The sequence below is a fragment of the Cytobacillus spartinae genome (genome assembly GCF_042865285.1).
GTDB lineage: Bacteria > Bacillota > Bacilli > Bacillales > Cytobacillaceae > Robertmurraya_A > Robertmurraya_A spartinae.
Map to the genome: position 1 here is coordinate 1 of NZ_JBIACK010000018.1, position 57,671 is coordinate 57,671.

Sequence of the window (57,671 nt, forward strand, 5' to 3'; positions counted from 1 at the left end):
GAACGTATCCCAAATATGTATTGTATGAATACCATCTTAAACAAAACGACTGGATCAATACTTGGACGACCAAGCCCCGAATATAGGTTTTCAACCATGGGATAGATGAACGAGAAATCAATGGCTGACTCAAGCTTACGTGCTAAATGATCATCAGGAACTAATTGATCAATCGTGAGCATTTCTAATTGTTCGCGTTCATTGGATTGGTTTTTAGTCATCATCGTACGTCACCTCAAAAAATTATTACAGTTTAATTAGTTGATTGGAGCGAAGGGCGACGACTCCAGCGGGAAAAGCGGGAAAGTCGAGACCCTGGACTGAGCGTAGCGAGGGAAGCGGCTCGGCCCCGCCCGCGGAAAGCGTTCGCCCGTAGCGTAAATCAACGGTTACCAAGAGTATAACTTTATTTTAATAAAAAAAGGACTGTAGGCAACCTCGAAATTTTCGAGTTTGTCTACAGTCTGAAGCTGCCATAGTAGGCAGCTTTTAACTTTGTATATTTTTATTCATTTGTTTGATTGCAGCTTTTTCTAATCGAGATACTTGTGCTTGAGATATACCGATTTCCTCTGCGACTTCCATCTGAGTTTTTCCTTGGAAAAATCTTTTTCTCAAGATTAGCTTTTCTCTCTCATTTAATCTGCGCATGCCCTCTTTTAAGGCAATTTCCTCGATCCACTGAATATCCTTATTTCGTTCATCACTTAATTGATCCATTACATAGATCGGATCTCCCCCATCGTTATATATGGGTTCAAATAGGGAGACTGGGTCCTGAATAGCATCAAGGGCAAAGACGATTTCTTCATGGGGAACATCCAGGACTTTTGCTATTTCTTCAGCAGTAGGCTCTTTAGAAGTTTCACTCATTAATCTTTCTCTAACCTGTAATGCCTTATAAGCGATATCCCTTAAGGATCTAGATACTCGTATTGGGTTATTATCTCTTAAATAGCGGCGAATTTCCCCAATAATCATTGGAACTGCGTAAGTAGAAAATTTCACGTTTTGACCAAGATCGAAATTATCAATAGACTTCATGAGTCCAATACAGCCAACTTGGAATAGATCATCAACAAACTCGCCCCTGTTATTAAAACGTTGGATTACACTCAACACTAAACGCAGATTTCCATTGACGAGCTTTTCACGCGCGCTAATATCGCCGTTTTGCATTTCCTTAAAGAGTAATCTCATTTCTTCATTTTTCAGAACTGGAAGCTTTGATGTGTCAACACCACAAATTTCAACTTTATTTCGAGTCAATTCTTTTCCCTCCTCACAGGAGCTGCTGTACAAAAAACAGTATCTCCTTGAGAAGGAAAAATATGCACCTGTGAAATGGTACTTGGAAGGCATAAAATGTATCAACACACATTAGGACAAGGGTTTAAGCTGTTTTTAATTTACAAGAAAAAATTTTCTTAATTAGTGCATTTTTACATTCAAATTTTATTGTGATACACTCAATTATTTTACCTATAATAAGATTCAAAAATAAACGGACAACATGTGAGAGGTCTTCACTATGTCATCCGCTATAAGAGGAAATTAACTCTATACCATTTTATTAAATTCTTTCTTTAATCGTTTAATAATTCTTTTTTCTAGCCTTGATATATACGATTGAGAGATCCCTAACATATCCGCAACATCTTTTTGTGTTTTTTCCTCACCAGAACCTAGACCGAATCTAAGCTCCATGATCTGTTTTTCGCGGTCTGATAGTTGATGAAGAGCCTTAAGTAAAAGCTTCTTATCAACATTTGCTTCTAAATCCTTTGTAATAATATCTTCTTCTGTTCCAAGGACATCAGATAGCAGAAGTTCGTTTCCATCCCAATCAATATTTAGTGGTTCATCAAATGATACTTCTGAACGGATTTTATTATTTCTTCTTAAGTACATTAGAATTTCATTTTCGATACATCTTGATGCGTATGTAGCCAATTTAATTTTCTTTTCAGGATTAAATGTATTCACAGCTTTAATAAGCCCAATAGTCCCAATGCTAATTAAATCCTCTATATTAATCCCAGTGTTTTCAAATTTCCTTGCAATATAAACAACAAGTCTTAAATTTCTTTCAATCAATATAGATCTAGCTGCTTTATCACCTTTTGGAAGCTTCTCTAATAGCAGTTCCTCTTCTTCTTTTGTTAAAGGAGGCGGTAAGGCTTCGCTTCCACCAATATAGTATATTTCATCTGTTTTGATACCTAATTTAATTAATAGTTTATACCAGTAGTAGGATAAGCGAAGTTTCAAACTTTTCATGAGTTGTCCTCCTTCTAAATTATGTTTTTCTGAGTATAGTATTATTAACTGACTTTCACTGTTGCTTTAACTTTTTTTGTCCCTGTTAGCATTTTTGGATGTACAATACACTGAAAGGCATCATCAGATGATAATTGCTGCATGGTAAAAGAAACAAGACCTTTATCTACGAGTAAAACTTCTCCTTCTTTTTCAATTTCAATTTGATCTGGCTTTATGGCAATGACAAGCTGATGCTCTTGTCCTACAACCTTATAAGGAATGATACGCATTTTATTTTCCCATTCTAGGGGCACTGTATCATTACCAAGAATGATGGATTCCGGATCTTCTGCGAGTTTAATTAATGTTTCAGGGTAAATGTCCATCTGACTCTTTATGGACACAAACATAACAGGCAGTTTAGAAATTGGATCATATAGTTGATTTCCACTATCAATTAGCCCCTTGAATTTAAAAAGATTATTGTTAATTTTTATCTGTACATTTATGATTTGATCGTATTGAATTTTGGTCATTTCGATTTTCTCAATGTTTGTTTTTGAGAAGTGCCATGCTATAGGAAATCCTATTAAGACAAATAACCAGCTAATCGGATCACCAAAACCTTTGACACTTGAAATAAGCACTGAAGTCGAAAGATCATAATCAAATTGCACGAAATAATGTGCACCTATTAAAGCTCCACCAACTAGGAATGTGATTAAGTAAAAAGTCATTAAGCCACTAAAGAAATAACGAAACCTCTTATAACCGAATGTGGCTAGAATCATAAAAACAGAGAACAACAATTTTGTTAATGGGTGACCAGAATAGGCATTGAATGGAGTAAAGGGTAATAAAATAATTATTGAACCAATAACTCCTCCTAAGAAGATTCTAAAGTAACGATAATCTCTCTTTAAAACAATGGCTGTTAAATAAAGAAGGAGGCTATCAAACAGAAAATTGAGCGCCCATATAACATCTAAATATATGGCCAATTCAGATCCCCCTTTTATAAATAAGGCTCTTTCAGTAACGTAAACATAGATGATATCCAAGGTCATAGCAGCAGCTATCTTATTACCCCAATTTTGAAATTTTCTGCTTTCTATTAATCTGTTACGAAAAAGTATAGCGTACATCCCTCGAGGAAGTGTGTCACTTTCTGTAACCAGAACGGCAGAAATTTTCACCAATCTCTTCGTTTTTTGTCAATTTTTCTCTTTTCTTCACTAAAACTCTTTCCAACTGTAAATTTTGGTTTGTCAATACTTATTTGAGGATAAGTTTTAAATGTCTAACAGGAGATGTAAATCTATTAATATAGAACCATTTTTTGAAGGGTCAAACGTTGTTTTTAGTGGGAAATACAAAGAGTGAACAAGAATTTATTAAAACTAGTAAAGATCTTATTATCTCAGGATAATATGTTTCTATAGCATACGTGTTAGGCTTGCTTAGACACTTCCCATTCCTATTGGTTTCTTCCATGGAGGGGCATAGGGTTCGTCTTCTATTAGGGGCGTCTGAGGGCCTCTCTTGGTGCTCCTGCAATGTGGGTCCCTCTAAAAGAGAGCATCCCTTTTAGAAAAGTACAAAAAAAATGACGATACACCTCAACATTCACTTGAGTGCATCGTCACTTTTTATAAGATTATCTTCTGCGATTACGGTTACGTAAGAAAGCCGGAATATCTAATGCTTCTTCTCCTTGAGTAACAGGAGTAGTACGAACTTGCTCACTTGTTTCCTCTTCACGCTTTGGTTCTCTTCTACCTTTATCTAAGCTAGGCTTAGCTTGTCCAAGTGATGGACGAACTGGCTTTGGTTGAGAGGCTCCTTCGTTGAATCCCGTAGCAATTACTGTAACAACAATTTCGTCTTTTAAATTATCATTGATAACAGAACCGAAGATCATGTTAACATCTTGATCAGATGCAGATGCAACGATATCAGCAGCTTCTTGAACTTCATATAAGCTTAAGTTTGAACCACCCGTAATATTCATTAAAACACCTTGAGCACCATCAATAGAAGTTTCTAAAAGTGGAGAAGATATTGCTCTCTTAGCAGCTTCTGCTGCACGATTTTCACCAGCTGATACCCCAATCCCCATTAAAGCAGATCCTTTATTAGACATAATCGTTTTAACATCCGCAAAGTCTAAGTTAATTAATCCAGGTACAGCGATTAAATCAGAGATACCTTGTACACCTTGTCGTAGTACGTTGTCAGCTTCACGGAACGCTTCCAACATCGGGGTACTCTTGTCTACTATTTCTAGTAAGCGGTCATTTGGAATGACAATTAGTGTATCTACTGCCTCTTTCATAGAGCCGATTCCACCAGCTGCTTGTGTAGAGCGTTTTCGGCCTTCAAACGTGAAAGGTCTCGTAACTACCCCAACAGTTAGTGCGCCTAAATCACGTGCGATTTGAGCAATCACTGGCGCTGCTCCTGTACCAGTACCTCCACCCATTCCAGCAGTAACAAAGACCATGTCTGCACCGCTTAGGACTTCCTCAATCTGTTCTCTACTTTCTTCGGCTGCTTTTTTTCCAACTTCAGGATTAGCACCTGCACCTAAACCACGAGTTAATTTTCCACCGATTTGCATCTTTATTTCAGCTTTAGATAAATTTAACGCCTGTGCATCTGTGTTTACGGCAATAAATTCAACACCTTGAACTCCGTGTTCAATCATACGGTTTACCGCGTTATTACCGCCTCCACCAACGCCAATTACTTTTATAGTTGCTAATGAATCTAAATTAGTATCAAATTCCAACATGACAAATCCTCCTAATTCGTCGATATTCCTAACGTACCATTTCGTTCTATTTCATATAACCCATGGAGGATCATAAGAAATAACAGTTAGTTCAACCGATCTCTACTTTCATTAAAAGATTGAGTGGTTGTACTATTCAAAAAAGTAACCAAGGAACTTTTTTACTCTAGATGTAATTTTTTCTTCCGGTTGTTTCTCCGGTTTCGTTTTTGGCTGTGGTTGCTTTTGAACGCGTTTTTCCTTTACTTCACCAACAGCAGCACTAGTTGAAATCGATCTCCCCTGTACTTTAGCATTTTTATAGGCAAATTTGATTAGGCCTACAGCTGTAGTGAATTGCGGTTCGCGTACACCAATATAATCTGGACTAGCAATTCGAACTCGATTTTGGAATACAACCTGTGCTAATTCTAATATCCCCTGTGTATTCGCCACTCCTCCTGAAAGGACATATCCCCCAGGTAAATCATGAATTCCTAATCGCCTAATTTCTTCTTGAATTAACTCAAATATTTCTTCCATTCTAGCTTCAATAATATCAGAAATTTCAAGCTGATTAAATTGTTGATGCTGATCACTACCGATGATAGGTACACTAAAGACCTCTTCTTCGGAAGCGTAGTCATAAAAGGCATAACCGTGTTTCACTTTTATTTTTTCAGCATCTTCAGTTGATGTTCGAAGACCAATCGATAAATCTTTTGTAATATGGTCTCCACCAACAGGTAGAACACTTGTGGCTCTTAAGTACCCTTGTTCAAAAACTGCAATCGTTGTTGAACCGCCTCCGATATCAACAAGTGCAACTCCTAAGTTCTTTTCATCCTTAGAAAGTGCAAATGCCCCAGCTGCTAGTGGTTGAAGGGTTATATCAAGTATTCTTAATCCCGCTCGCTCCACGCATCTTAACGTATTATGTAAAATAGTTTTAGAGCCTGTAATTATCGTTCCCTCAATTTCAAGGCGAACACCTATCATACCCCTAGGGTCATTAATTTCGTCAAGCCCATCTACAATAAATTGTCTAGGAATGACGTCAATAATTTCGCGTTCTGGGGGGATGGAAATGACCTGTGCTGCCTCTATTACTCTAGCAACATCTTCATTGGTAATTTCTCTATTTTCACTAGATACTGCTACCACTCCGTGACATGGTTGAAGCATAACATGGTTTCCAGTTACACCTACGATTACTTCACTAATTTCCATCCCAATCATTCTTTCAGCCTGCTCTATTGCCCTTTTAATAGAATGAACGGTTTCATCTATATCAACAATGGAGCCTTTTCTTAACCCTTCTGACTTCACATTGCCTACACCAATTATATTCAAAGAGTCATTGACCATTTCACCAATGATTACTTTTACACTGGATGTACCGATGTCAAGACTTACATATATTTCATTGCTGTTCATTCTCTGGCACCTCCTTTAGCAATTCAAAAAAATTGAACAACAATCATTGCTAGTTAAACCCAGTCATATATTATGCTATGTATAGACTTTCCTCGTGTAATTAGAGTACTCGCAAAAATTGAAAAAGGCTAGTACAAAAATCTAGTAATTATAGAGAAGCTTTACGGAAAGAGTCTAAAAAGGAAACAAAACTTCTGAAATGAGCCTATCTATAAAATTATTCGGCAAAATTAATTATTTCCCTTTTTAAAAAATCAATTTTTTTCTAATTTTCTTGTTTTGTAGACCATTTTGTTAATAATATACGGCGAATAACAGCGATGTTTTGGAAAAGCCTTACACCGAAAGCAAAAACTGCTGCTAAATACAAGTCTACACCAAGATGAACCCCTAGAAAAGCTAAACTTGCAGCTAACAAAATATTAAAGAAGAAACCCGAAACAAATACCTTTTCATCGTATATATTTTGAAGATGTGCTCTGATACCTCCAAATAGTGTATCAAGAGCAGCCAGAACTGCAATGGATAAATAGTTGGAATACTCATCTGGGATTCGTATATCTGTTAAAAGGCCTAATACAACTCCTATGACCAGTCCTAATATTGGGAGCCACATACTAACTGCCTCCTTTATCTGATTTGACAGGCTCCATATACCTAATCCTAATAGGATCTTCATATTCTGGTACTGTAATATCAAGTCTCGGTTTTAATATACTGACCCGAAGGTTATCAATAAAAAAATCCTCTGCAGTACTTGAAACTTGCATTCGATTATATAGCTTTTCAGCTGTATTAAGATCTTCAGTAATCACATTAATTTCAATAGGCAGTCGATTTAAAGAACGCCCATTTATCTTGGTTTCCGTATTGATTTCTCTAATAACTGTCGTATTAATTACTCTATTTCCTGCAACAGAAATATGCTTAGCACTATAAAGATTCAGCTCATTTATCAGGCGCTTTAAGAGATCTGCTGACAAGGATGTGACGGTATCCCCAAAAAGTAACTCTTCGTTTAAAGGCTCAATATATAAAGTAATTCCAGGTCCAGTAATTTTAGTTAAACCTGCTTCTGTCTTTAATTCTTCTAATGTCTCACGGAGAGCTTTTTCCTTATTTTGTTTTCTTTCGGTTTCATAATTAGCCAACTTTTCCTCATTCGATCGGATTTCCTGTCTAAGCTTTAACTCTAATTCTTTTTCTTTGACTAAATCTTCACGCAGCTCCCAAGTGTCACGAGTATCTCTAACCACGGGTTGTTGAACCGTTTGAAACTGGATGGCTAACATAAAACCTACAATAATCGTTACAAATGTTAAGCTTAATGTTTTTTTTCTGTCCACTATTTTCACCTGACTTTCTAATTGTTGTGGACATACTAGTTTTTCTTTAGTAATCAAAGTGTAACTAAAATTCTAATTACGCTATATTTTTTTAAAAAGCTATCTATGGAGAACGCTCGACTTCTATCCAGTATTTGCACAACTAATCCATAACGCCATGAATGTAAAACTACCTCTAAGTTCCGAGGATTGGGTCAATAATAACCTCTTCTTTTTCAACTAAAGAGAATTCAATATTTTCACTAACAAGTATATCTTTCACGCCACCCGTAAGGTTTAGCGCTGAGGAAAGTACCTCGGGATCCCCTATAGCCGTTATGACAAAAGGCGCAGGATGCTGAAATCCATCTACTTCAATTACTGGCCCATTACACAAAATATAGGAATTGCTAGTTAATCTCTGGCCGTTAATAGCTACAGCAGTTGCTCCCGAAATATACAGCTCGTTTATTACTTTAAATACATGGTGCTCATGGACAATATAATTGTTGATATTGGCCTCATCAGGGTCATATTCCCCATCCTTCAGAGTCACTTCTACACCCTTCCCCTTAACCTTAACTTTTCCAAGATACATCCGGAATCTTTCAGTATCTTCTGCTAAATTAAAGAAAAGTTGTTCCTCTTGGGAAAGCTGTTCCTCAATATCTAACACTTTATTTTGCTTTTCGTGTAACTCCTTTTGAAGGTTACGATTCTTTTCTTCTTGGGCAATTAACTGATTTCTAAGTTCTAAGTCTCTTTCCCATTGATTATTCGTAATGGTAGTAGATGCCTTTTCCTTTTGTGTCAAATGATAGGAAAATGCCATCATATATCCTAACACTAGACAAACTAATGATAGAATAACATGTTTACCTTTCATCTTCATTTTCATCAACTTCTGCTCCTTCTGATTCATAAGCTCTAAAATAGGAGCCAACTTCGAGGTCAATAACTCCTTTTTGAGTAGGATCTAATTGACTTACAATCGAAGGGTAGTGAGACATTTTTTCTGTAAAGCTACGAATAGATGCACTAACCTCAAAACCATCATTCATAAATAAAGATATATGAAATTTATCAGTATCCTTAGGAGAATAATGAATTTCAGAAATGGAGTTTAACACCTCTTCCGGAAGTCCCTCAAGGCTTTGGACCATTTCGGATATTACTTCTCCCTCTGAAAACCCAACTAGTATTGGAGCATTTACAGGTATGGTGGACATCTTTTCATCTTCTAAAATGTCTCCACTCTCTAAAACAGGTAAAAATTCAGTCTCTTTCGTAATGTAAGCAATTCTCTTCCACTCTTCTACCGTAATCACAACTTGATTAGGTAGACGAACCTCTACTTTTGCGGTTTTAATTTCTGAAAGCTTTTCAAATTCTTCTTCAATTTGTACCTCATTTATCTTCCATATATTTGTCTTACTAGACAATCCACTTAGTTCAGTCAAGTATTCACTCGCATAGACACTGTTACCTATAATATTGACCTTTTTTACATGGCTTAATGGAGATTGGAAATAAACAACACAGACTGTCAATGAAAAAAACAATGACAAAAGAAGTATTAATCGTCTATTCGCTTTTTTCCGCCTTTGTTGTTTAATTTTAGGTATTCGATCTTCCAACGACACGATCTTTCCCTTTTGCATCCCTTTCCCCCCACCATTAAATTAATTTATCAATCTTTAGCACATATCCTTTATGTTCATAGGCTTGTCCTAAAAGGAAAATCACTCAAAAAAGAGATAAAAACAACGGCACGAAATTCATGCCGTTATTCTAAAAAGCATCACTAGAAAAATGTTATTTCTAATGTAATATTATATCACAATATTTGGGATTTAGAGGAGTAAAACTTGTTACTTTCGGCCGATTATTTCAACCTCAGTTTCCATTTTAACATTATACAATTCAAATATCGTGTCTTTTACATACTGAATGAGGGCTAAAACATCCTCAGCCTTGGCAGTTCCCGTATTTACAATAAAGTTTCCATGCATCTCAGAAATTTTCGCTCCCCCAATTGAATGCCCTTTTAACCCTGCGACTTCAATTAATTTACCAGCATAGTTAGGTAGCGGATTTCTGAAGATACTACCTGCACATGGGAAGTTCCACGGTTGAGTTTCTTTTCGATAATCCTTATTTTTCTGCATTTCTGCAAAAATTGATTCCTTTTCTCCTTCTTCCAATTGAAAGACGGCTTCAATAACGATCCCAGGACGATTTTTCTGCAATACGGACGTCCTGTATGAAAACTCCATTTCTTTATTCGTTAACCATTCCATTTTTCCATCATCAAAAAGGACATAAGCCTTCGTTAAAATTTTGGAAATATCTGACCCGTGTGCCCCAGCATTCATAAATACAGCACCACCTACAGACCCAGGGATGCCACTAGCAAACTCTAATCCAGAAAGACCACTTCTGCTTATAGAAGTAGCTAAGCTTACAAGGGAATATCCTCCCCCCACTCTTATTTCCGTTCCGTTCACTTCTAGTTCATTAATGCCCGCACCTAGTTTAATAACAGCCCCTTCTATCCCGCTGTCAGAGACTAGCAAATTTGATCCTCTTCCAATGACAGTCCACTTCAGGTTATTTTGGTTTATAACCTCCATTGTTTTCCTTAGGTTTTCAACTGATGAAGGTTCTATAAAGATATCAGCTGGCCCACCTATTTTTATAGTCGTATGATTGGCTAAAGGTTCCAGCTCTTTTACTTTGCCAACCTGCAGTTCATTTAGTTTTGCAACGATTTCTTTCATAACTACCTCCCTTTCCGTTCAGGGTTAATCTATAATATGCAAAAGGTCAAATCTAGGCTACTTTCTATTTTTCTTAATGACCTCTTGCATAAGCTCATACACTCTTTTAGCAGCATCCTGAATTCCCAGCTGTTTTGAACTTGCCTTCATATGAGCTAATTTTTCTTTATTCATTAGGATTGAGTCAATTTGTTCGACAAGTTTCTTACCGGTTAACTCTTTTTCTAGTAATAACAATGCTGCTCCATGGTCTGTCAATGCTCGTGCATTCTTTTCTTGGTGGTTGTTTGTCACATACGGACTCGGGATTAAAATGCTTGGAATACCGAGAGATGTTAATTCGGCTAAGGTAGTTGCACCCGCTCGAGCTACTGTTAGATCGGTTCCTGCTAGAACCTCAGGCATATTGTGTATAAATGGCTTTATAATGACGTTCTCAGGATTTCCAATCAGCTCTACTTCACGTTTAACTTCTTCATAATGAACATCCCCCGTTACATATAATACTTGGTAAGGTTTTTGCCCAAATTCGGATAGTGATTTTAGAACAGCTTCATTTATAGGTTTAGCTCCTCTACTTCCTCCCACCACTAGAACGGAAGGAATATTTAGTTTTAAGCCAACTGAAAGTTTCCCCCGAATTTGGTCCTGACCAAGCACTTCGGAAGCGCGCGGATTTCCGGTTAGGACTACTTTATTTTCTGGAAAAAACGCTTTCGCCTCTTCAAAACAAACGGCAATACGGTCAACGTATCGACTTAAGAATTTATTCGTTAGGCCAGGCACACTATTTTGTTCATGAATAATAGTCGGAATTCCAAGTTTTGCGGCAGCATAAACAACAGGACCACATACATATCCTCCCGTGCCAATTACCACATCAGCTTTAAATTCCTTTAATAATCTCTTACTATCCTTTACACCCTTTAAGAACCTTAAGACAGTTTTTACATTATCGAATGAAAGCTTTCTTTTAAATCCTGTAATATGTATGGCTTTGAAAGGAATGTCCTCTCTAGGTACTAGTTTACTTTCTAGTCCCTTTTCAGTTCCTATATATAAAAACTGTGCGGATTTATTAACCTTATTGATTTCCCTTATTAGAGCCAAGGCGGGATAGATATGTCCACCCGTTCCCCCTCCAGTAACTACGATACGCAATATTCTCCACCTCTTTAAGAGATTTACGGTTTATAGAGATGATTAACCGATTTTGAATAGTGATGGTTGCTTTAATCATTCTACTATATTTTCAATTTAATAAAAGAGCACAACTAAAGATTGTTATTTAAATGTAATATTATTTCATTTTGACTACAAGGCTGGATCTTAAACCCTTTTACTGTTCGGCGACTCTTCACATACGGTTTGCTAGAAATTTATTATTCAGGGAAAAATGTTAACAGTTCTCCCTTTATAAGCTTACTAAAAGACTAGCCTTGAAATCTAATATTTAGATTAAAACTCGAATTAGTAAACCTAAAAAAAGAAACTCTGATTAACAGAGTCACATTTTAAAAGTGGCTTTAAAATCGAAAATCATGAAGATCATAAAACGTTTAAGCCAATTATATTATATAGTTATTTTACGCTAATATCTAGAATGTCTACTGATATTTAGTAACACGCCAATAGCAATGAGCATTAGTGTTAGGGAAGACCCTCCATAACTTAGGAATGGCAATGTAATACCTGTTACAGGCATTAATCCCGTTACAACTCCAACATTAATCATAACCTGTATTGCAATCATTGCAACAATCCCTACAGCTAAAAAGCTTCCAAACAAATCAGGAGAACCTAGAGCAATCCTGATGCCTCTCCACAATAACAGCGCGAATAATAGAAGGACGAATGATCCTCCAATAAAGCCTAGTTCCTCAGCAAGGATAGCGAAGATAAAATCTGTCTGTGGCTCAGGTAAATAAAAGAACTTCTGCCTACTTTGTCCTAAACCGAGACCAAAGAGGCCACCTGGCCCAATGGCGTACAAGGATTGAATGATTTGGAAACCACTGTCCTGGGGATCTGACCAAGGGTCTAAAAACGAGGTAATCCTCTTGATCCTATAAGGAGCAGATATAACAAGTACAGCGAATCCAGCTAGTCCAAGAAGTCCTAATCCAACAAAGTGACTAATTCTTGCACCGGCAATAAAGATCATGACAACACATGTTCCGACCATAACCGTTCCCGTTCCAAGGTCAGGTTGTAACATGATCATTCCAAATGCTAAAAACACTAACCCTAAAGAAGGTACTAATCCCTTCTTAAAAGACGTAATCTTTTTTTGGTTTTCTGAAAGGAATTTTGCCAAGAACGCAATCATCGCTAATTTCATAAACTCGGAAGGCTGAATAGAAAAAGCTCCTACTCCAATCCAACTTCTAGATCCATTCCGAACATTCCCAATTCCGGGAATTAGAACGAGAACTAATAGTACAAAGCAAATGATGATGATTACTTTAGCTAGGTTCCGCCATGTCCAGTAATCCACATTCATAATAAAAAACATGGCGATTACTCCAACGACTGCGAATAGCATTTGCCTTTTTGCAAAGAAGAACGAATCACCGTCAAATTTATACTCTGCCCATACTGCACTTGCACTGTAAACCATAATAAGGCCTACAGCGAGCAGAGCAAATGTAACGATCATTAATATAAAGTCTGGAGTAGCTTTTTTTGTCGGCAACGCAACACACCTCGAATGTAAGTTTTAGGGCTTACACGAGAATAAGAAAAGCAACTAGCAGCCTTGGAAAACAGCAAATAATCCCTACCCAATCTAAAAGTAACTACATTCTTTTAGATAACAGTTGCCCTAAAACAAACAGGAAACTGTTCAGGAGACACTTTCAAAAGCGCCAGAGCTAAAATAACTTAATCCAATACTTTATATTTCTTACCTCTTTATATTCCGTGTCTCGAAACAGCTGACTTTTCATTCCGTACTGTTCACCTTTGTTTCGTATTGCAGACAAGCCCTTACTTAAGCTTATGCACCGCTTCAATAAAAATGTCTCCCCTTACCTCAAAAGTTTTATATTGATCCCAACTTGCACATGCTGGGGATAACAATATAACATCGCCCGGTTTAGAGTATTTAAATGCAGCGGGTACGGCTTTTTCCACATTATCGACACGCTCAATCATTTTTATTCCTGCTTCCTGGGCAACTCTCTCGATTTTCCCAGCAGTTTCACCAAACGTGAAAACCGCCTTAACATTTTTTAAAGATGGAATAAGTTCATCAAATTCGTTGCCACGGTCAAGTCCTCCAGCCAATAAAATAATTGGTTCATGGAAGGCAGCAAGTGCATTTTGAGTGGCTAATATATTCGTTGCTTTTGAGTCATTGTAAAATCTTCTTCCTTCAATTTCACCTATGTATTGCAAACGATGTTTCACACCAGCGAATGTATTCAGAACATTAAAAATGGATTGATTGTCAACACCCGAGAGTTTGGCTGCAGCGACTGCAGATAAGATATTTTCCAAGTTGTGAACACCCGGTAGAACGATATCTTTTGTATCCATAATTTTTTCACCATTAAAAATAACGGAACCATCTTGAACATAGGCACCATTTTCTAAAACTCTCCTAGTCGAAAAAGGCACAATCTGTGCTTTTGACTCTGCTGCAATTTTCATCGTCTCTTCTTGATCTGCATTAATAATAAAGTACTCATGTTCGGTTTGGTTATTGGTGATATTCGCTTTTGCAGAGTGATAGTTAGTCCGAGTTTCATGATAATCTAGATGCGCATCATATAAATTCGTGATGATGGCAATCTTTGGGTTAAACGTTCTGATCCCCATTAATTGAAACGAAGAAAGTTCAATAACAATTGTATTTTCTTCAGTTGCTTCTTGCGCTACATCTGAAGCCACTAGACCAATATTTCCTGCAATAAGTGGAGACTTAGCTCCTTCTTTAAGCATCTCATAAATAAGGGTCGTTGTTGTGGTTTTTCCATTTGTGCCAGTAATGGCAATAAAAGGTGCCTCAGATATCTCATAAGCTAATTCTACTTCTGTAATAATAGGAATCCCTTTTAATAGTGCCTTCTCAATCATCGGATTATGATAAGGAATTCCCGGATTTTTAACAATCAACTCAAACCCATCATCTAATAATTCGATCGGATGCTCTCCACAAATAACCGTGATTCCTTGCTCCAATAACCCTTGGGCTTCTGGGTTTTCAGATAGTGGCTTCTTATCATTCACGGTAACAAAAGCCCCTAATTTATGTAAAAGCGAGGCTGCACCGACCCCGCTTTTTGCTAATCCTAAAACCAATATTTTTTTATGTTCGTAAGTTCTGATTTGCTTCAATTACACCCACACCTCGATATAAATTCCTAGTATTGCAAATAATAATCCAACTGTCCAGAAGGTAACAACTACTCTCCACTCAGACCAACCTACAAGCTCATAGTGGTGATGGAGTGGACTCATTTTAAATATTCTTTTACCAGTCGACTTAAAAGAAATAACCTGTAAAATTACAGATAATGTTTCTATTACAAACACTCCACCGATAATAATTAAAATGATTTCGAGCTTTGTTAAGATCGCAACCGCTGCTATTGCTCCACCTAGAGCTAGAGAACCTGTATCACCCATAAAAACTTTAGCCGGGTGCGCGTTAAACACAAGGAATCCTAATACAGCCCCCACGACAGCTACAGAAAAGATTGAAATCTCAAACTGGGATTGATTCCAAGCTAACACAGCAAATGCTCCAAAAGCAATAGCTGCAGTACCAGAAACGAGACCATCAAGACCATCAGTTAAATTGACTGCATTTGAAAATCCTACTAACCAGAACGTGATAAATAATACATATCCCCATCCTAAATCAAAGTTTATGTCTGTTAAAGGAATAGATACTTCTGTAGAGAAATCATTTTGCTTTAAAACAAAATAGAAAATGACTGAAATAATAATTTGTCCTAGTAACTTCTGCTTTGATGTTAGACCTAGATTTCTCTTCATGACGACTTTGATAAAGTCATCTAAGAAGCCTAATAAACCAAATCCTAATGTAACGAGAAGTAATAAGAACGTCTTAATTGTAGGTTCTGAAAATTTCCCTGTCATCACTAGTGTGGTTATGATGATGGACAGAAGGATCATAACGCCCCCCATCGTTGGCGTACCAGACTTTTTCTGGTGTGATTTCGGTCCTTCTTCTCTAATGCTTTGTCCAAATTTTAACCTTCTAAGGAAGGGGATGAAAATTGGAGAAAGAAGTACGGTTATGAGAAATCCTAATAAAATCGTGAAAAAAAGCACTTGCTCCAACATGTTACCCCCTCCTTTCTTCAGACAACTGCTCGATATATAGACTTAAATTTTCTTCGACTACAGCAATATCATATGTTTTAAAATTTTCATTAAGAAGTTTTTCTTCTAAAAAAAGGAATTTGGTCATATCCATATTTTTAGTTTCAGATGTTTTTATTTTTTTCATATACTGTTTCGTCATTTCCTTAAAACCTTTCACTATATCATTTGTAATAAAAATAGGAAAGTGATTGGGAGTGTATTTGGGAATCTCTTTGCCTTCTTCCCATATCGCCCCAATAGCACCATTTTCAATTGCCTTACCAAGCTCTCCTGATTCCTCTGAGAGCGGAATAAATAGTCCCTTAGGTTGGTTCTGTTCCGCAAAGGAAGATATCGTATGAAATGGCAGGTTTATATCCCTTATTCCTCTTGAATTTGGAAACAACTCTGACAAATCTTTATACGTTAGAAACATACTATCTCCCCTTTATTGCCTCTTTTGCCACGATGCGATCGTCGAAATCTAGAGTTTCATTCCCTATCTGTTGATAGGTTTCATGTCCTTTCCCCGCAATGAGGATAACATCATCCTTCTTAGCTAGTTGAATCGCATGATGGATGGCTGATTTACGATCGACAATGACTTTGTACTCCTCACCTTTAACCCCTTCCTCCATATCACGAACGATTTGAGCAGGATCTTCACTTCTAGGGTTATCCGATGTAAAAACTGGATGATCACTGTATTCACAAGCAATTTTAGCCATTAATGGGCGTTTTGTTCGGTCACGGTCTCCCCCACAGCCTACCACTACATGAATACTTCCTTTTGCAAATTGTTTAATTGCTTTTAGTACATTTTCTAAACTGTCAGGAGTATGAGCATAATCGACAATGACTGTGAAGTCTTGACCTGCATGAACAAGCTCGAATCTCCCGGGTACTCCCTTAATACTTTCTATCGATGCAATTACTTGATTAATTGGAATCCCTGAAGCAATAGTAGCACCAATGGTAGCAAGCACGTTATACACACTAAATTTTCCTATTAGAGGCATTTGAATCTTATGGGTTCCATATGGACTTAACAGTTCAAACTCTGTTCCTTTTGCACCCATTTTAATATTTGTGGCTTGTAAGTCAGCCTGATGATCAATTCCATATGTGATTACATGCGCAGATGTAGATTTTTTATATTCAACACTTGCTCTGTCATCAGCATTTAACACAGCAAATTTAGGTTTCTTATAATTATATGTATTACCAAGTTGAGCAAACAGAAGTCCTTTTGCTCTTTGATACTCTTCCATCGTATGGTGAAAATCTAAATGATCCTGAGTAAGGTTTGTAAAAACGGCAACATTGTAGTCCGTTCCATGCACTCTACCTTCTACTAAGGCATGAGATGAAACTTCCATTACTGCTGTTTCAACAGCCTCTTCCTTCATCTGATGAAAGATTTTTTGCAAAGTTAAACTTTCAGGAGTTGTATTTTTCGTTTCTAACTCTTGATCACCAATTTTTGTGTACATTGTTCCAATTAATCCAGTTTTTTGTCCAGCATCTGAAAACACTTTCTCAATTAAGTGGCTAGTTGTTGTTTTACCATTTGTACCTGTAACTCCAATTACATGTAATTTTTGACTAGGTTGTCCGTAAAAAGCATCAGCAAGAACCGCCATCGCTCTTCTAGTATCAGGCACTACGATAACAGGCACATTTAAAGCTAATTTCTTTTCTGCTAATATCGCTACTGCACCTTGATCAACAGCAGACTGAGCAAAGTCATGACCGTCCACTGTAAAACCTTTTATGCAAATAAATAAACTACCCTTCTTTACTTTCCGATTGTCATTTTCAATAGATAAGATCTCTGGATTCTCCCCGTTAAAAGGTACCAATGGGTGTAGGTGATCTAGTAATGTATGTAAATTCATTCGAACCAATCCTCTCATTGTAAAGCTTTTCGCCTGAGCAATTTCGGAGATGTGAAATCATCGTGAAAGACTTTAATTTCAACATTTAAAAACTTGCGCCTTTTATTTTACATGATATCTTGACATTTAGCCATTTTATTTATGGAAAAGGGCTCCTGTCATAGAAGATCAAGTGTTATAGGTATAAGGGTGATAGATTTTTCTGAACTTCTACACCTTTCTATAGGCCCTAATATAAGGGTATAAAATTTCTTATGAATTTTAACAACACAAGATGGGCGGCGAAAATAACTTTTGCCGCCCAAAGTTGCTATTCTTTATTATCAAAATACAGTCTGATCGTCGACCCTTCTTTTAACTTAACACCTGCCTGTGGCGTTTGTTTCACCACAATTTCTCCTTCACCACTTGGATCTATTTTCAAATTCACAAACAGCTCACGAATCTCTTTTTTAGACATTCCTACAACATCAGGTACTTCAACCATCACTGGGTCTGTCCAATCCTTTTTAACTTTTTCAATTTGATCTTCCCTTTGTTCTACACCTAATGCCCTTAAGCTATCTCCCATTACTGCTCCTACAATCGGTGCTGCAACTACGCCCCCGAATTGAACGGTCCCTTTAGGGTTATCTACAGCAACATAAACCACCAGTTGTGGATCATCTGCCGGAGCAAAACCGATAAAAGAAACAATATGGTTATTTTCCATGTAACGTCCATCCTTAACCTTCTGGGCCGTACCAGTTTTTCCACCGACTCTGTATCCATCTACAAAAGCTTTTCCTCCGGTTCCTTGTGCTACAACACTTTCTAGAGCATACCTGATTTCTTTTGATGTCTCTTCCGAAATGACTTTTCTTTTTGCTTGAGGGGTATTTTTCATTACTGTTTCTCCTGTGGCAGGGTCAACTAATTCCTTCGCAATGTATGGAGTATAAAGAGTCCCTCCATTAATCGCTGCTGATAGAGCTGTAACTTGCTGAATTGGAGTTACAGATACCCCCTGTCCAAATGCAGTGGTTGCTAATTCAACCGGCCCTACACGATCAATATTAAATAAAATCCCCTTGCCTTCCCCTTGAAGGTCAATGCCTGTCTTTTGACCAAACCCGAAATCCTTAATATATTTGAACAGAGTTTCTTTCCCTAATCTTTGTCCTAATTCAACGAATCCTGGATTACATGAGTTCTGGACAACCTCTAAGAACGATTGGCTACCATGGCCTCCTCTTTTCCAACAATGCAAGGTTGCACCATCAACCTTCACAGATCCTGAGTCATGGAAATGTTCTTTCTCTAAATCTACTTTACCTTCTTCTAAAGCAGCTGCAAGTGTAATAATCTTAAATGTCGATCCTGGCTCATACGTACTCCACACCGGTAAATTTCGATTATAAACCTCTGGAGCAACTTCTTGAAAATTCGACGGGTCGAAGCCCGGTCGACTTGACATTCCTAGTATCTCACCAGTATTTGGGTCCATAGCTATCGCGATTAATCCATCAGGATTATATGTCGCTTCGGCTATATCTAGTTCTCTCTCAATAATGGTTTGAACCTTTGAATCAATCGTAAGCTTTAAATCTAGACCATCAATTGGAGGTTCATAATCATCTGCCATATCATTCATTCTCTGACCTTTAGCATTGGCATAGAATTTAACAGAACCCTTTTGTCCTTTTAATTCCTTATCATAATAAAGTTCCAATCCCATAAGCCCTTGATTATCCACCCCAGCAAATCCTAATACATGCGATAGGTAATTTCCATAAGGATAATATCGTTTCGAATCCTCCCCTATGTATACACCTTTTAGATCAAGAGCGCGTATTTCTGTTGCCTTCTCATGGGAAATCTTCCGCCCTTCATTAATACGAACATTCATGGCGTTCTTTGTTATTTCTTTGTAAGCCTTCTCTTTTGACATATTTAAGACAGCTGCCAGTTTTTCTGCAGTCATAGCAGGGTCTTCAATTTGCCTCGGGACAACATAGACGGTTGGAGCACTTATATTTGTAGCTAGCGCCACTCCGTTTCGGTCTATTATTTCCCCTCTTTGAGGTTCGAATGGAATATTTCTACTCCAAGAATCTTTTGCGCCGTCCGTTAGCCAATTTCCTAAAACAAATTGAACATACCCAAGTCTGACATCGATGATGAAGAAAATCAAAAAACCTACAAATAGAGCGATTGTTAATCTTTTTCTTACTGTCACATTTGATACTCGCATTTTTTTGCGAACCTCCCTACAATATGGCTCGTTCAAATATATGCTTGTACTAAATGAAATAGAACGTGCCATCTCCCGAGATAGCACGTTCTATTATTTCGTCTGTTTACGCTTTATCTGGTTTTTTACATTGAAGGGCAATAAAAACTCATTCCTAACCTAGGATCCTTATCCTCCAATGATCTCCTCATCTTCCGTTTCGACTTCTTTTTTAGACTCTTGTTCTTCTTTCTCTAGAGGTGTTTGCAGGTGTATCACCATATAGTCTCCCTCTTTTAATGGTGACCCCTCCTTCAAACTTTGTTTTACAACATATCCACTTCCGGTCGTATTTAACTCAAGCTCTGCCATACTCGCAACCTTCATTACATCTCTTAAGGACCAACCTATCATATTTGGGACAGTAAGTTCTCCATCCGTTTTGATGATCACTTTTTCTCCCTCTAGTACCGCTTCATTTTTGAGCGGAAGCTGCTCAATGATGGTACTCCCAGCTCCTATAACGACTGTATTTACACCTAAATTAGTTAGCTTCTCTTTGGCCTGTTCGACATTTAAACCTGTTACATCAGGCAGTTCAATCGTCTTAGCTTTTTCCTGTTTTGCAGGCTCAATGTTTAGGTATTGAAGGCTATTTTTCATAACTGGCTTAAAAATCATAGACACGGGTAACGATCCATATGAATAGTGTTCTACCTCTGGCTGCTGAACTGCCACATACATGATTAGTCTAGGATTATCCGTCGGCGCCATTCCTAGGAAGGAGAAAACATAGTCACTTTCCCCTGTTAAGTACATACCATTTTCAGTCATATTCGCAGTACCTGTTTTTCCCGCTACATCATACCCTTCAATGTTATAACGGTTGTAACCTGTACCCTTTGGTGAAGTAATGATGGTCTCCAATAACTCTCTAACTTCCTTTGCTGTTTCTGGAGAAATAGGACTTCCCACTGCCTCAGGTGTCGTTTCTTTAATGACTTTTCCAGTCTCTGAATCTACTATTTTATCGATTATGTGTGGTTTAAGCATTTTACCGTCATTAGCAATCGCGGTTGCTGCCTGTATTTGTTGTATTGGTGTGATGGCCGTTCCTTGTCCGTATCCTGTTGTAATTTTATCTAAAGGATATTGATAGACAATCTTACCGCCCGTCTCATTTGGTAACTCTATTCCTGTAGGTTTGTCAAAGCCAAATAAAGTTAGGTATTCCCTATACTTATCGTACCCTAGTTTTTCTTTTACAATTTTGGCAAAAGCTACGTTCGATGATCGTTGAACACCTTCAAGGTACGTTATGCTTCCCCAACCAACTCCATTATGGTCTCGGATTGCTCTAGATCCTTCTGATGCTTTGTAAGATCCTGATTTATACCAATCGTTAGCATTAAAAACGTTCTCTTGTACCGCAGCAGCTAACGTAAATATTTTCATGGTTGAACCTGGCTCAAAAGAGTTTTCAATGGCCTCATTATGCCAGCTCTCAGATATCCCCTCTCGTGTCTTCGGGTGAAAGGTTGGTCTTTGTCCCATTGCTAATATATCACCCGTTTTCGGGTCAGCGACGATCGCTACAATTTTCTTAGGCTTGTACTCTAGTACAACCTGATTTAGAGCATCCTCAAGAAACGTTTGTATTTTCTTGTCAATAGTCAGATATACATGATCCCCATCACTTGCTGGTGTAACTTTTTCATCACCATCAGGTAAAATATATCCCCATAAATCACTTGAATATTTAATGGAGCCATTCTTACCAATAAGAGTATCATTAAACGCCTTCTCAATTCCTAGTTGTCCACTAGGTGTCTCTTCCCCATCTTTTGTATCAACATATCCAACTAAATGAGAGGAGAATATCCCATTAGGATAAAATCTTTTGGAATCTCTAATAAACGTAATTCCTGGTAACTTTAATTCTTCAATTTCTTTTTTGGTTTGTAATGAAATATCTTTTCCTTTACTACCAAATTCGACTTGGAACAACCCTTCTTTTGATAACGTACTATAAATCTTAGATTCTTCTAAATCAATAAATTTTGAAAGCTCTCTAGCTGTCATCTCTTTATCCACAACATGCCTTGGCTTCTTTGGGTTTGTCGTCATACTTTCATCTAAAATGGCAACAAGCGTGAATGATGCAGTGTCTTCAGCAACAACTTCTCCATTGCGATCAAAAATAGTTCCTCTTTTAGCTTCAATGACACCTTGTTTTAAATATTTTTGCTGTGCTTTCGCAGCAAGTGACTGGCCAGCAGCCTCACCAGTAATTTGAACAGAAAGAAAGCGATAAATTAAGACAAAAAAGAGCAGGACAAATATTACAAATAATATCGCTGCTCCGAAATTCATATTTTTCTGCTTTTGCATCATTAGTCTTGCACAACCTTAACATTATTTTCATTTAGCTTTAAACCAAGTTCTTTTGCTTTTGCCCATATTCTTTCATATGTCTTTAATTCACTAACCTGCATTTCAAGGTCATTATTAGCCTTAGCTTGCTCATTAATTGACATTTTTGTCTCTTGAATATCCCTATTCACTTCATATATAGCAGCCTGGTTAGACACAATATTAACGGCTCCAAAGCACATGACAGCACAAAAAGTTAGTCCTAATATTTTCTCACCAGGAGATAGCCATGAATTTTTAACTTTTACTTTACTAGGCGATTGAACAACTTGTTGCTGGCGTTGTTCCTGTTGTAGTTTTCTTGCTAAATTACTCATTCTTTCTCCTCCTAGTCATTATATCTTTTCTGCCACTCTTAACTTAGCCGATCTCGCACGGTTGTTATGTTCTAACTCTTCTTCAGTCGGTACAATAGGCTTTCGAGTGATTAATTTTAAAATGGGTTGGTATTCATCTGGAATAATGGGTAATCCCGGTGGTAAGTCTGGTGTTTCGCTGGCCTTTTTAAATGTCACTTTACAAATTCGATCCTCTAAGGAGTGGAAGGTAATGACGCTTATTCTACCGCCTGGATTTAATAGATCAATGGCTTGTTGTAGAGACCTTTCAAAAACACCAAGTTCATCATTTACAGCGATTCGAATGGCCTGAAAAACTCTCTTCGCAGGATGTCCACCTTTTCTTCTGGCAGGTGCGGGAATTGCATCCTTAATTAGTTCAACTAATTCACCAGTAGTTTCTATTGGTTTTACTTCTCGTGCGGCTTCAATTTTCCTTACAATTTGTTTTGAGAATTTCTCTTCTCCATATCGAAAGAAAATCTTAACGAGTTCTTCATAACTCCAAGAATTAACTACATCAAATGCTGATAAATCAGAATCTTGATCCATTCGCATATCTAAAGGTGCGTCATTATGATAACTAAAACCACGTTCGGGTGTATCTAATTGTGGTGATGAAACTCCTAAATCATATAGAACCCCATCAACCTTATGTACTCCTAATTTCTCGAGCTCCTCACGTAGGTTCTCAAAATTACTTTTTATAATCGTAATTTTATCTCCATACTCAGCTAACTTTTCTCTTGCATTTGCAATCGCCACTTCATCTTGGTCAAATGCATATAATTTTCCGTTACCGGATAGTTTAGATAAAATGAGTGAGCTATGACCTGCTCCTCCCATTGTACAATCGACATATATTCCATCGGGTTTAATATTTAACCCCTCTACCGTTTCATGTAATAGCACAGTTGTATGTTCAAACATGTTTGTCCACCTTTCTAATCGTGCGTTGTACGGATATGATTTTACAATTTAGACGATATAAAAAAACAGTATCCATTATATATCAAAACCGATCATGTTTTCCGCAATTTCCGCAAAAGATTCTTCTGACTCATTAAAATAGTCTTCCCAAAGATCTTTACTCCATATCTCAATTCGATTAGAAACTCCTAAAACAACGCATTCTTTTTCAAGCTTTGCATACTGCATTAGTGGGGAAGCAATATTTATTCTGCCTTGCTTGTCCAATTCGCATTCTGTTGCACCAGAAAAGAAAAAGCGGGTAAACGCACGAGCATCTTTCTTCGTAAGGGGTAAAGCTTTAAGTTTTTCCTCAATTAGCTTCCATTCGCTAAGCGGGTAACCAAATAAACATTGATCTAAGCCACGTGTAAGCACAAATGTTTCACCAAGATGGTCTCGAAACTTTGCTGGCACGATCAAACGGCCTTTCGTATCAACATTATGATGGTATTCACCCATGAACATGCCCGCTACCCCCACTCTCTACCCTAAATGTACCACAATCCCCCACTTTCCACCACATGTTTTTAATAATTCTTCCAACTGTTAGAAATTCCTTCTTTTTTGTAAAAGATTTTAGCTTTTTCTAATAATTTTCTTACGACAACTTCTTTTGATAAATCGTTGTTTTATGTGGGATTTTGTATGTTTTATTCCCATTTTCGCGAATTAAAAAAGACTTTATCGCTAGGATAAAGTCTTTCATATTATAGTTTGACCACTTTGTGAGAGCCATTGAACTCCCAATTCAGTTTCAGAATTTCATTTAAGAAATCTAGTCCATACTTATTTAAATAGTAAAGGACATTCCACATTCGCTCTTGCGGGGCACCTGCAGGTTTTAATGATCTATCAATTCGATCAAATTTTTCAAGTACCACAGTGTGCTTAAGTTTTAGAGCCTCTTCGAATTTCCCTTCCATAAAACCTATTTGCTTTAGCAACAATGCTTCATTTTTCTTTAGTAAAGGTAGCAATCCACGATATTGATCAGTAGATTTCTCTTCAATTTCTCCGTAAATTGAAAGAAGCTGCTCTTTAGTTCTTGTAAATAGGATGTTAAGGTCTTGGTCTCTGACGCTGCCTAAAAATTCATTAATAGACTTCTTAGTGCCATTTACTAACACATCTTGAAGGTCTAATTCTAGATCTTGAAGGTCCGATTCGATATTTCTTTCCAACAATGTAATATTCATTCTTGGAACAATTGGTGGCATTTTCATCCCAAAAAGCTCAAAAGATTTTTTCAACTCTGCCCAATAAGAGATTTCCCCAGGTCCTGCAATAAACGCAAGTGTTGGGAAAAGCCATTCTTGCGATAATGGCCTCGTCACAACATTATTGCTAAGTTTCTCAGGTGTTTCAGATGCAATCTCAAGTAGCTCAGCCTTTGTGAAAGAAATGGAACCGTTCTTTCCGGAGAAGCTCTCAGTGTCTTGTGAGAACTCTAATAACACTCTCTCATGATTGACTTCATCATAATAAAATAGATTTGCCGCCTGATTTGTAATATCAATGGTCCTAGGGAAATCCTCTTTGTGAAGCGCTTCTTGTTGTGATTTAACTTCACTGGTTATTTGTGATGCATGATCTATCTGTCTTATAAAAATATCTTTTTCTAGCTTTCGTAATTGTTTATTTCCAGAATCAATAATCAAAAGTCCTTCATCTTTGAATAGCTCCATCACTACAAAAGCAAAGAAATCAACAAATGTATCAGAGCCTTTAATAGCTGTCTCTAACATATGTACAAGATTTTTCGTATGCTCTGTCTCACCAAGGGTTTCTATAATTTCCTTCACCCAAGATAAAGCGATTTCTTTATTTATTGAAATGTCGGATACCATTCTTTTATCAAATACTCTTTCTGGATAAGTCCACTTTTCTAATTTATTCCGTTTATCCATAAAGATATGGTTCACTTCATCGTAATCATGGTCTTCCCCGGCTATCCAAAAAACAGGAATTACAGGAACTTTAAGCTCTAACTCCTTTTGCTTTGCAAAATGAACGATGGATATAATCTTGTGAATCGTGTATAAGGGCCCTGTTAATATCCCTGCTTGCTGTCCACCGATTACAACCACACTGTTATCTTGCCTTAATTTGTCTAGGGATTTTATTACATGATCTGAACTAGGGTATCGGTTCATAAACTCTGCGATATGATCAACCAATTCATTTCTCATAAATGTACGATTATTTAGTTCGTTAAGACGTCTTTGATAGTCACCTAAGCTTTGATAGCTGTAATGGAAATGCTGCTGTATATTAAGGTTTTGGGCCGTATATTCTGTTGCGAAACGGTTTGTTGCCGGTAGAAAGAGATCTAAAATCTCCATTTTATGTACTTCCTTTCTAAATACAATATGCTGCCCTTTGAGTATAGCACTGTCTTTAAATAAATAAAAAAAACTTGCTTAACCAATATTTATATGTAATTTCTAGGTAGACAATTTTATGAAAGACTATTCGTAATACTTTGGTACAAACCTATAATGACTAAGACCAAATAGGCTGAGGAAAAAATCAAAAAATTAAAACGCCAGAATCCCCTAAAAACACTTGTAAAATGAAGCTCATCCTTTACCTTCCAATGAATGAACGCAAAGATAATCGCAATAGCAATCATTAAAAGCAGGATAAGCCACATAAAGGATTTACCCCAAATGGTAACGATTAAGTAATGGACAGAGAAAACGAATAATAATGTACTTACATCTAGTGCTATATGGACTGATTTTTTATGCTGTTTCGTGATTTGTTTACTTATTACAAATATGATTAGATAACCTAAAATTGGAACTGTAATGAGTGTAGCTAAGATCGATGAAAATATGCCTGCCAAGTTAATTCCCCTCTCTCCTTAACTCCTTTCCTTTTATGCAGTGATAATATGCTTCTGTGAGCGGAGCTTCTATTTTTTTGTGTTCAGCTTTTTCAAGCAAATACCCTAGAATAGCATCTATTTCTGTTGGACGATTAGCCTCAATGTCTTTTAGCATGGATGACCGATTGTGAGCTGTTTTTTTACAAATATGTATAAGGTTCTCATACGTTTTCTCTGCCTCTAATTCTAAGATACCTGTAATCTCTTTAAACAATGAATTTAACAAGTGAGCAAAATATGGGTTCTCCACAAGTTGTCCATTTTCTACATATAAGATAGCTGTTAACGGGTTAATTACAGCATTGACGACGAGCTTTCTTATTAACATCTCCTCATAGTTCTCTTCTAGTTTGAAAGGAAATTCAGTTCCTAAAGGCTCTATGAAATGTATTAACTTACTTTTATCACCTTTATAATTAGCAAGCCTTGTAATGCCTTCACCTGTATGATGTACGGTTACATCGTTTTCACGGTATGCCCCATGTTCAACAGATCCTACAAAAATGTGATTGGCGTTTAATGTTTCTAACCATTTTAGATGCCCCATTCCATTTTGCAAAAATAATATTGGAGCCGTTTCCGTAAGTGTAATAGTCTTTAATAAACTTTCTAATTGATACTGTTTTACAGTAATGATGGTAAGCTCTTCTTGATTTTGCCGAAAATCATGTATGTGCTTGCATACTATTTTAGTTCGATGGGAAACGTTATCTTTTTTCAAGGTTAGTCCTTCATCCTGTAGGTTCTCCATTTGGGTCCTTGTTCTTGTATATAAAACAACCTCATGAAAAGGATGAAGATAATAGGCAAAAAGTAACCCAACCGATCCTCCACCGATAATGCTAATTTTCATAGTATCTCCTCAAATCGTTTGTTAATAATATTTTAACAGAAGTCTTTAAAGGATTAAAATATACGTATTTGAAATATTGTTATTATTTTTTTAAGTAGGTATCGGGTACTATTCAACATCCATATTTTCTTTTTTAAAAAGGGAAAAGGACCCCTTAATGGAAAAGGAGTCCTTCTTTCTTCTTAAACTGGGTAAACCGGGTGCTTTCTTACACTGAAAATCATTTCTTTCGTTGCATATAACGAGAATCTTTGAATTAAAGTTTCTCTTAAACTCGCTGGAGATACTATGTCATCTACGATTAATTCAGAAGCAAGTTTATAAATATCAATATGCTCCTTATATTCCTGTTGTTTCGCTTGAACAAATGCAATCTTTTCCTTAGGGTCTTCAATTTCATTAATTTTATTTGAGTATACTGCATTAACAGCTGCTTCAGGTCCCATTACTGCAATTTGTGCAGTTGGAAGAGCCACACAGTAATCTGGTTCGAAAGCAGGGCCCGCCATCGCATAAAGCCCCGCACCATAAGCTTTTCTTACGATAACTGAAATCTTAGGAACAGTTGCTGAACTCATAGCAGCAATTAATTTTGCACCATGACGGATAATTCCAGCTCTTTCTACTTTTGTTCCAATCATGAAACCTGGTACGTCTGCAAGGAATAGTAAAGGAATATGGAATGCATCGCACAGTTGAATAAATTTCGCCGCTTTATCAGCAGAATCAACAAAAAGTACTCCACCTTTTACTTTTGGCTGGTTTGCTATAATACCAACTACTCTTCCATCCATTCTAGCAAGTCCCGTAATTAGTTCTGGAGCAAATAATTTCTTAATCTCAAAGAAGCTACCTTCGTCTATTAATGTATCAATCGCTTCATACATATCAAAAGGAGCATTTTGGTTAACCGGAATGATTTCTTCTAGCTGTCTACCCTTTTTAGGTTCAACGCCTTCTACAACTTTCGTTTTCTCTTGAAAACTTGCCGGGAAATACGTTAAATAGCTTCTCGCAGATGCAATAGCTTCTTCTTCACTATAAGCTAAGACATCACCACAGCCACTTACAGAACAGTGCATGCGTGCTCCGCCCATCTCCTCAAGCGTTACTTTTTCTCCAATTACCTTTTCAGCCATTCTAGGTGAACCTAAATACATAGAAGCATTTTTATCTACCATGATAACAATATCACAGAATGCAGGAATATAAGCTCCTCCAGCCGCCGATGGACCAAATAGCAAACAAATCTGTGGAACCATACCAGACATCTTAACTTGATTATAGAAAATTTTCCCTGCACCACGGCGATTTGGGAACATTTCTAATTGATCTGTAATTCTTGCTCCAGCAGAATCAACCAAATATAAAAGTGGGACTCTTAGTTTCTCAGCAGTTTCTTGAATACGGATAATCTTCTCAACTGTTCTCGCTCCCCAAGATCCAGCTTTTACAGTAGAATCGTTAGCCATAACACAAACTGTTTGGCCGTTCACTTTCCCGATAGCAGTAACAACTCCGTCAGCAGGCAAATCTGCTTCTTTACAATTCGCAAATTTTCCGTCTTCTTCATAACGGCCTTCGTCGAATAATAATTCTAAACGTTTACGAACAAAAAGCTTATTCTGCTGTTTGTTCTTTTCGTGGTACTTCGGATGTCCCCCTGCTTCTATTTCCCTTGTCTTTTCTAGTAAAGTGTCTGATAACGTCTTTGCTGTAGTCATTCTTCTCCTCCTCTTTGCCGCTAAGGTCTTTAATCTTATTCAATAACTAGTAATACATCGCCTTCGTTTACAAAGTCTCCAATATTCACTTTCAATTCAGCTACAGTACCTGAAAATGTACTTTCTACTGGGATCTCCATTTTCATTGATTCAAGCATTAATACTTCTTGACCTTCTGCAACTGAATCCCCTTGGCTCACTAAGATGTTTAATACAGTACCTGCCATTGATGATGTAATTTCTTTCATTCGTAATTCCTCCATTGATTTTTCTTATAAGATTTATTTATTGCCTTACTATTATTATGGCTTTTTTTGCATAAATCATCGCTATTCGTATATATGGACTCCAACACGGATTCTATGCTGTTTCGTGGCATCTTTTCTACCAAAATAAACAAAATAGCACCATATCCGTTCGTATCAAGTTTAAAGTATTCAATAGTAACAAAGTTTACGAAAAGAGCCTTTATTATTTTGCCATCAGTTTATGATTCGCTAAGTAAGCAGTGGTATACTCTCCATTCAAAAAGTCTTCTTCTGAAAGAATCTCTTTAAATAGAGGAGCATTTGTTTTAATTCCTGAAATGGTTAGGTTCTCAAAGTATTTTCTAGCTAACTCAATTGACACATCTCTAGACTCACCACTAATAATGATTTTAGCAATCATCGGATCATAGAATGGTGACACGGTTAAGTTAGGTCCATATCCATTATCAACCCTTATTCCATCACCTGGTGTCCATGAAAACTCCTCAATTTTTCCTGGTGAAGGTAAGAAACTCTTTGGATCCTCAGCATACAACCTAAATTCAATTGCGTGACCTTTTCTTTGAATCTCACTTTGTTGTAAAGGAAGCTTCTCCCCACTAGCAGTCAATATTTGCCACTTAACCAAATCTAAACCTGTTATTTGCTCCGTGATCGGATGCTCTACTTGAAGCCTTGTATTCATTTCTAAGAAATAAAAATTCTCTTTCTCATCAACAATGAATTCAATGGTTCCAGCATTCACGTAGTTAACTGATTGCGCAGCCTTAACGGCTGTTTCATACATTAATTCTCTAGTCTTATCTGATAAAAATGGTGATGGCGTCTCTTCCACTACCTTTTGGTGTCGTCTTTGGATAGAGCAATCTCTCTCGAATAAATGTACAATATTGCCATGTTTGTCACCAAAAATTTGCACTTCAACATGACGAGCGTTTTCGATGTACTTTTCTACGAAAACCTCCTCTGTACCGAAGTATGCCTTTGCCCTAGCTTTGGTTGAATCAAACGATCTAACGAGCGCTTGCTCATTTTCACAGCGAATCATTCCAATTCCACCACCGCCACCACTTGCCTTCAACATAACTGGGTATCCCATCTCTTCAGCAAGAAGTGTAGCTTCTTCAACAGAGAAAACTCCGCCTTCACTACCAGGTACAACCGGTACTCCAGCGTCTATCATTGCTTGACGGGCACCAATTTTATCTCCCATTAATTGAATGGTATCAACACTAGGACCTATAAATGTAATCCCTGCTTCTTGAGCAGCAACAGCAAATTGAGCATTCTCAGACAAGAATCCATAACCAGGATGAATGGCATCTACTTTTTCTTTTATAGCAACTTCTAAAATGGTTTCATATTGTAAGTAAGATTTATTAACAGGCGGCTCCCCTATTCGGTGTGCGACTGTTGCTTCTTTTACAAAAGGCATCTGTTCGTCTGCATCCGAATAGACTGCAACCGTCTCAATCCCCAAATCATTACACGTTTTTATGATCCTTGAAGCAATTTCTCCCCTGTTTGCAATAAGTATTTTTTTCACTCTGTATCCCCTTTCTAAGTAGAAATGCCCTCAATAATAAATATTTCTACAATAACCTTCATTTTTCCTGCTAACTTTGTAAACGCTTTCGTATTTATGTGCAGAATTTTTTGTTTTTTTGTTATATAATGAAAGTGGGTTTTACTACTCATACACACATTTTTCATATATATTTTATTAGAAAATGTATTTATACAAAATTAGTCAGTGTCTACAAAGTTTAAGTTTATTTCGCTCACATCTAAATGCTGAACTATATGTATGTTATTCACTAGAAAACTGACATATACAAAAAAGTATAAAGTTTACACTTTGTCTTAGGGGGATTTATATGAATTACAAAGTAGAAAAGCTTAAAGTTAATTATAAAACGTTAGAAGAGTTTAAGAAATTTAAGGAATATGGATTACAAGAGCTTTCCATGTTAGAAGATCTTGAAGCCAATATTATTGAAAATGATAGCGAGTCACCATTTTATGGAATTTATTTCGGTGATAAACTAGTGGCCCGAATGAGCTTATATCAAGTTGATGCAAAATTTAATCGCTATTTTGAGCCAGCCAAAGATTATTTAGAACTATGGAAACTTGAAGTAATCCCCGATTACCAACATAAAGGTTATGGTACTGCATTGGTTGAATTTGCTAAAAATAAGAACCTTCCAATAAAAACGAACCCAAGAGTAAAGTCAAAAGATTTTTGGGAGAAAATGGGCTTCAGTTCTGTGACATACAATGTGGAGAGGGACCTTGGGGAAAATCCACTTCTGTGGTTCCCAGAAGGCTTTTCAGAACACTCAAATTAAGAAGATATTTACTAAAAAAAGCGGACCATTCGTCCGCTTTTTTTACTTATTTCTCTACTCTTTCAAGATTACCATTTTTATCCATTTGGAACTTTACCTTTTGCTGTCTATCTTCTTCTTGCAAAACGACCATTTTTCTAGCTCTTTCCATGATTTCAATCAGTGCTTTATAATCCTGTTCAATGGTCTTAAGTTCCTTACTTAACTTTTCATTTTCAGTTGCTAAATAATAGATCTGCTTTTCTAAATCTTGAATTTTACCTTCATATTGATTCAATTCTTCTTTTTGTTGATTTGACGATTCAGCAGCGTTATAGAGTTCCTTCAGAAAACCAACTAATTGTTCAAACTCAATAATTAAATCACTTTTTTCAGCAACCGGCTCTGCCAATTGTACATGTTCTTGTTTTTCCTCGACAGGCTCTAAGGCTTCTACTTGTGTATTTTTCTTTAATTCCTTACGTTGTTTCTTTGCCAATTCGATACCTGATTTATATTGCTTTCTAACATATGAATTCCAACGGAAGCCACAAGCAGCAGCAGTTCTCGAGAGTTGCTTTCCAACTTCTTCAAAAGCTTGCAGCTGTGTGCCCCCTTCTCTAATTTGACGTAAAACTACTTCTGCAAGAAGTAAATCTTCATCTTGAGACCACGCATCTTGGCGATTGGTTGGCATAAGTCAAATCCCTCCTAGTGTTTTTTATTCATACATATGCATCTACTAGAAAAGATAGACTGATATCCTGTTAGAAACACAATAATAATTATTCATATTTACTTCCGGTTAATAAAAAGATCGACCTGCTTATGGTGTGCTTCACTTTCCCATAATATCGAACATTTCCTAACTTCTGTTTCAATTCTTTCCCGAATGTTGCTTTGATTCCATTTCCTTACAGCTATTTCTTTATAGGCTCTTAGGACACTACCTTCAATCATTTGTTTATTTTTAATGAAGGTTAACATAGCATATAAAGGATCACCTTCATATATGTAATGAATGAACCCTAGGTTCTGAAGTTCTTCTGCAGTATAAATCGATGACTCCATCAAGATTTCCAATGCAGTTGAACTTGGTAACTTTTCAAGGAGAATCGTGCCTCCACCCCATCCGGTCGTGATAGCCAGTTTCCCTTGAACAAATCCTACCTTTATGTCTTTCCTAGCAATCCGAAAATCACAGGCAGTTGCAAGCTCGCATCCCCCACCAAGTGCCATTCCATTCATGAGAGCTACAGTAGGCTTCGGAAGCATCAACAATTCATAGAGAATTTTAGACATCCTAGACAGCATGGTGTAGGCTTGTTCTTCCGTCTTCAGTTCATGAAATACAGATAGGTCCCCTCCCGAGCAGAAAGCTTTTTCTCCTTCACCAGTAATGATCAAAATTTTAACATGAGGCAGTTTAGCTAATTCTATCGCTTCTACTAGTCCGTCCATCACTTCATAGTTAATGGAATTTCTTTTGCTTTCTCTTGTTATAGTGAATATTAACAGTCCATTTTCATGTTCTTCAATTGTATACGGTTTCATTTATACCCCTCCTTAAAAGAAACAAAACTTTTGTTAACTAAATTCTTAATATGCATTATATATTAAATTACCTTTATGAAGTTTTAAGATGTTTTTTGAATAATTAAATTTACGATACTTTTCGGATAATGACGTTGGCTTACCCCTTAACAACGACAAAAGCACAGAACATAAAAGTTCTGTGCTTTATCTAACTATCAGAAAGAATCTTTTTGAAATTAGATATCTGTCTAGCAGTATGACTACCGCTTAGTTGTCATTAATTAGTCGTTCACAACTTCTTTTCCTTTGTATGTTCCACAAGCTTTACATACGCGGTGAGCTAATTTCATCTCACCACAGTTTGGGCATTCTACCATACCTGGAACCTGTAGTTTAAAATGAGTACGACGTTTTCTTTTTGCAGTTTTAGAAGTTCTTCTAAAAGGTACAGCCATTCTTCCCACCTCCTTAAAGAGTATTAAGAAAGTCATGAAGGCCAGCAAATACTGGTCTCTTCAAATGTTTCTTGTCTACTTCTACATTCTATTATGAATTAGAAGAAGGATCATCTTGATCAAGTAATTTTGCAAGGCCTGCTAGACGCGGATCAATTTTATCCTGCTTCTCTTGCTCATGAATAACTTCCCAATCTTTTCCTGATTGTGGAGCTCCTTCATCGCTAGAAACATCTTCACAGAATACTTGCATTGGGACCTCAAGTACTAGGATTTCCTTAATGACCGGCATTAGGTCAATAACATCACCTTTTACTTGATGGACTTCCTCTTCGGTTTCGTAATCTAAACCTTTTAAAAGGAAGGTTTCTGTTGTTTCAACATCAATTGGATAATTCACGTCAACTAAAGTACGAGAACAAGGTAAAACTAGGTGACCATTTATTTTTAAATGAAAAGTCACTTTTGTCGAATCAATATCAGCTCGACCAGTTATATGCATTGGTGAAACAGCTCGTACTGATTGTTCGACTTCTTTAACCTCATCTACGGTTACTATTTCATCAATAGGAAAATCCTTGCTTCGATGTTTTTGTAACTGACTTAATGTCCATTTCATAAGAATCACCCCAAGGCAACAAAGGTAATTATAGCTTTCATATAATTATTTGTCAATATTTTTTCTTTACACTATAATGTAGTCATTATAGGTACAATCTAGTCAGTAAATCTAATTTTATCTTATACGAAGTTATTTATCAATTTCATAAAAACAATCATGGTTAGTATTTACATAATATATAATTTTCACATTCTTTTTTTCAAACTTAGGGAGTTGAGGAAATGAAAGCAGTCGGAGTGGTGGTTGAATATAACCCTTTTCACAATGGACACGCATTTCATCTACAGGGAACAAAAGAATCAACAGACGCAGATGTAGTGATCGCTGTCATGAGTGGTCAGTTTCTCCAACGTGGTGAACCAGCTCTTTTGCCTAAATGGACAAGAGCCAAAATGGCTTTATTAGCCGGAGTTGATATTGTTTTTGAACTTCCATACCAGTTTGCTACTCAAAAAGCCGAGACATTTGCAAATGGTTCAATTTCTATTCTAGCTGCAGCTGGCTGTAAGGCTGTGTGTTTTGGAAGCGAGTCAGGGGATATTAGCAACTTCCATGCGACTATAGATTTTCTTGAACAGAACCATGATCGCTACCAACAAACTATACAAGAATATATGAAAAAAGGAATGAGCTACCCAAAAGCAACATCCGAAGCGTATAAAAGCTTATCTCCGTCAGAACAGTTAGTTGATTTGTCTAAACCAAACAATATTTTGGGTTATCAATACATACAAGCTGTCCGCAATAGGAACGTAGATATGAAAGTGGTAACTATTACAAGGAAGAATGCAGACTATCATGATGAACATTTTGCCTCTGAAACAATTGCTAGTGCAACTAGCATTCGAAAGAGTATTTTTTCAGACAGAGGGGATATCGATTTAGTCAATCAATATGTACCTATGACAACTTTTAAAGAACTTAGGAGATATTATGAAGAATACGGACAATTTCATCAATGGGAGAGTTATTGGCCATTGTTAAGGTACCGTTTACTTCAAAGTACCCCAAATGAACTCAGAGAGATTTACGAAGTTGAAGAGGGCATTGAAAACCGAATGATTCATATCGCACTAAAGGCAAATTCATTTATCGAGTTTATGACTGCTTTAAAAACCAAAAGGTATACATGGACTAGGTTACAAAGAATGTGTGTACATATCTTAACAAATACAAAAAAAGAAGAAATGAAAAATCGAGATGATAAACCATCCTATTTACGTTTACTCGGAATGACAGAGCAGGGTAGAAAATATCTTAATTACTTGAAAGACGATTGCGAGCTTCCTCTCATTTCTAAGCTTTCAGCCTACCAGAATTCTGATATAGAACTTGATATTAGAGCATCTAGAATTTATTCACTAGGAGCAAAGAGAAACCATCAACAAACCATAATGAATATGGAATATAACCAACCTCCAATATATATAAAAAGTGGGCTCACTACAAATTAGGGGCCCACTTTTTGTCATTTTAAGCTATTTTTCAGGAGTTAAGTTTTTTAAAAATTGAATGGCTTCTTCAAAAGTATCAACAGGAACAATTTTCATATTCGTTCCAATATCTTCTGCTGTTTTTACAGCAGCCTTATAGTTCGAATCTTCTGCTCCCTCTTCATTCGGAGCGAAAAAGATATCGGCTCCAACTTTATCAGCAGCAATAATTTTCTGCTCGATTCCTCCAATCCGACCAACTGTCCCATCAGGAGAAATTGTACCCGTTCCAGCAATTTCATATCCTCTAGTGATGTCCTCTTCTATAAGTTGATTATAGATTTCTAAAGAAAACATAAAGCCAGCTGAGGGTCCTCCAATATCACTAGTGTCTATATTCACTTCTGGTTCAACGACTACGTCTTTATCATCAACGAGGCTTATCCCAACGCCCACTTTATTAACATCATTACTAAAAGGTTTTACCTCGATAGATACTTCTTCTACTTTGTTCTTTCTCTCAAAGGTTAAACTGATCTTGTCCCCAGGTTGCTTAACACTAACATACTCGATAAATTCATTCGACGACTTAAACTCTATTCCATCTACTTTAAAAATCCGGTCACCAGGTAATAGCTTACCGTCTGCTGGCATCCCTTCCATGATACTCAACACGTATACACCCTTGTAATGATAGTTAACAGGTATACCCGCTTTCTTATAGGCCACTTCAATCGCATATGTCTTTGAACTAGACATTAAATGAAGCTGACGTACACTATACTCTTCTTCCGATTCTTCTTCTCTTCTAATGGCACTTTCAGGATAAATCTCTTGGTATTCAGACATTTTTGCCATTACATAAGTATAAATATTTGGTTTTCCCATTCTAATAGTAGTTAGCATAAAGCTTCCATCTTCTTCATAGCCGTTTTCAACTTCAATAATAGGGGCAAGTTCCTTTGCCATACCAGGTTTAGATACATAATATGGCAAAGTAATAAAAGAGCTAATGAAAAGAAGGATGGCGAAAATCAGAATGAGGGAACGAAAAATTAGTCTTTTGCTCATTCTATTGCTGCTCCTTCCATTGTTCCAACAATGCTTTGATTTTTTCTATATGTTTTTTTGTTTCTTCTTCACCAATTGAAATAATCTCATCTATTTTCGTAAATGCTCTTGAACTATACATCTCTACCCTTGGACGAATCATTACATCTGACGCAATTTGCCGATGCTCCACTAGCTCCATTTGCATAATATCAATACTTTGCATAATGACATCATAAATCGAAATAATTTCTGTGTTCGTTTTCACATGAGAAACATCTATAGCAATGACGATATCTGCACCCATTTCTTGAACAACAGAAACTGGAACTCGGTCAACCACACCACCATCGACATAAAGCTTTCCATTATACTTCTCAGGAACAAATATACCTGGTATGGAAATACTTGCTCGAACAGCTTCTGCAATCGGCCCTGTTTTAAAAACGGTTTTCTCTCCAGTCTTCAATTCAGTTGCAACAACACTAACTGGAATATCTAATTGTTCAAGGTTTTTACCATGTGTAAAGATCCTGATTAATTCCTTTACTCTGTTTCCTGCAATAAATCCCATTTTCGGTACAGTAAAATCCAAGTAATATTTTCTTTTAAACACCTTTGAAAGCTTGTATAACCGTTCAATATCTAGACCTGCTCCATAAAAACAGCCAACAAGAGCTCCCATGCTACTTCCTGCTATTAAATCAATAGGAATTCCCTCATCTTTCAATACCTTTATAACACCTAAATGAGCAAATCCTCTTGCTCCTCCAGAACCCAACGCTAAACCGATTTTAGGACGATGCAAAGGAAATCCTCCTTTTACTACATATTAGTTTATCCTGTTTCAATCTTATGGTCTAATTTAAAATTCTATGAGTATATTGGTTTATATGAGGACAAGTCATCAAAATGAAAGCTCATGTAACACCTTAGACGCCTTTAGACTGAAGAAATATATATATGATCAGTTTATTCGCTCTACAGAAAAAAATGGCTCTATGTCGATAGTTTAATTACTTCATACTGTATGTATATTTAAAAAACAGAATAAGAGAGAAAGAACTTATTCTAAATATCCTTTATTATTAACCAATACTGGTAAATTTAGATGAAGGTTCCATTTAACATTTTCATTCTATCACTGTTTTTTATAGTTGCACAGTAAGTTCACCTTCAGGGGGAGGATTAGGTGTGTTACGATCCAAGCTTAAGACCATAATACTAGCTTCTTCTGTCACTATTATGGCCATATCCTTAGTAAGTTTTCCGCAGGAATCAGTTGATGCATCTATAAGAGGATTAACGATGTGGTGGGAAATCGTTTTCCCATCATTATTGCCTTTTTTTATTGTGTCTGAGATGTTAATTGGGTTTGGCGTTGTAAAATTCATTGGTGTTTTATTAGAACCATTAATGCGTCCCTTGTTCAGAGTACCGGGAGTTGGCGGGTTTGTATGGGCCATGGGGATGGCTTCAGGACAGCCTGCTGGAGCAAAGCTAACTGCTAGATTAAGGCAAGAGGGGCAATTAACTAAAGTGGAAGCTGAAAGATTAGTTTCCTTTACAAACTCCTCTAATCCTTTGTTCATTTTCGGTGCAGTTTCTGTTGGTTTCTTTCATAATGCAAAGTTAGGAATACTTCTTGCTGTTGCCCATTATTTAGGTAACGTTACAGTAGGTTTACTAATGAGGTTCTACGGAAAAAACTTGAGCCGTACGAAAGAACCCACTAGAAAGTTTTCCATTCGTGCTGCTTTTAGTGAGCTCCACCGAACAAGGGTAAATGATAAGCGACCAATCGGAAAGCTTCTGGGAGATGCTGTTATGTCATCTATCCAAACACTGCTAATGATCGGTGGGTTTATTATTTTATTTTCTGTTATTAATAAACTTCTTTTCCATCTACATATCACAGGCTTTCTAGGGGAAGCTGTAAAATATGTTCTCAATACCTTTCATCTTTCAGAGGCACTTAGTATCCCATTTATTTCTGGTTTATTTGAAATTACATTAGGAAGTCAACTGATTAGCCAAGTAAAAGAAGCATCTCTGATGAACCAAGTTATTATTACAAGTTTCATCCTTGCATTTAGTGGATTTAGTATACAAGCCCAAGTGGCGAGTATCTTAGCTCAGACAGATATTAATTTTAAACCTTTCTTCTTTGGTCGTATCATTCAAGGGTTTTCTGCTAGTATATATGCTTTTCTTCTATGGGAGCCCTTATATGCACGAACCAATAACGGAGAACAACCTACCAATGCGATACCAGTCACGTTTTTTGGAGAAGGGGCATGGCTTTCAGACACTTTCTCACTTATGACAAAGTTAGGTCCACCAATTACGATTTTTGCACTTTGTTTATATATACTTTTATATTCGAGACGAATCTATCAAAGTAAATAAATATAAAAACGAGCACAAGTGGTGTGCTCGTTTCAGATTGTCGACAAAAGGCATCGAGACTGATGCCTTTTGTCTATTTTTATTTAAATTGTAGGGAAAATGGTTGATTCTATCTTACTTACTAAATGATTATCAGGAACTTATTGGTCAATCGTCGGCCATCTCTAATTGATTTCATTGGATTGGTTTTTAGTCATCATGCTACGTCACCTCAAAAAAATATTCAGCTTACTTAGTTGATTGGAGCGAAGGGCGACGACTCCTGCGGGAAAAGCGGGAAAGTCGAGACCCTGGACTGAGCGTAGCGAGGGAAGCGGCTCGGCCCCGCCCGCGGAAAGCGTTCGCCCGTAGCGTAAATCAACGGATACCTAGAGTATAAATTGGATTTAATTGAAAAAAGACTGTACGCAAGCTCGAAATTCTCGAGTTTGTCTACAGTCTGAAATGGGAACACAAGGGTGCTCGTTTTCTTTTACCAAGGTTATTTTATAAATTTTGCTTTTAATGCTTTTTCGACAGGTGGAGGCACTAACTCTGTAATTTTCCCATTGTATTTTGCAACCTCTTTAACGATGCTTGAGCTTAAGAATGAATACTGATTATTGGTCATGATAAAAAATGTTTCAATTTCATCATTTAAGACTCTGTTCATTGAAGTGATTTGCATTTCATACTCAAAGTCAGAGACAGCCCTTAAACCTCTTATAATGGCACTTGCTCCAACATTTTTAGCGTAGTCAATTAACAAACCTTGAAAGGAATCTACTTTCACATTTGGAATATTCTTAGTTACTTCCTTGATTAAGTTAATTCTTTCTTCTACAGTAAACAAAGGCTGTTTAGATGAATTATTCAATACCACTACTTTTACTTCATCAAACACTTTAGCCCCACGAGTAATGATATCTAAATGTCCATTTGTAATCGGATCAAAGCTACCTGGACACACAGCTATGCTGGCCATATATATCCCCCTTATACCTCTTCTAAATATGTATATACAGAAATTGTGATAATTCCATATGTTTCTTTCTTTATTTGTGAAAGCTCTCCAATTTGCTCTGGGATTTCGACGTCATGACTATGTTCACATACGATAACCCCATTGTTAGAAAGTAATCTTTGTTTATCGATCGTCTGCATTAAGCTTTCTAGCTGCTGTTTTTTATAAGGAGGATCTAGGAATATAAAATCAAATGTAATTCCTCTTTTGATTATAGCTTTAATCGCCCGTTCGGCATCATTCCGATAAACTTCACTTTTCTCTTCTGCTTGACATATTTTAAGATTTTCGTAAATCGTTTGTATGGCTTTTCCATCACGATCCACAAAAATAACTTTATCAAGTCCCCTACTTAATGCTTCAATCCCTAGACCACCACTACCAGCAAATAAATCCAAGCCAGTACCTCCGTCAAAATAAGGGCCAATAATGTTGAACATAGCTTCTTTTACTTTATCTGTAGTCGGTCTTGTTGTTTTACCAGGAACAGCCTTTAATGCCTTCCCTTTATAAGAACCAGAAACCACTCTCATGTTTTATCACCACAATCATCCAAATTACGCGTTCTTTCCTATCCTATCATAATTTTTTGGGTGTAGCCAATATCCTGAAAGCGAATACATATTAGCCTCTATATTCGTATCCTTCAAAAAATTATTCTAAAATATGTATAACAGCGTTGTATATGGAAATAATGTTACTAACAACATCTATTCGAAGGTGTTGTTGCCAACCGCGGAGAAGACTTACGTTTCCCCATAAGTTCTTCCTCCGGTTTCTCCTCTCCCTTTGCCTTCTATCCTGAAAAGGATATAGAAGGACCCTGCAGAAATGATCTGCAGGGTTTTCTTTTTTTGCCTTATTTTTCTACCATGAAAGTTCAATCTTATCTTGTTGCTCTGAAATAGAAATATGGAAAATAGATTTTAACCAATGATGATCCATATAGATCTTTCCGTTTAGACTATTTAGAGGATTTTCTAAAAGCCCGTAATCCTCTTCATTATAAATAAATATGTTTTGATTTAAGTAAAAGCGGTAACTATTATTCCCTTTACTCAGTAGTAAAGTTTCCTGATCAGATAATACCTTTACTTCAAATCCAAGTGCCGTTAATGTTTCTACAAACGGAAATAGCGTTTTACCATCCATGTAAACAATTTCAACATCTTCCTTGAGGTTACTCTCTACAAACACCTTCCGATTGTCAAAGTAATATAAAGGAATAAACTGAGTGGATTCATTTTTATTTATAGTAAAAAAGTATGTTCTTTTTCCTGACATTGTTCCAAGAAGCTCGTCCAATTTCTGAGTATTAATTGGTTGGTCTTCCTGAATAATGGCTTGCATATACCTCTTCAATTCTTCTTCTGATAGCTTTTCTTTTAATTCATTTATTAGTTGCATCCCTTTTTGAGCTTTACTTTCTTTATTAATAAAAAGGGAAGTAAAAACATCTAACAGCCACTGTTCCTCTAATGGCAACTTTTCAAATTTTCCACTCATATATGTATGGACAATTTTCCGCTCAAGAACATTCAACTCGACGTCTGGTTTAGTGATGATTAAGCCTTTTCCGTTGGTATCTGGATACTCATTTGTTAAAACAATTGATAACTGAGGAGGGTTTGTGAGTTCCTTCAATGCTTCAAATGAATAGTTCACTTCTCCATGACTTTCCCCAATGAAATAGGAAATCGTATTTTGTCTTTTTAGAGTTAGTGGGGTGGATTGCCAAAAAAGGGATGCCTCTGTCCTTTGTCCTTCAAATACATAATAATCAATATAATCAAGCTTATTGAAACCTTTTAAAGGAAGGCCCGTAACCCACGAGCCTTCTCGTTTCGCTGAGTCGACAATTTCAATCATTGTATTTGTAACACTGACTTCTGGTAAAACCACAAACCAGTCATGATACAAGAAAGAAGAATTATTCCCTTTTAATGGGATGGTCAAGACAAATCGTAATTTCCCGCTTTCAGCCAAGAACGAATTAGGATTCTCATCTTTTGAATCGCAATTGGATCCATCTTCTTTTAGACAGCTCCACTGAGTAGCTTCACCTGGTATTGTAAAGCGGTATTCTTTAGTCGAATTAAGACCCTCAATTGTCTGGGTAATTTCTAATTGATTTATTGATGATTGGACCGTAAGCAGTTGTTCCGCTTGTTCTATTTGTTCAATAGGGACTTCATCATTTTGCTCAGAGTATGCATGCCATTGCCAAAACAACATGCCCCCAAGGGTTGATAGTAGTAAAAGAAGAATAGTGAACGTTGTTTTCCACATCGGAATACCCCTTACTTATGATATCTAACTTTACAATATCAAAATAAGAGGCATCCGTCACACTATATTTATTGATAATTATTGAAAATTTGTGATTAGACTAAATCCCACACGCCTTCCTCATGTATCGTTAGATTAAGGGTATCATTTCCTAATTGTGCACAAAGACTGCACCATTCCTCTTCATCAATGATTTGTTTTTTTATTAGTAGTTCCTCAACCTCACCTAAGGACTTGTTGGGTAGATCTTTTTCATCTTCAAGCATGAGTAAAAGACCCTTTGCACTTAGTGCTGCTAATATCGCAGTAACAACATACCCATCCATATTTTTAATTTCTACTTTTTCGGGTTCCATACCTTTTGGCTTATAATAATAAAGCACCCATAAACTTATTGTTATGAGTAAAAAAATGAACAACATGCCTTCCTCCCCTTTCACTTGTTGTTTAACATAAGAAGATCTTCTAAAAATGAAAAGAGCAGATAAAGATTATATTCCTAGACTGCAATAATGGATTGTTTTGCTCTCAAAAAAATCGTTGTCTTCTATTTTTATGCTGGAAATGGTAAAGTATTGATGATTAATCACAATAATACAAGGAGGAAAAAGAATTGATTCAACGTTTTATTGAGCTCGGTGAAGGGTACTCAGATTTATATGAGCTTATTGAAGTCGCTAAATCTAACCAACATCGACTTTTACATATGATGGCATTGCATTCCGTTATAAACGGTAAAGATGTAACGTCGTTAATCGTTATATGCACCCCAACCGATCCAGGTAAGTTTCAGCCTTTATATATTTGCAGAGAGGGCATACCTAATCCTAAGGTAACACCCAATAAGAGGTTCGACCTTTTTAATGAGACAGCGAGGACTCTCGATAAACAAGTGATACAGTTATCAGTTAAACCATCTACTGAATTTGCTGAACTTGACTTGTTCTATCAATATTTAATTGGGATATTAAGATTAAATCACTATATCCCACCTTTGCAATAATTGAAAACAAAAAAGGTGGAGCTCTAAGCAGCACCACCTCTTTCAAATATTAAATTCCCATTCTGTAATCATACTCTTTTGCCTTATCAGGACGTGAATTTTCAAATTCCAACTTTAAAAACGGCTTGAAGGACGGTTCAACCTTTTTAACAAAAGAGTAAGTCTGAATTTTTTCCATAATTCCTTCAGCCTCTTCAAGGTCACAGTACAGAACAACATATTTTAATTTTTTTGAGACATAATGTACATTTCCGAATTTTCGCAACATTTTTGCTTGTTTTAGAGAATATAGCCAAACAATTATGCCTTGACGTTGACCTAGCATATAAATTTTCCCCTCTTAATCCACAATCTTTTTTTCTAGTCTAGCAAAAATACCATCATTTATCAATCTTCCTCCAGGAGAGTTGTATTAAAGAACTACCTTTCATATGATATATGAAGATTATTTAAAAATAAGATGGTGAAAATAATGGATTTACTACTATTATGGGAGGAGTTTATTAATCTTCTCAACTCAGAGAAGTATATTGTGAAAGCTTATTATAAAAAGATTACAGGAATTCCGTTTCTCTACATAAAGGTTGAGGACTCCTTTGACCAAAAAAAGCTTGAGCATGCTATACGAATAAGAGCAGCTCAAGTAATGAAAGGAAAGCAACTTCATTCAGAAACCACTTTTGTAAGGGCGGATCACTCTTTTTATGTATACAGACACCGTTTCTTCGTTCCACAAGAAAAAATGTTCTGTTGCGGAAATCTTTGTGTGGATTGTATAAGACTAAAAAAAGGGTAATCTCTCAAAGGAATTTGGGCAACAAATAAAAGCATGGAGGTCCATGCTTTTATTATGAACAACCACAGCTACCACCTGATCCGCATCCTCCACCACAACTAGAAGATTCGAAAAATGGGTTCCCTGTTGGCACTTTGATGTGTTCCGATACAGAGTGACCTATAAGGACACTTACCTCATCCAATAAAGATTGTAGGTCATTTTCAGCTTTTTTGAATTCCGCTATGTTAGGGTCCATGTCCACAGCTCGTTTAAGTTGTCTTATTTCATTCATAACTCTTTTATAATCAGGATGATATCTCCCAAACCTCTGAACCTCTTCATAGAGTTCTTTCTCTTTTATAAAAGCCCTAATTTTTGCCTGTGTATCTTTATCGGATTTAACATTATTTAAACAGACTCGGTAGTATTCAACAATATCTGATTGTAAAATCATATCAGCTAAATACTCAGCGTCATCTAATATTTGTACTCTTTCTGATGTAGCAAGCAAGCTGCTCACCTCCGATTCATATTTTAACATGAAACGGAGGTGAATGTGAAACGATTATTCGTAAGGAATCTCTACTTGGAACTCTTTAGTTAACTTATATGGGGAGTTATCTAATTTGACTACGTCTATTCTTATGTGGTGCGTACCGTTAGATAGTCCTTTGACAATGAAGGCTGCCGTCGAAATTTCTCTTACTTTCTTATCATCAACGTATAAAATAATCTTTCCTATATTTTCTTGACTGTTTTCTCTCAAGCTAATACCAGGAATGATGCATTCTATGTAAACATTACTCCCCTTTACATGATGCTCAACTAGAAAATCCTTTTGTTCGCTTCCCATTACTGGAAGTTCATTTTTTGTATTTATACTATTCATTGGGGTCACAGCAACCTTCTTTTCAACTGCTTTCACCTCTGGCTCTGGTATATCTTTTTGACAGCTTGTTAGAAAAACTAGTGCAGCTAACAAACAAAAGAACTTTTTCTTCAACATGTATATTGCCCCCTTTTTTTAGTAATAGGGTTGGTTAATTCCTTATAGTGCTATTGTTTGCAACAATTCTATTTTTACTCTCCCACTAACTCCTGCCTATATGAAGGGATAAAAGTGTATAAATAAAAATAAGACAACGTTTTTGGGTAATTCGAAATTAGAACAAAAAAGCCTCTCTCCGAATAGAGAAGCTTTTTATGTTTGGTTGCTATTCATGGCTTGAAACATACTCATCATCATGGAAGCCATTTGGACTCCATTCGAAAATTTTTCAACTTGATGTGGAATGGTCTTTTTGTAATAATGCATCGATGTTATTTCAAATGTTTGAATTTCATTCGGACTTCTTGATAGCCTCCGATACCATATCGGCTGTTCTCTTATATACTGCTTAAGCTGTGGACGTTGTTCAATATACTCTAGAACATCTTTCCTCATGGTCATACCCCCAGTTAGTCTTTTCTGAATTGAAATGGATGAGAGGGCTGCTGTTGTTGTGAGGGCTGCTGATTACTTTGGGATTGTGAGGAGCTACCACCTTGGAATTGTGTTATGACCCCTTGAATTGCTCCTAGTGCTTGACTTAAGCTTGAAATATGTGTTTGAACCTGGTTAGGATCCATGTTCTTAACCATTCCCATAATGTTTGAGACCCAGTTACTGTTATCGGTACTAGTCGTAGTTTTCTTTTTTTCTAACCCCTCTCTAAAATCGTCCCATCTCGAATCTTCCTCTCCTAGGAGATACCAATCCTCATAAAGTTCCTGCCAGCTAGCCTGACCTTTTCTAACCTCTTGTATAATTTTGGGGTTTTGTTTCACAAACTCTTTAAATTCTTCCACAGAAGGATGAAGCTTCTTTTTTGTCATTGCATTTCACCTCAACTGATACAATCGCCTATGATACCATATGAAAAACATTGGAAAATGTGAATTACTCCCCTATTCAAAATTCAAAAATGAAAGCATTAATGATAATATAGGGAAGTAGATGGAAATGAAAGGTGACTACAAATGGAAGAGCAACTACATGAGCTTTATAAACAATATACAGAGGATGCCACCCAAGAGGAAAAGAATATTTTACTAACGATTCTACAAGGATTAAATAAAAGAAAATCTAATAAACAAGGCTCCTATATTGGTGGGCTCCTAAATATGGAAAAAACTTTAAACAAGGAGATTTGTGAGATTACCATTCCAATTAGTCCTATGTTAAATAACTCTTTGGATATCGTTCATGGTGGAATAACGGCTACCTTGATTGATTCAGCTATGGGTACATTAGCAAATCATGTATTACCCGAAGAATATGGAGCTGTTACTACTCAGCTTAACATTCACTATCTTTCCGTTGGTAAAGGTGATTACTTGACTTGCAAAGCTAGGATCGATCATAAGGGAACGAAGACCATGGTTATGTCAGCTGATGTATACAGATGTGACGGAAAGAAAGTTGCCCAAGCTTCTGGGAGCTTTTTCATTATTGGTAAAAAGGTATAAAAAGATTTTTTGAGGTGTTTTGGTATGGTAACAGCCATTGTAATTCCTATTATATGTATTTACTTTTATTGGGTAACGAGAAGAGAGATTCGGGAGCAAAATAAAAAGTGGAATGACCTTAGTTATTGTGCTGAAGAGGCAATTGTTACCGGCACAATAACGAAAGTGTATAAAGAGAAACAAAGGTTTTATTATAATCGTTACATACAAGTCATTGAGCTAACCATTAAAACGGACTTAAAAATAATAAAAGTAAAAAAGGTTTTACCCCTAAAAAAACAAGTAGATACCGATCAATTTTGTATTGGTGACCATGTACGATTATATGGAAACTGGCATTCGGGATATTTTAGATTTAATCGTTCAGAGAAGATCAAAACGGTAAATTAGTAGGTTTTCATTACTTTAATGCTCAAGTAACACCCCTTCCAACAGGTCCATATTATACCCCTGAAATTTAACAAGAGCTTTCTATCATAGAAAGCTCTTGTTTGTCCAAATCTAACTATTGTTCTTCCCATTTCTGAATAAAATTTTGCGTATAGTGCTTTTTATATACACCTATACCAATATGCGTGAAGTTTTCATTTAATAGACTTTCACGGTGACCTCTACTATTCAGCCAGCCTTCCATAACAGCGGGTGCATCCGTATAGTTCGCTGCAATGTTTTCTCCAGCTAATTGATAGAATACTTCTCCGGCGTCTAAACGATTAGATAGTTCTCCAAATTTCTTGGAAGTGTGAGAGAAGTCATTACTTTCATACATATCCATACTATGCGCTAATGCTACTTGAGATGTTTTTTCATCTAACTCTAACGGATTTAGTTGATGACGGAGTCGCATAATATTCGTAATATCAAATATTTGCTTTTCTAGCCCCTCATCGATCATTTCCTCTTCCCCTACTTCACCAGGGCTTACTTCCAATAGCTCACCAACGTAAACAAGTTCGTATGGATGAATTTTAATCAAGGTTTCTGCGTCTAAGAACCTTACACTTGAAAGAGTTGCATCAAACTTATCAATATATAATTGGGCAAAAATTTCTCCCATTTGAATAAGTGGTCGAGTGTTAATTTCATTTTCATTAAGCTCAAAGCGATAAGAGCTTCCATCATAATCAAGATTAATATTAGTTTCTATAAATGCGGTTGTGTAAATTTCTTCGACTGGTTGTCCAATTTTAAAAGGAGCAATATTGACATTTTCCCCAATGGCATAAATGGTAACAACCTTTTGATCTTTTACCCCTACTTGAACATACTGAGATAAATCAGTATTATAAATCCACCAATCATACCCATAAGCTGAAGGATCAATCCTTAGTGGCTCTCCCAAGATACTTTTCACATCAGACGCTTCTTTTCCAATTAAAGTGGAAAGCCCTTCTGTTGGCTTATCCATACTAGATTCTGATGAATTACCCTTTTCTTTAATAATAGATTGATCTTCCTCTGGAGACGAAATATTCTCTTCTATTAGGATGTCTTCTCCTTGATCAACTGAAAAGTTCAAATAAAAACCAATTGCTAAAAATGCTGCTATAAATAATAAAATACGAATAAGCGTACGCAGAGGTTTTTTCCTCCTCTCTATCATCTTTTCTATCATTGTATGCGGTATATATATATTTATTATATCATCTGCCATTTTCTTTTTAATAGAAAGAAAAAAATCTTATCAAAATTTACGTAATTGTTATCCTTTTAAAACAGAAAAGCCTTTAGACACCCTAATGGTGCCTAAAGGCTTTGACATAAAATTCAAGTCATTAATGCTGTTGATAATCATTAACTCCAGGCTCTGAAATTTCTGACAGTGCATCTCCTGCTTCATCATCCGTTCTTCTTCCCACTGCTAGATCTCCTAATGCTACTATCCCAACAAGTCTATTGCCTTCTACGACTGGTAGACGTCTAATTTGGTGCTCAGCCATAAGTTTAGCCGCTTCTTTTACACTCGTATCAGGCTTACAAGTAATTAATCGGTTGCTCATAATATCCTCAACCTTTGTTGACCCTGGATGTCTTTCTGCCACACCTCGAATGACGATGTCTCGATCAGTAATCATTCCAACCAGTTTCTCTTCATCTAAGATTGGGATGGCTCCAACATTTAATTCTTTCATTTTTACTGCGACCTCATATACATTGTCTAATAGAGTACAACATTCAACATCTCTTGTCATGATATCGCTTATTCTCATGTTTATTCCTCCTATTTTTTAATGATAAGAATGGTCCAGTAATGGCCATGGAAACCACCATTTGTATAACCAATTCCGATATGTGTTGCGTTTTTATCTAATAAATTTTCTCGGTGAATATAAGAATTCATCCAGGCTTGAAACACATCTTCAGTTGATTGTTGACCTGCCCCAAGATTCTCTTTTACAAATTGAAATGGGATATTTAAATCCTTTAACATTACGGTAGGATTCCCATATGTAGGAGAAGTATGCGCCACATATTCATTCTGTTTCATATCTAGTGCTTTCTTTTCAGCAGCTTTACATAAGCTTTCGTCTAAGGTTAATGGTGTAAGTCCAGAATTCTTTCTCTTTTCATTCGTTAGCCGTAAAAGTTCATTTGTAATTTGATTGCTTTCCTTCGGAGATTCTGTATATTCCATTATCGGAACATTAATTTTTTCGCCCGGATAGATCCAATCTGGATCTTTTAATTGTGGATTAAGTTGAATAAGTTCATGGAAATTTAAGTTTAACTTAAATGAGATTTTCCAAAGTGTATCCCCTCTTTTTACTTCATAAATAGAAGAAGCTGATGTTTCTAAAGCTAAACAAAGAAATGTTAGGAGGGAAAGAACCAATGTTTTGCGGTAAATCATGTTGCAGTACTCCTTCCAAAACCTTTTTCTAACATAGTTTTCCCCAATTTTAAAATTTAACAAATAAATTTAAAATAAATGCAAAAATCCTAAATTGTGAAGGAACTGTGATTTCTATTATGTTGTGATTGCAACTTCGATGCTTTTCAACTATTATTAGATTTGAGATAACCTGCTTTTAGATGCCATAATATAGTTCATAAGGCTCGTAGCAATTGTTTTAGGAGGGAATAGTATGAAATTTGAAAATACTGGTTTAGAGAATGTAAAAGCTGACCTAACTCGCTTAGATGAAGTGATGCTTGATCATGGTTTAGTTCGTGAAGGACAATGGGACTATGAAAGAGTTACATATGATCGTAAGTTCGAATTAAAAGAAGGAGTTTTCTACTTACGAGTATTCGGTTACGCTGCCGAAGGTGATGTTGGTGCACACAAAGCTTTAATCCAAATAATGACTCCATTACTTGGTAAACATTATTACCCACATGGAGTTGAATATGGAGAAGGGGAAAGCTTCCCAAAATCATTGGTGAGCCAATGTGAAAAAATATTAACTGATATAAAAGCTGAAGTTGAAAAGTTCAGCAATTAATAAGTATATAAAAACGCATTCAAATCTTTGAATGCGTTTTTTATCACTTTGTTCAACGAACAATTTCATAATTCTTAAAGTATCAGTCTGTCTATAAAGACATTAAATGTATTTATATGGAATCCTGTCAATAATTTAACATCTTCAATGATTTGCTTTTGTAAGTTCTCTATCTCTCGTCGAATATTTACTTTTTTATTTAATGTAATTATTAAGTTAACATCTACAACCTCGTTATCAAAAAATTCTATTTCAATTCCTCTTGCTTTAATAGTTCTATTTTTAATCATTAACCCTAAGAAATCTTTCGTTTTTAAATGAAGTACAAGCCCGTCCTTTTCACCAATTTTTGATTCAATAATTGCAGATATAATATTATTTAAAGCACGTTTAGACTCAGAACTTACACTATTGGTAGGCAATTGCTCCACCCCTTTCACAAATGACTTTATGAACCTTAAAATCACTGTTTAAGTAAAAGTTCGAATCAGCTTTTGATCCTGAATTTTTCACAATTTACGATATTCACCATTTTTGGATAAAGATTGTACACTTTTCCGATTATTTTAAATTTGTTAGTGGATTTTTATTGTTTATTATATTAAATGCATACTATAATTTAATTGTTAATACTTTTTTGTATATTGATAAAAGAACCTATTGATGCTATTTGCTTATTGTGTTAGAAAGGAGTTCAACTTTGTCAGCATTTTTCTCAAAACGTATACTTTTAATTATTTTGGGTATTGCAGTGATTGCTGCACTCATTTATTTCATCTTACCGGTTTCATTACCGATTTTATTAGCCCTAATTACGGCATTATTTTTACAGCCGTTAGTAAAACTCCTTCAAAATAAGGCAAAAATAAATAGAAGATTTTCTGTCTTAATTGTTTTTCTAATATTTGTTTTCTTTATAGGTATTAGCGGATACTTTATTACAACAAAGGTTATTACTGAAGTAATAAAAATTGTTGATCATGCACCTCAATATATCAATGAGATTACAAGAGCATGGCTAAATACAGAAAAGAATATACGAAATGCTGCAAAAGATCTGCCTCGGGAAGTTGTAGATGAATTAAGTAGCCAAGTTCAGTCTTTCTTGAATAAAACAAAAAATGAATTATTAGCTCATGTAAATATTGATAATTTGAAGGCACTCCTAACCAATATTCCAAATTATTTAGTTAGCCTCCTTGTTTATCTTATTGCATTGTTCCTATTCCTGATTGATTTGCCTAGATTACGTGAAGGGCTCTATCATTTCTTAACTGAAAGAACAGCCGATAAAGTTAACTTTATGACTTCTAGACTTTCTTATGTTATTTTTGGTTTCTTCAAGGCTCAATTTTTAGTAAGTGTAATTATTTTTATCGTGTCCTTTATTGGTTTGCTATTTATATCTCCTGAAACGGCACTTTTAATGTCCATTATTATTTGGATTATTGATTTTATCCCAATCATCGGGTCTATTGTTATATTGGGTCCATGGGCACTATTCCACTTGCTAACAGGCGATATTGCGCTCGGCACTCAATTAGCCGTACTTGCCGCAATACTCTTAATTATACGACGTACTGTGGAACCAAAAGTTATGGGGAGTCATATTGGTTTATCGCCATTATCCACTCTAATTGCCATGTATTTAGGTTTAAAGCTTCTTGGGATATTAGGTTTTATTATTGGACCACTTCTTCTCATTGCTTTCAATTCTGCCAAAGAAGCTGGCATTATTAAATTAAACTTTAAAATTTGATATTAAAAAGCGGACATCCTCAAATGTCCGCTTTTGCTATTATTTAGAAGAAATCATAGAAGAATGGCTTTAAAGGTGGAACCTTTTTTTCAAGTGCCATTACGTCCTCTAACCTACCTTTGATTTTTTCCATCTCGTAGAGCTCAATTGGTCTCTTATATCCGAAAGTTATAGCAGTTAAATCGTTTACGCTCATTTGAATGCCTACCTTTGGAGGATGAGTACAACTGCTACCCTCCTTCTCTCTAAACGCTTTAACCTCCCCATCCTTAATCAAAAATGTGCAAGAATTCCACGAAGCATATGGATCAGTTACATGCAAGAAGACTTGCTCATTAGTGGACAAGAAATTATATGCTCTTAAGAACTTCTCAACATCAACAATTCTGGACATAAAATACGGAATAACTTCCATCGATACCTTAGGTTGATGTAAATAGTAAGGAAACGAGTCGTGCATTGAAGTCATTACCTTTACTTTGTCTACCATTGAATCATGCTGACAAATAAAGTTCCATAGCCCTCTAGCTGCCTCGTGATCTAATGTTACCATTTCCTGAACATCCATTAGTTTATCTTTTACCTTGAACAGGATATAGCCTTTTTCCTCTCCATTGCGATTGAAGTAAACAGCTATTTGATAATCTGAATAAACATTGTTAATCCACCAGTCCGTACTTCTCACTAAAGCTCCAGCGTATTTTGAAGCTACTTTACTATATAAATTCTCTATTAGAGAACAATGAAGATCTTTCGTATATCTTTTAATTGTTCCTTCAGTGACTGGAAGTATTTTCAAGTCTTTACTTTCAATAATCGTTTTTTTATTATCAGCAAACACTTCCCAGCCGTATTTACGATAGAATCCAATATCAAAAGGGTGTAAAAGAGAAAGTATTTGACCCTTATCTTTCATCTCCTTCAATGCCTCTGTAATTAACTCTTTCACATAACCTAATCGGCGGTACTCTGGGTATGTTGCAACTCCCGCTACACCACCCATTTGCTGCACCTTCCCATTTATATAAATAGACAAGGGTATAATATGAAGTTTTGCAGCAAGTTTCTCTTCATCCCATATAGAAAGGATATTATGCTGCTTAGCCTTCATAATTCTATTTGGGATATCTTCTTCTTTAACTTCATATTGAAAAGCGTACATAGAAAGCTTTAAAGACTCTAGTAATTCCTCTTCTTGTATTTTTCTAACTCTCATTTTATTGAATTCTCCTTTAAAAAGATATGTAGTATATTTTCGATATCAGTAACCTCTATCCCTTTTTCTTGGATATGTAGAAATAGAAAAGCCGTTAATCCAAAGATTAACGACTTTTTATTAAAATCCTAATATTGCCTTAATAACTGAAGTTGTCTCTCCGCCATGATAGAACACATACAGTAATAGATACACCGCTACTCCCGTGATGGCTGTACAAAACCAAACGATACTTGTAATTGGTCCAAGCTTTCTATGTCTAGCTAAGTTATTCTTATAACCAGTAATAAGAGATGTAATCCCTAGTACGGCTCCGACGGTAGCTAGAGTAATGTGGAAAATTAGAAATATAGTATAGTATATTTTAATATCATCAGGTCCACCGAATGCTGTATTCCCAATAAAAATGGTTCTTGAAGCATAGATGATAAAAAAGATTATCGCAAATATCGCTGCTAAGGACATTGTTTTTTTATGTCCTTCTAAATTCCGTTTACTAATTTGTACCCATCCGATTGCCACCGTAATGGCACTCAATACAATAAAAGTTGTGCTAATAGTAGGTAGTATTGGTAGTGAATATTCCATAATGTCTTCCTCTCTCTGCATTATTCATTGAACGAACATACTGGATCTTTGCACTAGGTCCCTTAGCACAATATCTCCATTTTAGCTAACAAAGTTAATTTTAGTAGAGAAATGTCTTTTTTTCAATAAACAATATAGACGTTTTATCAAAGTTACTTATTTAGACAATATTTAGCCTATAATTGTGAAATTAATCATAGTAATTATTGAAATCAAGAGATTATTGAGTATAGATCTCTTCGAAAGCGTTGTTTCTAAGGCAAATATAATATGCATTAAACGAATTCTAGTAGCGTTATCTTATATTTCTAGAAAAGATCCAGAGGCCACGTACAATCCGCGTAAGAAACACTATACATAAAAATCCCTGCAGAAACAGGTTCATGTATGTAAAAAAATAAACACCGTCAAAAAACGGTGCTTACTATGACTATTCAGCAAGTTGAGGATTTAAATCTTTATCTCTAATCGTTTCCTCTTCTTTTTGTTCTTTTCGGTACCAAGTAAAGAATATTTGAGCTAATACATAGCCATAAACGATTTCTTGAATTACTTTCATTAATACTCCACCAAGCTGTTGGTCATGTAGAAGCGACATAGAATTAAACATTTCAGGTCCACTTAAGCTAAGACTCGATAAAATAGTAGGTGAAACACAGAGCTCCATAGCCTCCATCCAAGCACGAGGATCTGAGTATGTTGCATACATTGGTACATCTGCAAATATAATTAAGGCACAAGCTGGGGTTAATAAGATACCGTCCGCAAAGATGTAACCAACCTTTTTAACACCACTTAGTGTTTCATACTCATCTAATTGGTTTACTAGCGGCCACCACATGAATATAGCTAACCCAAAAAGAATCGTTGTGTAGATTGCATGTAACCACATATCCGTTTTTATAACATCAAACACATCTGGTATATGATAGATAGAGAAGACACCATTAAATAAGATTAATGCAATAAGTGGATGCGTAAAGAATTTAAAAGCAGACTTTATTGCTTTATATGAAAGTATCTTTCGCCAGATCCACTGTGGAATTCCTACTACAATCATAGGAGGAATAACTAGATAGAGTATAGCCATTTGAGTCATATGAGCATAAAACATAATATGGCCCATTAAATCTAGAGGCGAGCCCTTAACTACATACAGTAGAATAATTGCTAAGGTAAAGATAATTCCCTGTTTCCTAGTTATAGGTTCACTACCCTTAAATTTATCTCTAATTTTGACTGTAACCAAAAAATAACCTAAGACTAATAGTGACAGAATAAAAAAGAACATAGGGCTCCATAGTGCATTAAAACCAAATATATCAAGTGATAACATATTAAAATCACCTCTTTAGAAGTAAAAAAAGCACACTCTATTATTATACCCTTATCCGAACGTATTCACAACGGAAGTACACTTTCCTTTATTTCACAAAATTAATAGCTTATATAGAAAAAGAAAATCGGCTTCTAAAAGCCGATTTTCGCAAATTTTATATCCAAACAATTGTTACAAACGCCAAGACTGTAATTAATCCAATTAATAATCCAGAGTATAAGAACAACGCTGGTGCTTCATGACCCTTATGGCTCATATGCATAAAATAATATAATTGGAAAATTACTTGGACACAAGCTAGAAGAAGAATGAATGGAGCGATAAACCATCCAGAAAATCCATCATATCCAACTGCTACGAAAGCAACTAATGTAAGAAAAATCATTAAAGAGAAGGATATGATTTGAAATCTCATTTCTTCTGCGCTTTTTTTACGACGATATTCAATGTCTACTCTTGGGTTACCTGAATTCGTTTGTTGACTCGCCATCAGTTTATCCCACCATTCCCATTAAATATACTACTGTGAAGATAAATACCCAAACAACGTCGATAAAGTGCCAGTATAAGCTTGCTACATAGAACTTAGGTGCGTTGTAAAGATTTAATCCTCGTTTTGCATTTCTAACCATTAGTGTAACAATCCAAAGAAGACCAAACGCAACGTGAGCTCCGTGGAAGCCAACTAATGTATAAAACGCAGACCCAAATGCACTACTTGTAAAAGTATGACCATAATGGTGTACATAATGATAGAACTCATAGATTTCAAGCATTAAGAACGCAAATCCAAGAAGGACTGTTAGGCCCAACCATAATTGCATTTTCTTAAAATTAAAGTTCTTCATATGGTACATTGCATATACACTTGTTAAAGAACTAGTCAGAAGTAGCATTGTCGCTACGAAAACTATCGGTAACTCAAACAAATCTTTAGCTAATGCATGGTCTGCACTTGGAACTTTATCTTTTAAGGCCAGGTATGTTGCAAAGAGAGAAGCGAAAAGGACTGTCTCTCCTCCTAAGAATAACCAGAAGCCTAAAAATTTATTTTTCCCTTCGAGGGTTTGTTGTTCAGGCGACGCAGGCCAAGTTTCTAAAGTATATTTTTCTTCAGCTGCCATTATGCCTTACCCCCCTTATCATCATCATCAAGAAGATCTTCTTTATGGATATGGAACCCATGATCATCCTTAATAGAGCGAACAAACATAGAAGCAAGTGTAACTAACATACCAATGACTAATACTGGAAGGCCCCAAGCATAGTCAGCACGATACATTGCACCAAATGCTGCAATAAATAGACCTACTGAAATCATAAATGGAATGAATGAAGGATTTGGCATATGGATATCACCAATTGGTTCTGCAGGTGTCATGCCCTTCTTACCTTCCATTTTTTCTAACCAATAAGCGTCTAAACCACGAACAAGTGGAAGTTGCTTAAAGTTATAGAACGGTGTTGGAGATGGTAGTGACCATTCAAGTGTACGACCGTCACCCCATGGATCAGTCCCAACCTTAACATTTTTCACGCTAGTGATAATTACGTTATAAAGAAGAATAAGTGTTGCAATCGCCATAAAGAATGCACCAACGGTACTAATCAAATTACCAGTCTCTAACCCTTGACCAGGTAGGAAGGTAAAGATACGACGTTGCATACCCATTAATCCTAAGAAATGCTGGATAAAGAACGTTAAGTGGAATCCAATTAAGAATAACCAGAACGTAATTTTACCTAACGTTTCATTTAACATTGTTCCAAACATAATTGGCCAATAGAAGTGAGTTGCAGCTAAAAGACCAAATACTACCCCACCAACGATAACATAGTGGAAATGCGCTACAACGAAGTAAGTGTCATGGAACTGATAGTCAGCCGAAGCTGCTGCATTCATAATACCTGTTACTCCACCCGCAACGAATGATGGAATGAAAGCAACTGCATAAAGCATTGGGGTAGTGAATTGAATGCTTCCGCCCCACATAGTGAATAACCAGTTGAAGATCTTGATACCTGTTGGTACCGCAATTGCCATTGTCGCTACAGCAAAGATAGCATTTGCGATTGGACCTAAACCAGTTGTAAACATATGGTGAGCCCAAACCATGAATCCTAAGAAACCGATTAATACAGTTGCAAATACCATTGAAGAGTAACCGAATAAACGTTTTCTTGAGAATGTTGCAAAAACTTCTGAGAATACACCGAAAGCCGGTAATACTAAGATATATACCTCTGGGTGTCCGAAGATCCAGAATAAATGCTCCCAAATAATTGTGTTACCACCGTTTGCTACATCAAAGAAGTTTGAACCGAATAAACGGTCAAAAATCATTAAGAATAGACCAACAGTAAGTGGAGGGAATGCAAATAGTATTAGTGCAGAAGCAACGAA

The 57,671-nt window shown here is 36.2% G+C and carries 62 protein-coding genes (1 of these 62 running past the window's edge); 9 read left to right on the forward strand and 53 right to left on the reverse strand.

Annotated features, from left to right (window positions below):
• From ACFYKX_RS23905 to ACFYKX_RS24040, 28 genes are all read right to left on the reverse strand, one after another.
• Window positions 1-224 (reverse strand): transposase (locus ACFYKX_RS23905; RefSeq protein ID WP_389364301.1); only part of this gene is annotated, 224 nt, incomplete at its 3' end.
• A 265-nt stretch (window positions 225-489) separates the two neighbouring features.
• Window positions 490-1,269 (reverse strand): RNA polymerase sporulation sigma factor SigG, encoded by a 780-nt coding sequence (gene sigG, locus ACFYKX_RS23910; protein WP_389364303.1) that lies wholly within the window; start codon window positions 1,267-1,269, stop codon window positions 490-492.
• Window positions 1,270-1,560: 291 nt separating this feature from the next.
• A complete protein-coding gene (gene sigE / locus ACFYKX_RS23915) occupies window positions 1,561-2,280 on the reverse strand; it encodes an RNA polymerase sporulation sigma factor SigE (RefSeq protein WP_389364305.1) in 720 nt (239 codons plus the stop codon).
• Between the two features lie 44 nt (window positions 2,281-2,324).
• Window positions 2,325-3,263 (reverse strand): sigma-E processing peptidase SpoIIGA, encoded by a 939-nt coding sequence (gene spoIIGA / locus ACFYKX_RS23920; RefSeq protein WP_389364307.1) that lies wholly within the window; start codon window positions 3,261-3,263, stop codon window positions 2,325-2,327.
• Between the two features lie 656 nt (window positions 3,264-3,919).
• Entirely contained in the window at window positions 3,920-5,056 is a 1,137-nt protein-coding gene (ftsZ, locus tag ACFYKX_RS23925; RefSeq protein WP_389364309.1) for a cell division protein FtsZ, read from the reverse strand.
• Between the two features lie 132 nt (window positions 5,057-5,188).
• Entirely contained in the window at window positions 5,189-6,472 is a 1,284-nt protein-coding gene (gene ftsA, locus ACFYKX_RS23930; RefSeq protein WP_389364311.1) for a cell division protein FtsA, read from the reverse strand.
• A 265-nt stretch (window positions 6,473-6,737) separates the two neighbouring features.
• On the reverse strand, window positions 6,738-7,088 hold the full coding sequence (locus tag ACFYKX_RS23935; RefSeq protein ID WP_389364313.1) for a small basic family protein: 351 nt from the start codon (window positions 7,086-7,088) through the stop codon (window positions 6,738-6,740).
• 1 nt (window position 7,089) lies between these two features.
• Window positions 7,090-7,818, reverse strand: coding sequence for a DUF881 domain-containing protein (locus ACFYKX_RS23940; protein WP_389364315.1), 729 nt, complete (start codon window positions 7,816-7,818; stop codon window positions 7,090-7,092).
• A gap of 175 nt (window positions 7,819-7,993) precedes the next feature.
• The gene (locus ACFYKX_RS23945) at window positions 7,994-8,695 is read right to left on the reverse strand and encodes a DUF881 domain-containing protein (protein WP_389364317.1); all 702 of its coding nucleotides are present in this window, start codon (window positions 8,693-8,695) and stop codon (window positions 7,994-7,996) included.
• On the reverse strand, window positions 8,673-9,458 hold the full coding sequence (locus ACFYKX_RS23950) for a cell division protein FtsQ/DivIB (RefSeq protein WP_389364319.1): 786 nt from the start codon (window positions 9,456-9,458) through the stop codon (window positions 8,673-8,675). The genes ACFYKX_RS23945 and ACFYKX_RS23950 overlap by 23 nt, the downstream gene beginning before the upstream one ends.
• A gap of 210 nt (window positions 9,459-9,668) precedes the next feature.
• Window positions 9,669-10,577, reverse strand: coding sequence for a UDP-N-acetylmuramate dehydrogenase (gene murB / locus ACFYKX_RS23955; RefSeq protein WP_389364320.1), 909 nt, complete (start codon window positions 10,575-10,577; stop codon window positions 9,669-9,671).
• Between the two features lie 57 nt (window positions 10,578-10,634).
• Window positions 10,635-11,738 carry an undecaprenyldiphospho-muramoylpentapeptide beta-N-acetylglucosaminyltransferase gene (gene murG / locus ACFYKX_RS23960; RefSeq protein ID WP_389364322.1) on the reverse strand — a complete coding sequence of 368 codons (1,104 nt, stop codon included), beginning with the start codon at window positions 11,736-11,738 and terminating at the stop codon, window positions 10,635-10,637.
• A gap of 430 nt (window positions 11,739-12,168) precedes the next feature.
• Window positions 12,169-13,272 carry a stage V sporulation protein E gene (gene spoVE / locus ACFYKX_RS23965; RefSeq protein ID WP_389364324.1) on the reverse strand — a complete coding sequence of 368 codons (1,104 nt, stop codon included), beginning with the start codon at window positions 13,270-13,272 and terminating at the stop codon, window positions 12,169-12,171.
• Window positions 13,273-13,565: 293 nt separating this feature from the next.
• Window positions 13,566-14,918 carry a UDP-N-acetylmuramoyl-L-alanine--D-glutamate ligase gene (murD, locus tag ACFYKX_RS23970; RefSeq protein ID WP_389364326.1) on the reverse strand — a complete coding sequence of 451 codons (1,353 nt, stop codon included), beginning with the start codon at window positions 14,916-14,918 and terminating at the stop codon, window positions 13,566-13,568.
• The gene (gene mraY, locus ACFYKX_RS23975) at window positions 14,919-15,893 is read right to left on the reverse strand and encodes a phospho-N-acetylmuramoyl-pentapeptide-transferase (RefSeq protein ID WP_389364328.1); all 975 of its coding nucleotides are present in this window, start codon (window positions 15,891-15,893) and stop codon (window positions 14,919-14,921) included.
• Between the two features lies 1 nt (window position 15,894).
• Window positions 15,895-16,350 carry a hypothetical protein gene (locus ACFYKX_RS23980; RefSeq protein WP_389364330.1) on the reverse strand — a complete coding sequence of 152 codons (456 nt, stop codon included), beginning with the start codon at window positions 16,348-16,350 and terminating at the stop codon, window positions 15,895-15,897.
• Window position 16,351: 1 nt separating this feature from the next.
• Window positions 16,352-17,812, reverse strand: coding sequence for a UDP-N-acetylmuramoyl-L-alanyl-D-glutamate--2,6-diaminopimelate ligase (locus ACFYKX_RS23985; RefSeq protein ID WP_389364332.1), 1,461 nt, complete (start codon window positions 17,810-17,812; stop codon window positions 16,352-16,354).
• A 310-nt stretch (window positions 17,813-18,122) separates the two neighbouring features.
• Window positions 18,123-20,045, reverse strand: coding sequence for a stage V sporulation protein D (locus ACFYKX_RS23990; protein ID WP_389364334.1), 1,923 nt, complete (start codon window positions 20,043-20,045; stop codon window positions 18,123-18,125).
• 168 nt (window positions 20,046-20,213) lie between these two features.
• Window positions 20,214-22,418: a penicillin-binding protein gene (locus tag ACFYKX_RS23995; protein ID WP_389364336.1), complete on the reverse strand. Its 2,205-nt coding sequence runs from the start codon at window positions 22,416-22,418 to the stop codon at window positions 20,214-20,216.
• Window positions 22,418-22,774, reverse strand: a complete 357-nt coding sequence (gene ftsL / locus ACFYKX_RS24000) for a cell division protein FtsL (protein WP_389364338.1) — start codon at window positions 22,772-22,774, stop codon at window positions 22,418-22,420. The genes ACFYKX_RS23995 and ftsL overlap by 1 nt, the downstream gene beginning before the upstream one ends.
• 18 nt (window positions 22,775-22,792) lie before the next feature.
• On the reverse strand, window positions 22,793-23,725 hold the full coding sequence (gene rsmH, locus ACFYKX_RS24005; protein ID WP_389364340.1) for a 16S rRNA (cytosine(1402)-N(4))-methyltransferase RsmH: 933 nt from the start codon (window positions 23,723-23,725) through the stop codon (window positions 22,793-22,795).
• Window positions 23,726-23,800: 75 nt separating this feature from the next.
• Complete coding sequence (gene mraZ, locus ACFYKX_RS24010) at window positions 23,801-24,232, reverse strand: division/cell wall cluster transcriptional repressor MraZ (RefSeq protein ID WP_389364341.1); 432 nt, start codon at window positions 24,230-24,232, stop codon at window positions 23,801-23,803.
• Window positions 24,233-24,474: 242 nt separating this feature from the next.
• Entirely contained in the window at window positions 24,475-26,109 is a 1,635-nt protein-coding gene (bshC, locus tag ACFYKX_RS24015) for a bacillithiol biosynthesis cysteine-adding enzyme BshC (protein ID WP_389364343.1), read from the reverse strand.
• 116 nt (window positions 26,110-26,225) lie between these two features.
• Window positions 26,226-26,615 carry a DUF3397 domain-containing protein gene (locus ACFYKX_RS24020; protein WP_389364345.1) on the reverse strand — a complete coding sequence of 130 codons (390 nt, stop codon included), beginning with the start codon at window positions 26,613-26,615 and terminating at the stop codon, window positions 26,226-26,228.
• Between the two features lies 1 nt (window position 26,616).
• Entirely contained in the window at window positions 26,617-27,510 is an 894-nt protein-coding gene (locus ACFYKX_RS24025; protein ID WP_389364347.1) for a 2-dehydropantoate 2-reductase, read from the reverse strand.
• Window positions 27,511-27,692: 182 nt separating this feature from the next.
• Window positions 27,693-29,234 (reverse strand): acyl-CoA carboxylase subunit beta, encoded by a 1,542-nt coding sequence (locus ACFYKX_RS24030; protein ID WP_389364349.1) that lies wholly within the window; start codon window positions 29,232-29,234, stop codon window positions 27,693-27,695.
• Between the two features lie 35 nt (window positions 29,235-29,269).
• Window positions 29,270-29,482, reverse strand: a complete 213-nt coding sequence (locus tag ACFYKX_RS24035) for an acetyl-CoA carboxylase biotin carboxyl carrier protein subunit (RefSeq protein WP_389364351.1) — start codon at window positions 29,480-29,482, stop codon at window positions 29,270-29,272.
• A gap of 223 nt (window positions 29,483-29,705) precedes the next feature.
• On the reverse strand, window positions 29,706-31,049 hold the full coding sequence (locus ACFYKX_RS24040; protein ID WP_389364353.1) for an acetyl-CoA carboxylase biotin carboxylase subunit: 1,344 nt from the start codon (window positions 31,047-31,049) through the stop codon (window positions 29,706-29,708).
• 331 nt (window positions 31,050-31,380) lie between these two features.
• Here ACFYKX_RS24040 and ACFYKX_RS24045 point away from each other — a divergent pair, with 331 nt between their 5' ends.
• On the forward strand, window positions 31,381-31,854 hold the full coding sequence (locus ACFYKX_RS24045; protein ID WP_389364355.1) for an N-acetyltransferase: 474 nt from the start codon (window positions 31,381-31,383) through the stop codon (window positions 31,852-31,854).
• Window positions 31,855-31,900: 46 nt separating this feature from the next.
• Here the strand turns inward: ACFYKX_RS24045 and ACFYKX_RS24050 are convergent, their stop codons facing one another.
• The 4 genes from ACFYKX_RS24050 to ACFYKX_RS24065 form a co-directional block, all read right to left on the reverse strand.
• A complete protein-coding gene (locus ACFYKX_RS24050) occupies window positions 31,901-32,530 on the reverse strand; it encodes an RsfA family transcriptional regulator (protein ID WP_389364357.1) in 630 nt (209 codons plus the stop codon).
• A gap of 98 nt (window positions 32,531-32,628) precedes the next feature.
• On the reverse strand, window positions 32,629-33,387 hold the full coding sequence (locus ACFYKX_RS24055; RefSeq protein WP_389364359.1) for an enoyl-CoA hydratase/isomerase family protein: 759 nt from the start codon (window positions 33,385-33,387) through the stop codon (window positions 32,629-32,631).
• A gap of 263 nt (window positions 33,388-33,650) precedes the next feature.
• Entirely contained in the window at window positions 33,651-33,824 is a 174-nt protein-coding gene (gene rpmF, locus ACFYKX_RS24060) for a 50S ribosomal protein L32 (protein ID WP_009791160.1), read from the reverse strand.
• Window positions 33,825-33,915: 91 nt separating this feature from the next.
• Complete coding sequence (locus ACFYKX_RS24065; RefSeq protein WP_389364360.1) at window positions 33,916-34,443, reverse strand: YceD family protein; 528 nt, start codon at window positions 34,441-34,443, stop codon at window positions 33,916-33,918.
• 224 nt (window positions 34,444-34,667) lie between these two features.
• Here ACFYKX_RS24065 and ACFYKX_RS24070 point away from each other — a divergent pair, with 224 nt between their 5' ends.
• On the forward strand, window positions 34,668-35,900 hold the full coding sequence (locus ACFYKX_RS24070; RefSeq protein WP_389364362.1) for a nucleotidyltransferase: 1,233 nt from the start codon (window positions 34,668-34,670) through the stop codon (window positions 35,898-35,900).
• 24 nt (window positions 35,901-35,924) lie between these two features.
• Here the strand turns inward: ACFYKX_RS24070 and ACFYKX_RS24075 are convergent, their stop codons facing one another.
• Together ACFYKX_RS24075 and ACFYKX_RS24080 are read right to left on the reverse strand one after the other, a co-directional pair.
• A complete protein-coding gene (locus tag ACFYKX_RS24075) occupies window positions 35,925-36,950 on the reverse strand; it encodes a SepM family pheromone-processing serine protease (RefSeq protein WP_389364363.1) in 1,026 nt (341 codons plus the stop codon).
• A gap of 1 nt (window position 36,951) precedes the next feature.
• Entirely contained in the window at window positions 36,952-37,737 is a 786-nt protein-coding gene (locus ACFYKX_RS24080; protein WP_389364365.1) for a patatin-like phospholipase family protein, read from the reverse strand.
• A gap of 386 nt (window positions 37,738-38,123) precedes the next feature.
• Between ACFYKX_RS24080 and ylbJ the strand changes: the two genes are divergently transcribed.
• Window positions 38,124-39,338, forward strand: a complete 1,215-nt coding sequence (gene ylbJ, locus ACFYKX_RS24085; protein ID WP_389364367.1) for a sporulation integral membrane protein YlbJ — start codon at window positions 38,124-38,126, stop codon at window positions 39,336-39,338.
• Between the two features lie 481 nt (window positions 39,339-39,819).
• On the opposite strand, the gene coaD is transcribed toward ylbJ, so the two are convergent.
• The 4 genes from coaD to ACFYKX_RS24105 all read right to left on the reverse strand — a co-directional run bounded on the left by coaD (window position 39,820) and on the right by ACFYKX_RS24105 (window position 43,052).
• Complete coding sequence (coaD, locus tag ACFYKX_RS24090) at window positions 39,820-40,302, reverse strand: pantetheine-phosphate adenylyltransferase (protein ID WP_389364369.1); 483 nt, start codon at window positions 40,300-40,302, stop codon at window positions 39,820-39,822.
• Between the two features lie 11 nt (window positions 40,303-40,313).
• A complete protein-coding gene (gene rsmD / locus ACFYKX_RS24095; protein ID WP_389364371.1) occupies window positions 40,314-40,874 on the reverse strand; it encodes a 16S rRNA (guanine(966)-N(2))-methyltransferase RsmD in 561 nt (186 codons plus the stop codon).
• Between the two features lie 334 nt (window positions 40,875-41,208).
• Complete coding sequence (locus tag ACFYKX_RS24100) at window positions 41,209-42,630, reverse strand: stalk domain-containing protein (RefSeq protein ID WP_389364372.1); 1,422 nt, start codon at window positions 42,628-42,630, stop codon at window positions 41,209-41,211.
• 95 nt (window positions 42,631-42,725) lie between these two features.
• A complete protein-coding gene (locus ACFYKX_RS24105; RefSeq protein ID WP_389364374.1) occupies window positions 42,726-43,052 on the reverse strand; it encodes a hypothetical protein in 327 nt (108 codons plus the stop codon).
• Window positions 43,053-43,243: 191 nt separating this feature from the next.
• On the opposite strand from ACFYKX_RS24105, the gene ACFYKX_RS24110 reads away from it, so the two are divergent.
• Window positions 43,244-43,633, forward strand: coding sequence for a DUF7147 family protein (locus tag ACFYKX_RS24110; protein ID WP_389364376.1), 390 nt, complete (start codon window positions 43,244-43,246; stop codon window positions 43,631-43,633).
• 49 nt (window positions 43,634-43,682) lie between these two features.
• Here the strand turns inward: ACFYKX_RS24110 and ACFYKX_RS24115 are convergent, their stop codons facing one another.
• Window positions 43,683-43,958 (reverse strand): YlbG family protein, encoded by a 276-nt coding sequence (locus tag ACFYKX_RS24115; protein ID WP_389364378.1) that lies wholly within the window; start codon window positions 43,956-43,958, stop codon window positions 43,683-43,685.
• 147 nt (window positions 43,959-44,105) lie between these two features.
• Between ACFYKX_RS24115 and ACFYKX_RS24120 the strand changes: the two genes are divergently transcribed.
• Window positions 44,106-44,429, forward strand: coding sequence for a hypothetical protein (locus ACFYKX_RS24120; protein ID WP_389364380.1), 324 nt, complete (start codon window positions 44,106-44,108; stop codon window positions 44,427-44,429).
• A gap of 52 nt (window positions 44,430-44,481) precedes the next feature.
• On the opposite strand, the gene ACFYKX_RS24125 is transcribed toward ACFYKX_RS24120, so the two are convergent.
• The 4 genes from ACFYKX_RS24125 to ACFYKX_RS24140 form a co-directional block, all read right to left on the reverse strand.
• On the reverse strand, window positions 44,482-44,922 hold the full coding sequence (locus tag ACFYKX_RS24125) for a YlbF family regulator (protein ID WP_389364381.1): 441 nt from the start codon (window positions 44,920-44,922) through the stop codon (window positions 44,482-44,484).
• Window positions 44,923-44,976: 54 nt separating this feature from the next.
• Entirely contained in the window at window positions 44,977-45,417 is a 441-nt protein-coding gene (locus ACFYKX_RS24130; RefSeq protein ID WP_389364383.1) for a hypothetical protein, read from the reverse strand.
• 195 nt (window positions 45,418-45,612) lie between these two features.
• On the reverse strand, window positions 45,613-45,855 hold the full coding sequence (locus ACFYKX_RS24135; protein WP_389364385.1) for a YlbE-like family protein: 243 nt from the start codon (window positions 45,853-45,855) through the stop codon (window positions 45,613-45,615).
• Between the two features lie 14 nt (window positions 45,856-45,869).
• A complete protein-coding gene (locus tag ACFYKX_RS24140; protein WP_389364387.1) occupies window positions 45,870-46,286 on the reverse strand; it encodes a YlbD family protein in 417 nt (138 codons plus the stop codon).
• A gap of 144 nt (window positions 46,287-46,430) precedes the next feature.
• On the opposite strand from ACFYKX_RS24140, the gene ACFYKX_RS24145 reads away from it, so the two are divergent.
• Both ACFYKX_RS24145 and ACFYKX_RS24150 read left to right on the forward strand, forming a co-directional pair.
• The gene (locus ACFYKX_RS24145) at window positions 46,431-46,919 is read left to right on the forward strand and encodes a PaaI family thioesterase (protein WP_389364389.1); all 489 of its coding nucleotides are present in this window, start codon (window positions 46,431-46,433) and stop codon (window positions 46,917-46,919) included.
• Between the two features lie 24 nt (window positions 46,920-46,943).
• Complete coding sequence (locus tag ACFYKX_RS24150) at window positions 46,944-47,309, forward strand: hypothetical protein (protein ID WP_389364391.1); 366 nt, start codon at window positions 46,944-46,946, stop codon at window positions 47,307-47,309.
• Between the two features lie 115 nt (window positions 47,310-47,424).
• Here the strand turns inward: ACFYKX_RS24150 and ACFYKX_RS24155 are convergent, their stop codons facing one another.
• From ACFYKX_RS24155 to ACFYKX_RS24165, 3 genes are all read right to left on the reverse strand, one after another.
• A complete protein-coding gene (locus tag ACFYKX_RS24155) occupies window positions 47,425-48,522 on the reverse strand; it encodes a CAP domain-containing protein (RefSeq protein WP_389364393.1) in 1,098 nt (365 codons plus the stop codon).
• 172 nt (window positions 48,523-48,694) lie between these two features.
• Entirely contained in the window at window positions 48,695-49,129 is a 435-nt protein-coding gene (locus tag ACFYKX_RS24160; RefSeq protein ID WP_389364395.1) for a CBS domain-containing protein, read from the reverse strand.
• An 11-nt stretch (window positions 49,130-49,140) separates the two neighbouring features.
• Window positions 49,141-49,770, reverse strand: a complete 630-nt coding sequence (locus ACFYKX_RS24165; RefSeq protein ID WP_389364397.1) for a CAP domain-containing protein — start codon at window positions 49,768-49,770, stop codon at window positions 49,141-49,143.
• 235 nt (window positions 49,771-50,005) lie between these two features.
• Here ACFYKX_RS24165 and ACFYKX_RS24170 point away from each other — a divergent pair, with 235 nt between their 5' ends.
• Window positions 50,006-50,365, forward strand: a complete 360-nt coding sequence (locus ACFYKX_RS24170) for a YugN family protein (RefSeq protein ID WP_389364399.1) — start codon at window positions 50,006-50,008, stop codon at window positions 50,363-50,365.
• A 74-nt stretch (window positions 50,366-50,439) separates the two neighbouring features.
• Here ACFYKX_RS24170 and ACFYKX_RS24175 read toward each other — a convergent pair whose 3' ends face one another.
• Complete coding sequence (locus tag ACFYKX_RS24175; protein WP_389364401.1) at window positions 50,440-50,787, reverse strand: Asp23/Gls24 family envelope stress response protein; 348 nt, start codon at window positions 50,785-50,787, stop codon at window positions 50,440-50,442.
• A gap of 278 nt (window positions 50,788-51,065) precedes the next feature.
• On the opposite strand from ACFYKX_RS24175, the gene ytvI reads away from it, so the two are divergent.
• Entirely contained in the window at window positions 51,066-52,124 is a 1,059-nt protein-coding gene (gene ytvI / locus ACFYKX_RS24180) for a sporulation integral membrane protein YtvI (protein WP_389364402.1), read from the forward strand.
• Between the two features lie 43 nt (window positions 52,125-52,167).
• Here ytvI and ACFYKX_RS24185 read toward each other — a convergent pair whose 3' ends face one another.
• From ACFYKX_RS24185 to ctaD, 6 genes are all read right to left on the reverse strand, one after another.
• Window positions 52,168-53,340, reverse strand: coding sequence for a GNAT family N-acetyltransferase (locus ACFYKX_RS24185; protein ID WP_389364404.1), 1,173 nt, complete (start codon window positions 53,338-53,340; stop codon window positions 52,168-52,170).
• A gap of 120 nt (window positions 53,341-53,460) precedes the next feature.
• Entirely contained in the window at window positions 53,461-53,928 is a 468-nt protein-coding gene (locus ACFYKX_RS24190) for a DUF420 domain-containing protein (RefSeq protein WP_389364405.1), read from the reverse strand.
• A 430-nt stretch (window positions 53,929-54,358) separates the two neighbouring features.
• Complete coding sequence (gene ctaG / locus ACFYKX_RS24195) at window positions 54,359-55,264, reverse strand: cytochrome c oxidase assembly factor CtaG (protein WP_389364407.1); 906 nt, start codon at window positions 55,262-55,264, stop codon at window positions 54,359-54,361.
• 157 nt (window positions 55,265-55,421) lie between these two features.
• On the reverse strand, window positions 55,422-55,757 hold the full coding sequence (gene ctaF, locus ACFYKX_RS24200) for a cytochrome c oxidase subunit IVB (RefSeq protein ID WP_389364409.1): 336 nt from the start codon (window positions 55,755-55,757) through the stop codon (window positions 55,422-55,424).
• A 4-nt stretch (window positions 55,758-55,761) separates the two neighbouring features.
• Window positions 55,762-56,391 (reverse strand): cytochrome (ubi)quinol oxidase subunit III, encoded by a 630-nt coding sequence (locus ACFYKX_RS24205; RefSeq protein ID WP_389364411.1) that lies wholly within the window; start codon window positions 56,389-56,391, stop codon window positions 55,762-55,764.
• Window positions 56,391-57,671, reverse strand: the 3' portion of a protein-coding gene (gene ctaD / locus ACFYKX_RS24210) for a cytochrome c oxidase subunit I (RefSeq protein ID WP_389364413.1). The gene runs 588 nt beyond the window's last position; 1,281 of the gene's 1,869 nt are visible here — the last part of the coding sequence; its start codon lies off the right edge, out of view; the stop codon is at window positions 56,391-56,393. Before ctaD ends, ACFYKX_RS24205 begins: the two co-directional genes overlap by 1 nt.

Coding starts and splice junctions, on each gene's coding strand:
- mraZ (WP_389364341.1), bottom strand. CDS start 24,232: ATGTTCATGGGTGAATACCATCATAATGTTGATACGAAAGGCCGTTTG.
- rsmH (WP_389364340.1), bottom strand. CDS start 23,725: ATGTTTGAACATACAACTGTGCTATTACATGAAACGGTAGAGGGGTTA.
- ACFYKX_RS24170 (WP_389364399.1), top strand. CDS start 50,006: ATGAAATTTGAAAATACTGGTTTAGAGAATGTAAAAGCTGACCTAACT.
- ACFYKX_RS23990 (WP_389364334.1), bottom strand. CDS start 20,045: ATGCGAGTATCAAATGTGACAGTAAGAAAAAGATTAACAATCGCTCTA.
- ACFYKX_RS24140 (WP_389364387.1), bottom strand. CDS start 46,286: ATGACAAAAAAGAAGCTTCATCCTTCTGTGGAAGAATTTAAAGAGTTT.
- ACFYKX_RS24165 (WP_389364397.1), bottom strand. CDS start 49,770: ATGATTTACCGCAAAACATTGGTTCTTTCCCTCCTAACATTTCTTTGT.
- ACFYKX_RS24130 (WP_389364383.1), bottom strand. CDS start 45,417: ATGTTGAAGAAAAAGTTCTTTTGTTTGTTAGCTGCACTAGTTTTTCTA.
- ACFYKX_RS23935 (WP_389364313.1), bottom strand. CDS start 7,088: ATGTGGCTCCCAATATTAGGACTGGTCATAGGAGTTGTATTAGGCCTT.
- ACFYKX_RS24145 (WP_389364389.1), top strand. CDS start 46,431: ATGGAAGAGCAACTACATGAGCTTTATAAACAATATACAGAGGATGCC.
- ACFYKX_RS24150 (WP_389364391.1), top strand. CDS start 46,944: ATGGTAACAGCCATTGTAATTCCTATTATATGTATTTACTTTTATTGG.
- ACFYKX_RS23995 (WP_389364336.1), bottom strand. CDS start 22,418: ATGATGCAAAAGCAGAAAAATATGAATTTCGGAGCAGCGATATTATTT.
- ACFYKX_RS24185 (WP_389364404.1), bottom strand. CDS start 53,340: ATGAGAGTTAGAAAAATACAAGAAGAGGAATTACTAGAGTCTTTAAAG.
- ACFYKX_RS24100 (WP_389364372.1), bottom strand. CDS start 42,630: ATGTGGAAAACAACGTTCACTATTCTTCTTTTACTACTATCAACCCTT.
- ACFYKX_RS23985 (WP_389364332.1), bottom strand. CDS start 17,812: ATGAATTTACATACATTACTAGATCACCTACACCCATTGGTACCTTTT.
- ACFYKX_RS24115 (WP_389364378.1), bottom strand. CDS start 43,958: ATGCTAGGTCAACGTCAAGGCATAATTGTTTGGCTATATTCTCTAAAA.
- rpmF (WP_009791160.1), bottom strand. CDS start 33,824: ATGGCTGTACCTTTTAGAAGAACTTCTAAAACTGCAAAAAGAAAACGT.
- ctaF (WP_389364409.1), bottom strand. CDS start 55,757: ATGGCGAGTCAACAAACGAATTCAGGTAACCCAAGAGTAGACATTGAA.
- sigE (WP_389364305.1), bottom strand. CDS start 2,280: ATGAAAAGTTTGAAACTTCGCTTATCCTACTACTGGTATAAACTATTA.
- coaD (WP_389364369.1), bottom strand. CDS start 40,302: ATGGCCAGCATAGCTGTGTGTCCAGGTAGCTTTGATCCGATTACAAAT.
- murB (WP_389364320.1), bottom strand. CDS start 10,577: ATGAAAGAAATCGTTGCAAAACTAAATGAACTGCAGGTTGGCAAAGTA.
- ACFYKX_RS24155 (WP_389364393.1), bottom strand. CDS start 48,522: ATGATAGAGAGGAGGAAAAAACCTCTGCGTACGCTTATTCGTATTTTA.
- ctaG (WP_389364407.1), bottom strand. CDS start 55,264: ATGTTATCACTTGATATATTTGGTTTTAATGCACTATGGAGCCCTATG.
- rsmD (WP_389364371.1), bottom strand. CDS start 40,874: ATGAGAGTGGTTTCTGGTTCTTATAAAGGGAAGGCATTAAAGGCTGTT.
- ACFYKX_RS24205 (WP_389364411.1), bottom strand. CDS start 56,391: ATGGCAGCTGAAGAAAAATATACTTTAGAAACTTGGCCTGCGTCGCCT.
- ACFYKX_RS24055 (WP_389364359.1), bottom strand. CDS start 33,387: ATGAAACCGTATACAATTGAAGAACATGAAAATGGACTGTTAATATTC.
- ACFYKX_RS24065 (WP_389364360.1), bottom strand. CDS start 34,443: ATGAAATGGACATTAAGTCAGTTACAAAAACATCGAAGCAAGGATTTT.
- ACFYKX_RS24045 (WP_389364355.1), top strand. CDS start 31,381: ATGAATTACAAAGTAGAAAAGCTTAAAGTTAATTATAAAACGTTAGAA.
- ACFYKX_RS23945 (WP_389364317.1), bottom strand. CDS start 8,695: ATGAAAATGAAGATGAAAGGTAAACATGTTATTCTATCATTAGTTTGT.
- ACFYKX_RS24035 (WP_389364351.1), bottom strand. CDS start 29,482: ATGAAAGAAATTACATCATCAATGGCAGGTACTGTATTAAACATCTTA.
- ACFYKX_RS24120 (WP_389364380.1), top strand. CDS start 44,106: ATGGATTTACTACTATTATGGGAGGAGTTTATTAATCTTCTCAACTCA.
- ACFYKX_RS24050 (WP_389364357.1), bottom strand. CDS start 32,530: ATGCCAACCAATCGCCAAGATGCGTGGTCTCAAGATGAAGATTTACTT.
- ACFYKX_RS24190 (WP_389364405.1), bottom strand. CDS start 53,928: ATGGAATATTCACTACCAATACTACCTACTATTAGCACAACTTTTATT.
- ACFYKX_RS23980 (WP_389364330.1), bottom strand. CDS start 16,350: ATGTTTCTAACGTATAAAGATTTGTCAGAGTTGTTTCCAAATTCAAGA.
- ftsA (WP_389364311.1), bottom strand. CDS start 6,472: ATGAACAGCAATGAAATATATGTAAGTCTTGACATCGGTACATCCAGT.
- ACFYKX_RS24160 (WP_389364395.1), bottom strand. CDS start 49,129: ATGAGAATAAGCGATATCATGACAAGAGATGTTGAATGTTGTACTCTA.
- ACFYKX_RS24030 (WP_389364349.1), bottom strand. CDS start 29,234: ATGACTACAGCAAAGACGTTATCAGACACTTTACTAGAAAAGACAAGG.
- ACFYKX_RS24075 (WP_389364363.1), bottom strand. CDS start 36,950: ATGAGCAAAAGACTAATTTTTCGTTCCCTCATTCTGATTTTCGCCATC.
- mraY (WP_389364328.1), bottom strand. CDS start 15,893: ATGTTGGAGCAAGTGCTTTTTTTCACGATTTTATTAGGATTTCTCATA.
- ftsZ (WP_389364309.1), bottom strand. CDS start 5,056: ATGTTGGAATTTGATACTAATTTAGATTCATTAGCAACTATAAAAGTA.
- ACFYKX_RS24105 (WP_389364374.1), bottom strand. CDS start 43,052: ATGTTGTTCATTTTTTTACTCATAACAATAAGTTTATGGGTGCTTTAT.
- ftsL (WP_389364338.1), bottom strand. CDS start 22,774: ATGAGTAATTTAGCAAGAAAACTACAACAGGAACAACGCCAGCAACAA.
- ACFYKX_RS24135 (WP_389364385.1), bottom strand. CDS start 45,855: ATGAGGAAAGATGTTCTAGAGTATATTGAACAACGTCCACAGCTTAAG.
- ACFYKX_RS24025 (WP_389364347.1), bottom strand. CDS start 27,510: ATGAAAATTAGCATTATCGGTGGAGGATCGGTTGGGTTACTTTTTGCC.
- ACFYKX_RS24070 (WP_389364362.1), top strand. CDS start 34,668: ATGAAAGCAGTCGGAGTGGTGGTTGAATATAACCCTTTTCACAATGGA.
- bshC (WP_389364343.1), bottom strand. CDS start 26,109: ATGGAGATTTTAGATCTCTTTCTACCGGCAACAAACCGTTTCGCAACA.
- ACFYKX_RS23950 (WP_389364319.1), bottom strand. CDS start 9,458: ATGCAAAAGGGAAAGATCGTGTCGTTGGAAGATCGAATACCTAAAATT.